The sequence below is a fragment of the Streptomyces violascens genome (assembly GCF_014649955.1).
GTDB classification, from domain to species: Bacteria; Actinomycetota; Actinomycetes; order Streptomycetales; family Streptomycetaceae; genus Streptomyces; species Streptomyces violascens.
In genome coordinates this window covers 169,833-211,654 of sequence record NZ_BMUA01000014.1, presented here as the reverse complement: position 1 = coordinate 211,654, position 41,822 = coordinate 169,833, and the positions used below count along the sequence as shown (strand labels likewise).

27 protein-coding genes, 5 tRNA genes and 1 riboswitch are annotated in these 41,822 nt (G+C 72.6%); of the genes, 12 read left to right on the top strand and 20 right to left on the bottom strand.

Features of this window, described 5'->3' with window-relative positions:
* Nucleotides 1-447: 447 nt before the first annotated feature.
* Complete coding sequence (locus tag IE206_RS25910; RefSeq protein WP_053725975.1) at nucleotides 448-1,014, bottom strand: MarR family winged helix-turn-helix transcriptional regulator; 567 nt, start codon at nucleotides 1,012-1,014, stop codon at nucleotides 448-450.
* A gap of 154 nt (nucleotides 1,015-1,168) precedes the next feature.
* Between IE206_RS25910 and IE206_RS25905 the strand changes: the two genes are divergently transcribed.
* Nucleotides 1,169-2,449 carry an MFS transporter gene (locus tag IE206_RS25905; RefSeq protein WP_189966052.1) on the top strand — a complete coding sequence of 427 codons (1,281 nt, stop codon included), beginning with the start codon at nucleotides 1,169-1,171 and terminating at the stop codon, nucleotides 2,447-2,449.
* Here the strand turns inward: IE206_RS25905 and IE206_RS25900 are convergent.
* Both IE206_RS25900 and IE206_RS25895 read right to left on the bottom strand, forming a co-directional pair.
* Complete coding sequence (locus tag IE206_RS25900; RefSeq protein WP_189966017.1) at nucleotides 2,446-4,083, bottom strand: ATP-binding SpoIIE family protein phosphatase; 1,638 nt, start codon at nucleotides 4,081-4,083, stop codon at nucleotides 2,446-2,448. The two genes, IE206_RS25905 and IE206_RS25900, sit on opposite strands and share 4 nt — an antisense overlap.
* A 137-nt stretch (nucleotides 4,084-4,220) precedes the next feature.
* Nucleotides 4,221-5,591: an NAD(P)/FAD-dependent oxidoreductase gene (locus IE206_RS25895; RefSeq protein ID WP_226598970.1), complete on the bottom strand. Its 1,371-nt coding sequence runs from the start codon at nucleotides 5,589-5,591 to the stop codon at nucleotides 4,221-4,223.
* 327 nt (nucleotides 5,592-5,918) lie between these two features.
* On the opposite strand from IE206_RS25895, the gene IE206_RS25890 reads away from it, so the two are divergent.
* The gene (locus IE206_RS25890; protein WP_189966013.1) at nucleotides 5,919-6,728 is read left to right on the top strand and encodes a TetR/AcrR family transcriptional regulator; all 810 of its coding nucleotides are present in this window, start codon (nucleotides 5,919-5,921) and stop codon (nucleotides 6,726-6,728) included.
* Between the two features lie 210 nt (nucleotides 6,729-6,938).
* Entirely contained in the window at nucleotides 6,939-8,942 is a 2,004-nt protein-coding gene (locus IE206_RS25885; protein ID WP_189966010.1) for a sigma-70 family RNA polymerase sigma factor, read from the top strand.
* Between the two features lie 8 nt (nucleotides 8,943-8,950).
* Here IE206_RS25885 and IE206_RS25880 read toward each other — a convergent pair whose 3' ends face one another.
* Together IE206_RS25880 and IE206_RS25875 are read right to left on the bottom strand one after the other, a co-directional pair.
* The gene (locus IE206_RS25880) at nucleotides 8,951-12,160 is read right to left on the bottom strand and encodes an AfsR/SARP family transcriptional regulator (RefSeq protein WP_189966007.1); all 3,210 of its coding nucleotides are present in this window, start codon (nucleotides 12,158-12,160) and stop codon (nucleotides 8,951-8,953) included.
* 317 nt (nucleotides 12,161-12,477) lie between these two features.
* Nucleotides 12,478-14,637: an asparagine synthase-related protein gene (locus tag IE206_RS25875; RefSeq protein WP_189966005.1), complete on the bottom strand. Its 2,160-nt coding sequence runs from the start codon at nucleotides 14,635-14,637 to the stop codon at nucleotides 12,478-12,480.
* Between the two features lie 793 nt (nucleotides 14,638-15,430).
* Here IE206_RS25875 and IE206_RS25870 point away from each other — a divergent pair.
* From IE206_RS25870 to IE206_RS25855, 4 genes are all read left to right on the top strand, one after another.
* Entirely contained in the window at nucleotides 15,431-16,846 is a 1,416-nt protein-coding gene (locus IE206_RS25870) for an NsdA family TPR-like regulatory protein (protein ID WP_161245700.1), read from the top strand.
* Between the two features lie 110 nt (nucleotides 16,847-16,956).
* Nucleotides 16,957-18,159 carry an L-2-hydroxyglutarate dehydrogenase gene (gene lhgD / locus IE206_RS25865; protein ID WP_189966003.1) on the top strand — a complete coding sequence of 401 codons (1,203 nt, stop codon included), beginning with the start codon at nucleotides 16,957-16,959 and terminating at the stop codon, nucleotides 18,157-18,159.
* Nucleotides 18,160-18,625: 466 nt separating this feature from the next.
* Entirely contained in the window at nucleotides 18,626-19,426 is an 801-nt protein-coding gene (gene trmB, locus IE206_RS25860) for a tRNA (guanosine(46)-N7)-methyltransferase TrmB (protein WP_189966001.1), read from the top strand.
* 47 nt (nucleotides 19,427-19,473) lie between these two features.
* Complete coding sequence (locus IE206_RS25855) at nucleotides 19,474-20,946, top strand: PrsW family intramembrane metalloprotease (RefSeq protein WP_189965999.1); 1,473 nt, start codon at nucleotides 19,474-19,476, stop codon at nucleotides 20,944-20,946.
* On the opposite strand, the gene IE206_RS25850 is transcribed toward IE206_RS25855, so the two are convergent.
* From IE206_RS25850 to trpD, 7 genes are all read right to left on the bottom strand, one after another.
* Nucleotides 20,938-21,882 (bottom strand): aldo/keto reductase, encoded by a 945-nt coding sequence (locus tag IE206_RS25850; protein WP_189965997.1) that lies wholly within the window; start codon nucleotides 21,880-21,882, stop codon nucleotides 20,938-20,940. The two genes, IE206_RS25855 and IE206_RS25850, sit on opposite strands and share 9 nt — an antisense overlap.
* A gap of 129 nt (nucleotides 21,883-22,011) precedes the next feature.
* The gene (locus IE206_RS25845) at nucleotides 22,012-23,082 is read right to left on the bottom strand and encodes a M23 family metallopeptidase (RefSeq protein WP_373300981.1); all 1,071 of its coding nucleotides are present in this window, start codon (nucleotides 23,080-23,082) and stop codon (nucleotides 22,012-22,014) included.
* A gap of 11 nt (nucleotides 23,083-23,093) precedes the next feature.
* Nucleotides 23,094-23,234: riboswitch (cyclic di-AMP (ydaO/yuaA leader) on the bottom strand.
* 243 nt (nucleotides 23,235-23,477) lie between these two features.
* Nucleotides 23,478-24,599 carry a PP2C family protein-serine/threonine phosphatase gene (locus IE206_RS25840; RefSeq protein WP_189965995.1) on the bottom strand — a complete coding sequence of 374 codons (1,122 nt, stop codon included), beginning with the start codon at nucleotides 24,597-24,599 and terminating at the stop codon, nucleotides 23,478-23,480.
* Between the two features lie 362 nt (nucleotides 24,600-24,961).
* Nucleotides 24,962-25,747 (bottom strand): MerR family transcriptional regulator, encoded by a 786-nt coding sequence (locus IE206_RS25835; RefSeq protein WP_189965993.1) that lies wholly within the window; start codon nucleotides 25,745-25,747, stop codon nucleotides 24,962-24,964.
* A gap of 112 nt (nucleotides 25,748-25,859) precedes the next feature.
* A tRNA-Met gene (locus IE206_RS25830) sits at nucleotides 25,860-25,933 on the bottom strand.
* Between the two features lie 124 nt (nucleotides 25,934-26,057).
* Nucleotides 26,058-27,332, bottom strand: a complete 1,275-nt coding sequence (locus tag IE206_RS25825; RefSeq protein WP_189965991.1) for a hypothetical protein — start codon at nucleotides 27,330-27,332, stop codon at nucleotides 26,058-26,060.
* A 289-nt stretch (nucleotides 27,333-27,621) separates the two neighbouring features.
* Nucleotides 27,622-28,683 (bottom strand): anthranilate phosphoribosyltransferase, encoded by a 1,062-nt coding sequence (gene trpD / locus IE206_RS25820; protein ID WP_189965989.1) that lies wholly within the window; start codon nucleotides 28,681-28,683, stop codon nucleotides 27,622-27,624.
* A gap of 121 nt (nucleotides 28,684-28,804) precedes the next feature.
* Here trpD and IE206_RS25815 point away from each other — a divergent pair, with 121 nt between their 5' ends.
* Nucleotides 28,805-29,329: an HAD domain-containing protein gene (locus IE206_RS25815; RefSeq protein ID WP_189965988.1), complete on the top strand. Its 525-nt coding sequence runs from the start codon at nucleotides 28,805-28,807 to the stop codon at nucleotides 29,327-29,329.
* Between the two features lie 273 nt (nucleotides 29,330-29,602).
* On the opposite strand, the gene IE206_RS25810 is transcribed toward IE206_RS25815, so the two are convergent.
* From IE206_RS25810 to IE206_RS25785, 6 genes are all read right to left on the bottom strand, one after another.
* Nucleotides 29,603-29,675, bottom strand: a tRNA-Lys gene (locus tag IE206_RS25810).
* Nucleotides 29,676-29,816: 141 nt separating this feature from the next.
* Entirely contained in the window at nucleotides 29,817-31,337 is a 1,521-nt protein-coding gene (locus IE206_RS25805; RefSeq protein ID WP_189965986.1) for an amino acid permease, read from the bottom strand.
* Between the two features lie 91 nt (nucleotides 31,338-31,428).
* Entirely contained in the window at nucleotides 31,429-34,473 is a 3,045-nt protein-coding gene (locus IE206_RS25800) for an FG-GAP-like repeat-containing protein (RefSeq protein ID WP_189965984.1), read from the bottom strand.
* A gap of 259 nt (nucleotides 34,474-34,732) precedes the next feature.
* Nucleotides 34,733-36,949: a DEAD/DEAH box helicase gene (locus IE206_RS25795; RefSeq protein ID WP_189965982.1), complete on the bottom strand. Its 2,217-nt coding sequence runs from the start codon at nucleotides 36,947-36,949 to the stop codon at nucleotides 34,733-34,735.
* Nucleotides 36,950-37,147: 198 nt separating this feature from the next.
* Nucleotides 37,148-37,705 carry a hypothetical protein gene (locus tag IE206_RS25790; RefSeq protein ID WP_189965980.1) on the bottom strand — a complete coding sequence of 186 codons (558 nt, stop codon included), beginning with the start codon at nucleotides 37,703-37,705 and terminating at the stop codon, nucleotides 37,148-37,150.
* 187 nt (nucleotides 37,706-37,892) lie between these two features.
* The gene (locus IE206_RS25785) at nucleotides 37,893-38,243 is read right to left on the bottom strand and encodes a metallopeptidase family protein (RefSeq protein WP_053725918.1); all 351 of its coding nucleotides are present in this window, start codon (nucleotides 38,241-38,243) and stop codon (nucleotides 37,893-37,895) included.
* Between the two features lie 68 nt (nucleotides 38,244-38,311).
* Here IE206_RS25785 and IE206_RS25780 point away from each other — a divergent pair, with 68 nt between their 5' ends.
* The 4 genes from IE206_RS25780 (at nucleotide 38,312) to IE206_RS25765 (ending at nucleotide 40,102) form a co-directional block, all read left to right on the top strand.
* Entirely contained in the window at nucleotides 38,312-39,721 is a 1,410-nt protein-coding gene (locus IE206_RS25780; RefSeq protein WP_373300980.1) for a metallophosphoesterase family protein, read from the top strand.
* A 92-nt stretch (nucleotides 39,722-39,813) separates the two neighbouring features.
* Nucleotides 39,814-39,886, top strand: a tRNA-Glu gene (locus IE206_RS25775).
* Between the two features lie 38 nt (nucleotides 39,887-39,924).
* Nucleotides 39,925-39,999: transfer RNA gene (locus IE206_RS25770), tRNA-Asp, on the top strand.
* A gap of 26 nt (nucleotides 40,000-40,025) precedes the next feature.
* Nucleotides 40,026-40,102 (top strand) — tRNA-Phe (locus tag IE206_RS25765).
* A gap of 90 nt (nucleotides 40,103-40,192) precedes the next feature.
* Here the strand turns inward: IE206_RS25765 and IE206_RS25760 are convergent.
* Nucleotides 40,193-41,032, bottom strand: a complete 840-nt coding sequence (locus IE206_RS25760; RefSeq protein ID WP_189965976.1) for a cytochrome c biogenesis CcdA family protein — start codon at nucleotides 41,030-41,032, stop codon at nucleotides 40,193-40,195.
* The gene (locus IE206_RS25755; RefSeq protein WP_189965973.1) at nucleotides 41,029-41,796 is read right to left on the bottom strand and encodes a DsbA family protein; all 768 of its coding nucleotides are present in this window, start codon (nucleotides 41,794-41,796) and stop codon (nucleotides 41,029-41,031) included. The genes IE206_RS25760 and IE206_RS25755 overlap by 4 nt, the downstream gene beginning before the upstream one ends.
* Nucleotides 41,797-41,822: the final 26 nt, after the last annotated feature.

Sequence of the window (41,822 nt, the reverse complement as noted above, 5' to 3'; positions counted from 1 at the left end):
GTGTTCCCGACTCTATCAGACTCTTTCGTGTCCGATTTCCTCGGCGCCTTTCCGGTTCTCCCTCTCGGGTTTCCCTTTCCGGCGGTTCCGACTCTATCAGATCCTTTCGGTCCCGATTTCCGGTCTCCCGGAGCCAAGTCGGCTTGTCTTCCCGGTTGTTCGGCCGTTCCGACTCCCGAACTCTAGCGGATTTTCCCGGCAACCCGTAATCGGGTCTTCCGGGCCCGATCGAAATGAATTCGGCATGCCGAAAACACTCCCGGTCGGGAGATCGTGCTGAGTTGGGTGGCCGCAGAATCTGCGGCGGATGGTTGTTGCAGAACCGTATCGGCTCCGCGACAACTCGAAGAACCTTACGGATCGAGGAGGGGCGTGTCAACCCAGGCCCCTGCTCCTGTCCACTGGTTTTTCAGTGCACGTCTGCCGGGCGAAGCCGGCCGGTCGAGGTCAGTCGAGGTCGGTGAGGCGTCCGCCCGCGTCCGGTTGGGCGTGCTCCACCCGGCGGAGCAGGCGGATCAGCATTTCGCCGAGGAGGCCGCGCTCCTCGGCGGACAGGTCCTGGAGGAGGTCCTCCTCGAAGTCGGAGGCCATGCGCATGGCCTCCAGCCACTTCGTACGGCCCTCGTCCGTCAGCTCGACGATGACGCGTACCCGGTTGTTCTCGTCGCGGTCCCGCGTGACCAGGCCTTCGCCTGCCATGCGGTCGATGCGGTGCGTCATCGCGGCCGGGGTCAGGCCGAGGCGCTTGGCGAGTTCACCGGGGCCCAGGCGATAGGGCTCGCCCGCCAGGAGCAGGGTCTTGAGGACCTCCCACTCCGCGTTGCTGATGCCGAGGGCGGCGACCTGGCGGCCGTACGCCACGTTCATCCGGCGGTTCAGACGGCCCAGCGCCGAGACGACCTTTTCCACCTGGGGGTCGAGGTCGCGGTACTCCCGCTGGTACGCGGCGATCTGCTCGTCGAGGGTCGGCTCCTGGGGGCCGTCGGGCTCGGCGGGCTCGGTGGTCTCAGCCATGTCGCGAGTATGGCACGGGGTCCGTTGGCGTCTAAGTCCTTGAGTGTGTATTGTTAAGGATCTAATTTTAGCGTTGAAGTCTTCAGAGCTGAGCCCTTCAGGTTCAAGTCCTCCAAGCTTCCAGACCCCAAGGTGGTGAAGTGTGACCAAGGCGATGGGTGCAGCGATGCGCCGGATCCAGGCAGGTAACGCGCTGAGCGCGTTTGGACTCGGGTTCACCGTTCCGTACCTCTATGTGTACGTGGCTCAGGTGCGGGATCTGGGTGCGACCACGGCCGGTGTCGTGCTCGCCGTCTTCGCCATGGCCGCGCTCGTGGTGCTGCCGTTCACCGGCCGTGTCATCGACCGGCGCGGGCCGCTGCCGGTGCTGGTCGGCGCCGCGGTGCTGGCCTCGGCCGGCGCGCTGAGCATGGGGTTCGCCTCCAGCGTGCCCGCCGCCGTCGCTTCGGCCGCGCTGCTCGGTGCCGGGACCGCCGTCATGCAGCCGGCGCTCGCGACGATGATCGTCTGGTGCTCCGGCCCGGCCACCCGCACCCGCGCCTTCGCCATGCAGTTCTTCCTGCAGAACCTCGGGCTCGGCATCGGCGGGCTCATCGGCGGCCAGATCGTCGACGAGAGCCACCCCTCCAGCTTCACCCTCCTCTTCTCCATCGAAGCGGTGATGTTCCTGGTCCTCGCCGGGATCGCGGGCTCCGTGAGGATGCCGCGTTCGGCGGTCCTCTCGGACGCGCGTCCCAAGGGTGAGCAGGGCGCCGGCGGCGGGATCCGCACGATCCTCGGGCACCGGGCCATGGTGCAGCTGTGCGTCCTGGGCTTCGTGTTGTTCTTCGCCTGCTACGGGCAGTTCGAGTCGGGTCTTGCCGCGTACGGCACCGAGGCCGCCGGGATCCAGCCCTCGACGCTCGGGATCGCGCTGGCCGCCAACACGGCCGTCATCGTGGTCGCGCAGTTCCTGGTGCTGAAGTTCGTCGAGCGCCGGCGCCGCAGCCGCGTCATCGCGTCGGTCGGCCTGATCTGGGCCGTGGCGTGGATCGCGGCCGGTTACGCCGGGCTCGGGCACGGCAGCCAGGCGATGGCGACCGCCGCGTTCATCTCGACGTACGCGCTCTTCGGGCTCGGTGAGGCGATGCTGTCGCCGACCGTGGCGCCGCTGGTCGCCGATCTGGCGCCGGAGTCGATGGTCGGGCAGTACAACTCGGCGTTCGCGCTGGTCAAGCAGCTCGCGCTGGCTGTCGGCCCGGCGGTCGGCGGGCCGATGGGTGCCGCGCTGCACGGCCCGTACATCGTGACGTTCGTGCTCTTCTCGCTCGGGATCACCTTCCTCGCGCTGCGGCTCGGCAAGAAGCTGACGCTCGCGCAGGACCATCCGATGCTCGCGGCCAAGTCGCGCGTGGTCGCGGTGCACAAGCCCGAGCAGGCGCCCGCCAACGCCTAAGAAGGCAGCGCGAACTCGCACCACACCGCTTTGCCGCCGCCCGGTGTGCGGCGCGAACCCCAGGACGAGGCGATCGTCGCGACGATCGAGATGCCTCGTCCTGCTTCGTCTGCGGGGTCGGCGCGGCGGCGGCGCGGCAGGTGGTCGTCGCCGTCGGTCACCTCGATGATCAGGCGGCGGTCGGTGCGGCGGAGTCTGAGGCGCATCGGAGGGGAGCCGTGCTGGAGCGAGTTGGCCACCAGCTCGCTCGCCGCGAGAACGCCCAGGTCGCGCAGCTCCACCGGGAAGCGCCACGAGGCGAGGACGCCGGAGGCGAACGCCCGGGCGCGCGGGGCCGCTTCGATGCCGCCCAGCAGGTCGAGCGCCGCGTTGTGGAAGAGCTCGGCAGCAGGTCCCGTACGGGCCGGGTGCTGGCAGACCAGGACCGCGACGTCGTCGTCGTGTTCGGCGGTGACACCGAGCGAGCGGATCAGGCGGTCGCACACCACCTGCGGCGTGCCGACCGCGCCGGACAGCGCCCGCTCCAGGGCGGCCACGCCCTCGTCGATGTCCTCTTCCCTGCGCTCGACCAGGCCGTCCGTATAGAGGACGGCGGTCGAGCCGGGCGGCAGGGCGATCGTGCCCGAGGTGTGGAGCCAGCCGCCGGTGCCGAGCGGGGGGCCCGTCGGGTCCGCGGCGCGGTGGACGGTGCCGTCCTCATGGCGTACGAGAACGGGCAGGTGGCCCGCCGACGCGTACACCAGGCGGCCCTCGTTGGGGTCGTGCACGGCATAGACGCAGGTGGCGATCTGGCTCGCGTCGATCTCGGCGGCCAGGCCGTCCAGGAGCTGGAGCACCTCGTGCGGGGGCAGGTCGAGGCGCGCGTACGCCCTGACCGCCGTGCGGAGCTGGCCCATCACTGCGGCGGCGCGCACCCCGCGGCCCATCACGTCGCCGATGACCAGAGCGGTGCGGCCTGCGCCGAGCGTGATCACGTCGTACCAGTCGCCGCCGACCGCCGCGTCCTTGCCGCCGGGCTGATAGGTGGCGGCCACCCGCAGGTCGTCCGGCTGCTCCAGCTCCTGCGGGAGCAGGGAGCGCTGGAGGGTGACGGCGGTCTCGCGGTGGCGGCGCTCGCTCGCGCGCAGCCGCTCGGCGGCCTCGGCGTGGTCGGTGACGTCGGCGGCGAAGACGAGCACGCCGCCCTCGTCGTGGCCGGGGATCTCGACCGGGCTGCACGTCACCGTGTACGAGCCGGCGGCCTGGGTCTTGCGGGACTTGACCGTACGGGGCTTGCCGCTGCGCAGCACCTGGTCCATCAGCGGGAGCAGGCCGAGCTCCTCCAGCTCGGGGAGCGCCTTGGCGGCCGGGGCGCCAAGCGGGCGGGGTCCGAAGGCCGCGGCGTAGGCGTCGTTGACGTACGCGACGCGGTGCTCTGGGCCGTGCAGGAGCGCGACCAGGGCGGGGAGCTGGCCGAGGATATCGCGCACGGAGAGGTCGTCGAGGGCCAGGGCCTCGGCCGCATCGTCCGGCCAGGGCTGCGGCCCGGATTCACCGCGGGCCGCGGGCACGGAGCCCCGGTCGGCGCGGTCGGTCCGTGCTGCGGCGCGGCGCGGCGTACCGGGGAGCCGGGCGCTCCAACGCGTGAAGTTCACGGTGTTCCAAGCCTCGTGTGTTGCTGCGGGTGCTGTGCTGCCGGTCCTGGTGCGGTGCTGGGTCGCTGGATCACTCTGTGCAGGTGTGGGCCCACCTATGGTCACACGCCCAGTGTGACGGACCGCACTGACAACCGTCAGTTCTCCTGCGGGGCGGGCCCCCTGGCGGGCGGACCGCCGCCGGCCGCGATCTCGAACTCGGCGCGCGGGTGTTCCAGCGAGCCGAGCGAGACGATCTCGCGTTTGAAGAGCCCGGCGAGGGTCCATTCGGCGAGCACGCGGGCCTTGCGGTTGAACGTCGGGACGCGGCTCAGGTGGTAGGCGCGGTGCATGAACCAGGCCGGGTAGCCCTTGAGTTTGCGGCCGTAGACGTGGGCGACGCCCTTGTGCAGGCCCAGCGATGCGACCGAGCCGGCGTACTTGTGCCGGTACTCCTTGAGCTCTCCGCCCCGTACGGACGCCGCGACGTTCTCGGCGAGGACCTTCGCCTGGCGGACGGCGTGCTGGGCGTTGGGCGCGCACTCCTTGCCCTTCTCCTCCGAGGTCACGTCGGGTACGGCGGCCGCGTCGCCGGCCGCCCACGCGTGCTCGGTGCCCGCCACGCGCAGCTCCGCCGTGCACGTGAGGCGGCCGCGCTCGTTCAGGGGCAGATCGCTGGCGGCGAGGATCGGGGCGGGCTTGACGCCGGCGGTCCACACGACGGTGCGGGTGGGGAAGCGGGCGCCGTCGCTGAGGACGGCGACCCGGTTCTCGCAGCTGTCGAGCCGCGTCTGAAGGCGTACGTCGATGTTGCGGGCGCGCAGCTCGCGGATCGCGTACCGGCCCATGTCCTCGCCGACCTCGGGCAGGATCCGGCCGCTGGCCTCGACGAGGATCCACTTCAGGTCCTCGGGCCGGATGTTGTGGTAGTACCGCGCGGTGTAGCGGGCCATGTCCTCCAGCTCGGCGAGCGCCTCGACGCCTGCGTAGCCGCCGCCGACGAAGACGAAGGTGAGGGCCGCGTCGCGGATCGCGGGGTCGCGCGTCGAGGAGGCGATGTCCATCTGCTCGATGACGTGGTTGCGCAGGCCGATGGCCTCCTCGACGGTCTTGAAGCCGATGGCGTAGTCGGCGAGGCCGGGGACGGGCAGGGTGCGCGAGATCGAACCCGGCGCGATGACGAGTTCGTCGTACGCCAGCTGAATGGCTCCGGTGCCGTCTTCGGGAGAGGCGAGGGTGGTGACGGTGGCGGTGCGCTTGGTGTGGTCGATGCGGTCGGCCTCGCCGATGACGATGTGGCACTGGTCCAGGACCCGGCGCAGCGGGACCACGACATGGCGCGGGGAGATGCTTCCGGCCGCCGCCTCGGGCAGGAACGGCTGGTACGTCATGTAAGGGTCGGGGGTGACCACGGTGATCCGGACGGCGCCGCTCTTCAGCTCTGCCTTGAGCTTCCGTTGCAGGCGCAGCGCCGTGTACATCCCGACGTATCCGCCGCCGACCACGAGAATGCGCACAGGTTCTGTCACCACCCCATGACGCAACGGGCCCCGGGCTTTGTCCACAGGCCCGACAAATTGTGTGACTGGAGGGAACTGCTGTGGCGGGTGGCGCATTCTTCGCGCGGCGATGACAGATGCGCAGGTCAGAGGGTGAGTGACACGTGACGGCCCGGGTCCGATTCGGTCAGGTTTCGTTCCTTGGTCCGATCGGGGGGCACACCGTGCGGAAGAACCTCTTCTGAATTGACTCCGGCTCAACTATGTTCGTATCCCGTCGGGGTGTCGGGTTAGGGACCGGTCCCCGGCTGTCAGGGCGGGGAGTCTCCGGGGGGAGACGTTATTACCGGGGGATAAATGCACATTCAGGACTCTCATTGGCAGACCGCCGTCGCGGCTTCCGACGGAAACGGTCGCGTGGGTACGGGTCCGGGCGCGGGCGGATCGCGTTCCGCGCCGCTGCGGGTGGATGCCCAGCGCAACCTTGAGCACGTGCTGCGCGCGGCACGTGAAGTGTTCGGCGAGCTCGGCTACGGGGCGCCGATGGAGGACGTGGCGCGCCGCGCCAGGGTGGGTGTGGGCACCGTCTACCGGCGGTTCCCGAGCAAGGACGTCCTGGTGCGGCGGATAGCCGAGGAGGAGACCTCGCGCCTGACCGACCAGGCCCGCACGGCGCTCGGCCAGGAGGAGGAGCCCTGGTCGGCGCTCTCCCGCTTCCTGCGCACCTCGGTCGCCTCGGGCGCCGGGCGGCTGCTTCCGCCGCAGGTGCTGCGGGTCGGCGTCGGCGCCGAGGAGACCGACGGCGTACGTCCCGAGGGCCCGCGGTCCGACGGCGTGCGGGACGGGCTCGACGAGGCGCGGGTGCCGCAGCAGCGTCAGGTGGGCCTGTCCGAGCAGGGCTCCGGCTGGGGCCGGGTCATCGAGCAGCGCACGGCGCCCGAGGCGGAGCTGGACGACGCGGGAGCGGCCGAGCTGCTCGACGTGGTCGGGCAGTTGGTGGACCGGGCGCGGGCGGCCGGTGAGCTGCGCGGTGATGTGACCGTCGCCGATGTGCTCCTGGTGATAGCCACCGCGGCGCCCTCGCTGCCGGACGCCACACAGCAGGCAGCGGCCTCGTCACGGCTGCTCGACATCCTCCTCGAAGGGCTGCGTTCGCGACCGTCCTGAGGATCAACTCGCCTCTGCTGAGCGCCAGTTGGGGCCTGTGATGACCGCTCCCGAGCCTCCGAGTCTTCCCCGAACGGGTGACGGGTAGTGCTCGGGTGCGGCAAGTCGCCCCGGATGAGTGGTTGCCGGGTTTGAGACTCGGCTCCGCTTGTGCTCTGTGGCACGCTTGCCCGGTGTCCGGGTCTGAGCGTGCTTACGGGAGCTTCCGCGATGGGCGTTGAAGAGCGGGACGAGTCGCGCTCGGGCGGCGGCCCGGAATCCGGCGGCCCTGACGGCGGTCTTCCGCCGCGCCAGGTGCCGAGCCAGGGCGGCCCGGGAGGCGGTTCGCCGGCCGGGCCCGCACCCGTTCCGGGACAGCCCCGCGGGGATTCCGGTTCCGAGTCCGCCACGGAGCTCGGCGGGACCGTGCTGCCCGGGCCGTGGGGGCCCATGGACGGCGTCGGGGAGCCGGGCGCGACCGTGCCGCCGCAGCGCGAGGGCGGCCTGCGCGACGGCGCGGCCCTGGGGATCGCCGGGGCCGGGCAGTCCGACGCCGACCTCATCCACGCGATGCGGACCGGCGACGACAGCGCGTACGAGGAGCTGTTCAGGCGCCACTCGGACGCGGTGCGGCGCTACGCCCGCAGCTGCTGCCGCGACGCGCACACCGCCGACGATCTGACGGCGGAGGTCTTCGCGCGGACGCTTCAGGCCGTACGCGGCGGGGCCGGCCCCGAACACGCCGTGCGCGCCTACCTGATGACCACCGTGCGCAGGGTCGCGGCGTCCTGGACGCGGACCGCCAAGCGGGAGCAGCTGGTCGACGACTTCGCGGTCTTCGCCCAGCAGTCCGCGCGCGCGGCCGAGGTGTCCGACGACGACACCATCGACCTCGGCGCCGACGTGCGGGCCATGCACGAGGCCGAGCAGACCCTGGCCATGCAGGCGTTCCGCTCGCTGCCCGAGCGCTGGCAGGCGGTGCTCTGGCACACCACCGTCGAGGAGGAGTCGCCCAGCGAGATCGCGCCGCTGTTCGGGCTCACCGCCAACGCGACCGCCGTGCTGGCGAGCCGGGCCCGCGAGGGACTCAAGCAGGCCTACCTCCAGGCCCATGTCTCCAGCGCGCTGACCTCCGGCGGCGACTGCGCCCGCTATGCCGACCGGCTCGGCGCGTACGCGCGGGGCGGTCTGCGGATGCGGGCCGAGCGCGGGCTCAACAAGCATCTGGACGAGTGCGCGAAGTGCCGGCTCGCGGTCGTCGAGCTCCAGGACGTCAACGCCGGGATTCCCGCGCTGCTTCCGGTCGCGGTCATCGGCTGGTTCGCCACGGGGTTCTCGCTCAAGGCCGCCGGAGCGGTGGCGGGCGGCGCCGCCGGGGCCGCGGGCGCGGGTGCCGCCGCCGCGGCGACGGGCGGCAGTTCGTCGGGCGGAACGGCGGGGGGTGCCGCGGCCTCCGAGGGGCTCGGCGCCCCGGCCAAGGCCGGCATCGCCGCGGCGGTGGCCGTCGCGGTGGCGGCGGGTGTCGTGTTCGCGCTGACCGGCCACGACGCGCCGGCGCCCAAGCCCGACGCGAAGCCGCCCGCGGTGGCGCCCGTCGTACCGCAGAAGCAGCCGCCGCCCTCGCCGCCCGAGGCGCCCGCGCCGAAGCCCGCGCCTCCGGCTCCGCCCGCGCCGAAGCAGCCGGCCGCCCGGCCGAAGCCGCCCCCGCCCACGCATCCCCGGCCCACGCCGCCCCGGCCGGTGCCGCCGCCCAAGCCCACCCCGCCGAAGCCGACGCCTCCTCCCCCGCCGCCGCCCGCGCCGACCGTGTTCCAGGTGAACCGTCTGCGGTACGGCGTCCTCGGCGACGGCACCGAGCCCGAGGTGCGGCTCGGCGAATCCAGCTGGCTGTGGCAGCGCTCGGGCATGCGCATCGGCGAGCACCGGTATCCGCACGGGGTGACCGTGCACGGCCGGTCCTCGGTGACCATCGACCTCAACCGCCAGTGCCGTTCGTACGACGCGTACGCGGGCGTGGACGACCTGACGATGGGGCTCGGGGCGGTGCGGTTCTCCCTGTACGGGGATGGGGCGAGGCTCTGGCAGTCCCCGGTGGTGCACGGCGGCGACCCGGCGGTGCCGGTGCACGCCGACATCTCGGGCCGCAGGACGATCCGCCTCGTCGTCGAACCGGCGGGCCCGTTCGGCGGGTCGACGCTGGCGGACTGGGCGCAGTCAGCGATCAGCTGCGGGTAGCTCGGGGCTCAGCCCCCGGTGACCGCGTCCAGGAGCGGCGGGACCTCGGCGGGGGCAAGCGCCGAGCCGGCCGAGCTCTCGGCCTCGTACGCCTTCGGTGTGAGCGCGTCGCGGGCCCGTGCCGTGATGGAATCCTCCATCGCCTGCTCCGGCACGGACCGCGGGATTCCGGCGCGCCAGGCCGTGGCCGCCGCCAGGACCCGTACCGCGAGCGCGTGCTCGTCGAGGTTGCCGAGGAACTGGGCCGCGCGCCCGGCGAGATGGGCCAGGACGATCTCGGTGCACTCGGTGGCGGCCGCCGTGCGCAGGGCGTCCGCCATGGCCCGCAGGCCTGCGAGCGGGCCCGACTCTGCGGCGGCGATCCGGGCGCCCAGCGCGTCGAGCAGCGCGGCGAAGTGCGGGGGAAGCGGGCCCGTCATGGCGAGTGCAACGGCCTCTTCGCGCAGGGCGCGGGCGGTGGCGGGCTCATCCCGGTCGAGGGCGATGGTGGCGAGCAGCACGTCGATGTACGCAGTGGCGTCGCCGACCCGGTAGCGGTCCGCCTCCGCCGAGGCCTCGGCCAGGAACTTCTCGGCGGAGTCCAAGTCGCCGCTGCGGTAGGCGAGTTCGGCGACCCGGGTGATGAGGAACGGCGCCTCGTGGTGGGCGCCCACCTCGCGGGCCAGTTGCAGCGCCTCCTCGTAGGCGGGCCGGGCCTGCTCGGGGCGGCCGCGCATCATCGCGGCCTCGGCGGCGGCGCTGGCCACCTGGGCGCGCATCCAGCGGTCGCCCACGCGGCGTCCGAGCTCGCGCAGTTCGGCGAGGTCGTCGTCGATGCCAGCGAAGCCGCCGGGCGTGTCGATGGCCATGTGCGTACGGAACATCAGGGCCACTCCGGTCGCCCATGCGTCGCCGTGGAGGCGGCAGTTGGCGACGACCGCGTCGATCGACTCGCGCACCAGGGCCGGGGTGTCGGTGAAGAACGTGGTGAACGGCCAGAGCAGCCCCGGGAAGCGGGCCGCCTCGGGCCCGCCGGCCTCGAAGGCCTTCCGGAGCTGGACTAGGCGGTCCTGCACGACCGGGGTGTCGAGTCCCTCGCGGGGGTGGGCGTCGGAGAGCAGGAAGAACCGGAGCAGATCGAGGTGGAGCCTCGGCCAGTAGCGCGGGTCGGACTCGTCGGTGGCCGCGGGTGACAGTTCGGCGACGGCGAGACCCCAGGCGGCGCCCTCGGTCCGGTAGTTGCGCAGCCACCAGAACCAGCCCATGGCCAGGGCGAGTTCGGTGGCGGCGACCTCGTCGGCGGTGGGCGGGGTCGTCGTGCGGCGCAGTACGGCCCGGATGTTGTCGAGCTCGGTCTCCAGGCGGCCGATCCAGGGGAGCTGCTCGCGCGAGCGGACCCTGGGTTCGGCACGGCGGGCGAGCTCGCGGTAGTACGCGGTGTGGGCGTCGGCGGCCTCGCGCAGCACCTCGGGGGTCTCGGCGGCGCGCTCGGCGGCGTATTCGTGGATGGTCTCCAGCATGCGGTAGCGCATGCCGCTGCCGTCGGGCGCCGGGACCGCGATGACCAGTGACTTGTCGACCAGGGCGGCCAGGTCGTCGGTGGCGCCGCACACCGCCTGGGCGGCGGCGAGGTCCCAGCCGCCGGCGAAGACGGAGGCGCGGCGCAGGACGGCGCGTTCGGTTTCGTCCAGGAGGTCCCAGGACCAGTCGACGACGGCCCGCAGGGTCTGCTGCCTCGGCAGTACGGTACGGCTGCCGCTGGTGAGCAGGCGGAAGCGGTCGTCGAGCCGGTCCGCGATCTGACGTGGCGTCAGTACACGGAGTCGCGCCGCGGCCAGTTCGATGGCGAGCGGGAGTCCGTCCAGGCGGCGGCAGATCTCGGCGACGGCCTCGGGGTCGGCGTCCGGGTCGAAGTCGGGGCGTACGGTGCGGGCGCGTTCGGCGGACAGGCGGTGGGCCGGGACGGGCGGCAGCGGCTCGACCGGGCGGACCGCCTCGCCGGGCACGCCGAGCGGTTCTCGGCTGGTGGCGAGGATACGGAGCCGGGGGCAGCGGGTGAGGAGCGTCTCGGCGAGGTGTGCGGCGCCGTCGATGACGTGCTCGCAGTTGTCGAGGACGAGCAGCGTGTCCGGGCGGCGGGAGAGGTCGTCGACCAGGCGGGCGGTCGGGTCGTCGTGACCGGGTGCCTGACCGGCCTGCGGCAGCAGGATCGTCTCGCGCAGGCCGAGCGCGGAGACCACGGCGCCGGGGACGGCCTCGGGGTGGTCGAGCGGCGCGAGCTCGACGAGCCAGGCGGCCGCTTCCGACCCCGCCGCGGCCCGTTCCGCGAGCCGGGTCTTGCCGGTGCCGCCGGGTCCGGTGAGCGTGACGAGCCGCGATGCCCCCAAGTCGTCCCGGATCAGGGCGAGTTCCGGCTCGCGGCCGACGAAGGAGGTCAGGCGGGGGCGGAGGTTGCCTTCGGCGGGGCGGGAGGCTTCGGGAGGGTGGGCAGGGCCGGGGGTGCCGGTGGCGGGGCGCGCGGGGGCGGCCTCCAGCAACTCGGCGTGCAGAGCCGTCAGTTCGGGGCCCGGGTCCGCTCCCAGGGACTCCGCCAGGGTGCGGCGGGCCTTCTCGTACGCGGCCAGGGCGTCGGCCCGGCGGCCCTCGTTCCTCAACGTACGGATCAGCTGGGCGTGCAGCGTCTCGTCGTACGGGTGTGACGTGAGCAGTTCCGTCAGTTCGGGGAGCAGTGCGCTCGTGGCGCCTAGCCTCAGGTCGGCCTCGATGCGGTTGCGCTGTGCGGCCAGGCGCTGGGCTTCCGGGCGTACGGCCGCGTCGCGTTCGGGGAGGTCGGTGAGGGCTGGGCCCCGCCACAGGGCAAGGGCGGCGCGCAGGGTCCGGGCGGCGGACTCCGGGTCGCCCCCGTCCAGCTGGGCCGCGCCCTGTGCCGCGCAGCTCTCGAACTCGTACAGGTCGATCGCCTCGCGCGGGGCCGTCAGCCGGTAGCCGGCGGGGCCGGACTCCACGGCTTCTCTGCCGAGGTTGCGGCGGAGCCTTCCCACCAGGGCCTGGAGGGCCGCGGGAGCGTCCTGTGGGGGATCGCCCGCCCATACGTCGTCGATCAGGGTGGGTACGGGTACGGGGCGGGGGGTGCGCAGCGCCAGCGCGGTCAGCAGGGTGCGCAGCCTCGGCCCGCCGAGGGGTATGGCGGTGCCATTGTCGTCGCGCGCCTCGGTGGCGCCCAGGATCAGGTACCGCACGGTTGCCATTCTGGCGGGCTTTGCGGCTGCGGGGGGAATCGTTTTCCTCGGCGGGGCGATTCGGGGGGCGGCGGAGGGGGGCTTCCCACCCGCCCGTTCCGCCCGCTGCCAAGACGGGGGACCGGTGGGTGGTGCCGCGTTCACCGGCATCCGCGGGCCGGTGGCACGACGCCCGCCTGCGCCGGGGCCGCCTCGCCGTCGGCGGCCGACCGCTGATGGGGCGCCCCTGTGCAGTTGGCTTCGCCATCGGCCGCCGCCGGGCAGTGGCGCGGAAGCCCGCCCGCCATCGACAGCCACCTGCCAGGAGGCGGGGCCCCTCAGGACCGCAGGGTAGGCCGCTTCGGCGGAGTCACTCCCCCCGCCACCGCCCGCTGCCTCGGCGCTGCCGTGCCCGTCCAGCAGGTGCCTCGGCGGGACAGCAGGCGCCGTAGCCACAGTTCCGTCGAGATCAGGTCTGCCAGGCCGTCCAGGGGGAGGGGTTCGCCCGCGGCCGCCGCGCGCAGCGCCTTGCGGACCGTCCGGGCCTCCACCAGGCCCGCGTCCGCGAGCAGTGGGGCTTCGAAGAGGGAGATCAGCGGGTCGGCCGACTGGCGCAGGCCCGCTCTCGCGGCGGCCGTCGAGGGGGCGTGGGAGGGGGCGCCCCAGCCGGGGGGCAGGTCGCGGACCCCGGATGCCGAAAGGACCGTACGCAGGATCGTCGCGCGGGCGCCCGGCTGGACCCGCAGGGATTCCGGCAGGGCCCGGCACGCCCGTACCACCTGGTTGTCCAGGAACGGTGCGTGCAGGCGCTGGCTGCGTACCTCCGCGGCCTGTTCCAGGATGCGGTGGTCCGCCGCGTAACGGGCGAGCGCGGCCGACGCGCGGGCCTCGCCCGGGCGCTGCGACGGCGCCGGGCGCGTCGCCGAGGCCATCAGGCGAACCGATACTTCGGCGAGTGCCTCCCCGGTCAGCCAGCGGGCCGCCGGGCCGGGACGCGTCCATGACAGTGCGGCGAGCGAGATCGACAGCGGGCTCGCCACCTCGTCGAGGCGGGGCGCCCCCCTGCCGTCCGCCGCCGACGCCCGCAGCGCGTCCGCCGCCGATTCGATCCCGGTTCGGTAGGGGGTCCGGGCCAGTCGGCGGGCCGCCCTGTAGACGGTCAGGGGGACGAACAACGAATGCGCTGTCGGGCCTCCCGCCTTTGCCAGGGCCGTTGCCGGGCGGAGCAGGTGACGGCGCTGACGGTCCATCAGCAGGTCTGCCAGGCGTGCCGGATGGGCGTCCAGGACCTGGCGGGCGCCGCTTCCCGTGAAGTGGTCCGCACTGCCCGACAGCAGGCGGCGGCGGTGGCGCGGGGCCGCGATCAGGGAGGGCCCCGGCTCGTCCGTCAGGGGGCCCTCCAGGTCCGCGTACGGCAGGCACTCCTCGCCTCCCGTCACCACCACGTGGTGCAGGCGGGGGTTGGCCGCCATCGCTCCGGCCCGTTCCAGTTCGGCCTGGCGGCCCGCGCCCGGGACCGTGAGGTCGTTGAAGGTGACGGCCAGGAGGCGTTCGCCCGCGCCCGTGCCGTGGCCGAGCACCGTGCCCGGCACTCCGGGCAGCCCGGCCGCGAGCAGGGCGAGGGTCGCGGAGGCGGGGCCTCCGGACAGGTCGGCTCCTATGCCGGGGGCCGGGCCCCCGCGGGCGGCGCGCCGCTCGGCCGGGCCCATGCCGGGGACCGGGCCGGGGTCGGGCGGCAGGGTCTCGGGCGCGTGCCGGGGCGCGGTGAGCCTGGCCCGTACCGCCGAGACCAGGGCGTCGCGGACGCCCTCCACCGCGGCGGCGGGCGCCAGTTGGGGCGCGGCCACCGCGAGCGAGGCGACCGGCTCGTACCCGGTGATCTCACGTGAACCCTCGCGCAGGACGAGCGCGTGGCCGGGCGGGATGCGGCGCACGCCCGCGTACGGGGTGGAGTCGCCGAGCGCCTCGGGCACGTCGGGGCAGGCGAGGAGGGCGGCGAGGTGGCCGATGTCGAGCTGGGCCTCGATGAGGTCGGCGAGCGGAAGTGCCGCCGTTCCATAGGCCGTTCCGCCTGCCCAGGGGGTGTAGAAGACGGGCCGGGCGCCGGCCAGGTCGCCGACGACCGTGACGCGGCGGGCCACTTGGGCGACGGCCGTGTAGCTGCCGGGCCACGCGGAGAGGTGGCGCAGCGCGCCGCCGCGCGCGGCGAACAGGCCGACCCTGAGTTCCTCGTCGGTGGCGGCGCAGCAGCCCAGTACGGCGAGGCGGGTGTCGGCGCCGACGCTGACGATGCGGATCTCGTCGGGGCGCCAGTCCCCCACCGCCCACAGTGGATCCGGGTCGCCCCACAGGAGCTGGGCGCCGACGGGGTGGACCGTGCGTCCCTCGTCGGGCTCGCCGACCGCGCCGGCCGTGCCGGCCGTGCCGTATCCGCCCGGACCGTAGCTGCCCGCGCGGAAGCTTGCGGCGACGCTGCTCCACCCCACCAACCACCGCATCGCGCCTCCACAGGCTGTGGACAACTCGTGGACAACCTCGGGCCGGCCTCGATATGACGACCCGTCAGAATGCTCGGCGCTGGGGCTCAGCACCGGGCTCGCGTACGGGCCGAAGGAGGCCGGGACCCCATGCTGCCACGACAACGGCGCCCCGGAGGGGCTACGGGTAGCGGGCGCAAAAAGTGAATGCGCCCCCACGGGTGGCCGATTGGCACCGCTCCCGGGGCGTGCGGGACCCGCCATCGGTGATCGGCAACCGACTCCGGGGCTTTCGATCGAGGGGCGATATCCAGCCATTCTCGGGGCGCGGCGGGCTCGTCACACCCGCCTCCGGAGGCCCTCAACACACAGTCCGGGAGGCGCTGTTCGCCTCCCGGACCGGTCCGCCGCCCGCGGGGATTGAGGCGGCGGTGTCCCCCAGCCCACTGGATCCATGCAGCGGGCCGACCCACGCACCACACATGGAAGCGCTCCCCTGGTGGGCCCGCGAGAGCGCACGGCCGGGCGCACGGCCACACGGCGGGAGCGCGGCGGCGGCCGGTCCCGCCTCACCCCCGGCGCAGCGGTCCGGCGATCGCCGCGCGCCCGTGGGTGTCAGCAACTGTTCGTACGGAAAACAATCTCGCCATACGGAAGACCGCCTCTTAACGGTCGGGATGCGGCGAACTACGCTGTGTTTACTGCTGTTCCCCGCGAGCGGCATATTCCCGGGGGTTCGGCCACGTGCTTTTGCGGCCGACGATCCGGACACCACACCGCCCGGGGGGACGCCGTCTGTGTCGAGGGGTGGCGCATGTCCAGGGAGCAACGCGGGCCGAACGAGAAGCTCGGCACCGTTCTCGCCCTCGCGGGAATAAGCAATGCGGGCCTGGCGCGACGGGTCAACGACCTCGGCGCGCAGCGGGGCCTGACCCTTCGCTACGACAAGACCTCCGTGGCCCGATGGGTCTCCAAGGGCATGGTGCCCCAGGGCGCCGCGCCCCATCTCATAGCGGCGGCGATCGGCGCCAAGCTGGGCCGGCCCGTCCCGCTGCACGAAATCGGCCTCGCGGACGCGGATCCGGCCCCCGAGGTCGGGCTCGCCTTCCCGCGCGACGTTTCGGAGGCCGTGCGCTCGGCGACCGATCTGTACCGGCTGGATCTGGCCGGGCGGCGGGCCGGCGGCGGCATCTGGCAGTCGCTCGCGGGCTCGTTCGCGGTCAGCGCGTACGCCACGCCCGCGTCCCGCTGGCTCATAACGCCCGCCGACTCCTCGGTCGCCCGCAGCATCGACCTGACCGACCTGCCACCGCTGAAGGTGGGCCACAGCGATGTCGCCAAGCTGCGCGAGGCGGCCGAGGACGCCCGCCGGTGGGACTCCAAGTACGGCGGCGGCGACTGGCGTTCGTCGATGGTCCCCGAGTGCTTACGGGTCGACGCGGCCCCGCTGCTGCTCGGTTCGTACAGCGACGAGGTGGGCCGCGCGCTGTTCGGCGCGACCGCCGAACTGACCAGGCTCGCCGGGTGGATGGCCTTCGACACCGGCCAGCAGGAGGCCGCCCAGCGCTACTACATCCAGGCGCTGCGGCTCGCCCGCGCCGCGGCCGACGTGCCGCTCGGCGGCTACGTCCTCGCGTCCATGTCGCTCCAGGCCACTTACCGCGGCTTCGCCGACGAGGGCGTCGACCTCGCGCAGGCCGCCGTCGAACGCAACCGCGGCCTCGCCACCGCCCGCACCATGTCCTTCTTCCGCCTCGTGGAGGCGCGCGCCCACGCCAAGGCCGGCGACGGGCACCCCGCCGAGGCCGCCCTGAAGGCCGCCGAGGCCTGGCTGGAGCGCTCGCGCGACGGCGACTGCGACCCGTCCTGGCTCGGCTTCTACTCCTACGACCGCTTCGCGGCGGACGCGGCGGAGTGCTACCGGGACCTGAAGGCGCCCCGGCAGGTGCGCCGCTTCACCGAGCAGGCGCTTTCGCGGCCGACCGAGGAGTTCGTCCGCTCGCACGGGCTGCGGCTCGTGGTGAGCGCGGTGGCCGAGCTGGAGTCGGGCAACCTGGACGCGGCATGCGCGGCGGGCACCCGCGCCGTCGAGGTCGCGGGCCGCATCTCCTCGGCCCGTACGACCGAGTACGTCCGCGATCTGCTGCACCGCCTGGAGCCGTACGGGGACGAGCCGAGGGTCGCCGAACTGCGCGAGCGCGCCAGGCCGCTCCTGGTGACCCCGGCGTAGACCCCTCTACCGGACGTTTACCGGGATTGTCAGTGGGTCAGTGCAGTATGTGGTGAGGGGGTCCGGGGCCGTCCTCCGGGAAAGACACGACCGGGGTGGGAGGTGTGTGGGTGACGACGTACGACTGCGATGTCCTGGTGGTCGGCGGCGGGATCGTGGGTCTGTCGACGGCGTACGCCCTCACGCGGGCCGCGCCGGGCACGCGCGTGGTGGTCCTGGAGAAGGAGAGCGGCCCCGCCCGGCACCAGACGGGGCGCAACAGCGGGGTCATCCACAGCGGCATCTACTACAAGCCGGGCTCGCTCAAGGCACGCTTCGCGGTGCGGGGCGCGGCCGAGATGGTCGAGTTCTGCGCCCGGCACGGCATCGCGCACGAGGTCACCGGCAAGCTGATCGTGGCCACCGAGCGCGCCGAGCTGCCCCGGCTGCACGCGCTGGTCCAGCGCGGCCGCGAGAACGGCATCCCGGTGCGCGAGCTGGGCCCGGCCCAGATAGCGGCGTACGAGCCGGAGGTACGCGGGCTCGCCGCGATCCACGTCGGCACGACGGGGGTGTGCGACTACGGGGCGGTGGCGGCCCGCCTCGCCGAGCTGTCCGGCGCGCAGGTGCGGTACGGCGCGGAGGTCGTCCGCATCGACCGGCGCCCCTCGCTCGGCGTCGCCGTACGCACGGCCGACGGTACGGTGCTGCGCGCCCGGGCCCTGGTGAACTGCGCGGGCCTGCACTGCGACCGGGTGGCCCGGCTCGCGGGCGACGATCCCGGGGTGCGGATCGTGCCCTTCCGCGGCGAGTACTACGAGCTGGCCCGGCCCGGTCTGGTCAAGGGCCTGGTCTACCCGGTGCCCGACCCCGCGTTCCCCTTCCTCGGTGTCCACCTCACCCGGGGTGTGGACGGCTCGGTCCACGTCGGCCCCAACGCGGTGCCGGCCGCGGCCCGCGAGGGCTACGACTGGCGTACGGTCCGCCCAGCCGAGCTCGCCGGCACCCTGGGCTGGCCCGGCACCTGGCGGATAGCCCGCCGCCATTGGCGCTACGGCGCGGGCGAACTGCACCGCTCCTGGTCGAAGCGGGCCTTCACGGAGGCGGTCCGCCGCCTGCTCCCGGTGGTGGAGGAATCGGATCTGCGCACGGCCCCGGCCGGGGTGCGGGCCCAGGCCGTCCTGCGGGACGGCACCCTGGTGGACGACTTCCTGATCCGGGAAACCCCGAGAGTGGTGCACGTCCTGAACGCCCCGAGCCCGGCGGCGACGGCGTCCCTCCCGATCGGCAGAGAGGTGGCAGGAAGGGTGCTGGCGTCCCTGCCGCACCCGTGACCCCACGGCACGCTCGCGCGGTTCCCCGCACCCCTGAACCGGCCGTCGCCCGCGGGCTGTGCGTGGTCCTCGCGCAGTTCCCCGCGCCCCTAAACCCGCCTTCACCCGCAGACCGTGCGTGGTCCTCGCGCAGTTCCCCGCGCCCCTGAGGGTTTCAGGCGCCCGAGGCTGACGGGGGCCTGCCTCTGGGGTGCGGGCTCCGGGCGTGCTGCTCAGGGGCGCGGGGCTGTGACAATGTGCGGCTCCGCCGCATGGGCGCGACCGGACCGCCCACAACCCGCGCCCGACCGCAAAGACGCGGAAGCGGTCCGCCCCGAAGGGGCGACTCGGGGCCGTGGGGCCGAGCCCCGCTGGACGACCGCGCCACCACCAGCACCGCGAAGCGAAGCCGCACACCCTCCGACGCCAGCACCGCGAAGCGAAGCCGCACACCCTCCGACGCCAGGGTCGTAGAATTGGGCGCATTGTGTCTGAGCCACTCCGCACCCCCGAAGAACCCACCCCGGCAACCCCCCGGGTCCTTCCGCGCGACAAAGCGCCCCGCTTCCCCGGCGGCCCGGCGGCCGACCCCGCCGGATCCCACCACGAACGCAGGATCCGCAGCTTCCAGCCCCGCCGCAGCCGCGTCACCACCGGCCAGGGCGAGTATCTGGAGCGGCTGTGGCCGGTGTGGGGCTTCGACATCGACGGGCTGCGCAAGATCGACCTGGGCGAGATGTTCGACGGCCTTCCCGTCGTCCTGGAGATCGGCTTCGGCATGGGCGAGGCCACCGCGCAGATGGCCGCGGACGACCCCGCCACCGGCATCCTCGCCGTGGACGTGCACACCCCCGGCCAGGGCAACCTCCTCGGCCTGGCAGAACGCGGCGGCATGAGCAACATCCGCGTGGCCAACGGCGACGCGATCATCCTGCTGCGCGAAATGCTGGAGCCGGAGGTCCTGGACGGGCTCCGGGTGTACTTCCCGGACCCTTGGCCCAAGGCGCGCCACCACAAGCGCCGCCTGATCCAGCCCGAGTTCCTCTCGCTGGCCGCGACGCGGATGAAGCCCGGCGCCGTACTGCACTGTGCGACGGACTGGGAGGACTACGCCGAGCAGATGCTCGAAGTCCTCGACGCGCACCCCGACTTCGAGAACACGGTGGAGGGCGGCGGCTACGCGCCGCGGCCCGCGTTCCGGCCGCTGACGCGGTTCGAGGGGCAGGGACTCGACAAGGGCCACGTGGTGCACGACCTGCTGTTCCGACGCGTCGGGCACAGCGGGTAGTGCAGGCACCGTCGCGGATTGTCAGTGACCCTCGTTAGGGTCGTCTGGTGTCCTTCGAGTCGCTTCCGCATCGCCCGCATCCCGGGCAGGCGCCCCAGCAGGCCGGGCCGGCCCTTCCCGCCCGGCCGGTTCCGGCGTGCGCGGACGAGCCCCGGTTCGACGCGGTCCCGCCGGACCGGTCGAAGTGGCGCTACCGGCCGCGCCGCGATTTCTGGCGTTCCAAGGCGGTCCGCGCGGGCGCGCTGATCACCCTGCTCGCCCTGTGCGGCCTGGTCATCCTCGCGCTCGTACGGGAACAGACCGGCACCGAGGGGTTCCTGGTGGGCCTGGGGCTCGCGGTGCTTCCGGTGCCGCTGCTCGGCGCCGCGTTCCGCTGGCTGGACCGGGTCGACCCCGGGCCGTGGCGCAACCTCCTGTTCGCCCTGGCGTGGGGCGCCTGCGCCGCCGCCCTGGTGGCGATCATCGCCAACTCGTTCGCGACGCGCTGGATAGCCACGGCCACCGCCGACCCTTCCTCGGCCGACCATCTGGGCGCCAGCGTCATAGCCCCGATAGTCGAGGAGAGCGCGAAGGCGGCGGCCGTCCTGCTGCTCTTCCTCTTCCGCAGACGCGACTTCCAGGGGATCGTCGACGGCGTGGTCTTCGCCGGTTTCACCGCGACCGGCTTCGCCTTCACCGAGAACATCCTCTATCTGGGCAACGCGTTCGGCGAGGACCAGGCAAGCCACAGCGCGGGCCTCGCCTCGACGACGGCCGCGACCTTCTTCGTACGGGTCGTCATGTCACCGTTCGCGCACCCGCTGTTCACGGTGCTCACCGGCATCGGGTTCGGCGCGGCCGCGCTCGCGCCGCCCGGCAAGCGGCTGCGCCGCGTGGTGTTCCCGCTGGGCGGCCTGGTGTGTGCGATGGGCATGCACGCCCTGTGGAACAGCTCGACGCTGTTCGGGGTGTACGGCTTCTACATCGTGTACGGGGCGTTCATGGTGCCGGTGTTCGGGCTGCTCACCTGGCTCGCGATCTGGAGCCGACAGCGCGAGCTGCGTACGGTCGCCGCCGAGCTGCCTGCCTACGCCGCGGCCGGCTGGCTCGGGCCCGCGGAGCCGCTCGCACTGTCCTCGATGGCGGCCCGCGCGGCGGCCCGCGACTTCGCGCACCGCACCTTCGGGGGGAAGCCGGCGGCTCGGTCGGTCGCCGAGTACGAGGCGTTCGCGACCGCGCTCGCCTTCCTGCGGCACCGTGCCTACCGCAGCGCGGGCGCGGTAGGCCCCGGCCCCGACTTCGCGGCCCGCGAGCAGGAGCTGCTCCACCATCTGTGGGAGCGCAAACCGGTCGCGGGCCCGGCGCTGCTGTACGCGGCAGGGGCCACGGGCCGCATCTGGCTGCCCCCGCAGCCGGGCCCGCCGCACCCCTACACCCAGCACGCGCAGTTCGCGCCGTACGTTCCCTACGTTCCGCAGGTTCCCCACGGGCAGCCGGGCCCGGCCGCGGGCCCGGCGCCGTACAACCCCTACCTACGCTGAGGCGGCCGTCAGCTCCGAGACCTGCGCGTCGGTCAGCTCCAGGTCGGCGACCGCGAGCAGCGCCGGGAGCTGCTCGACGGTACGGGCCGAGGCGATGGGCGCCGCGACGGTCGGCCGGGCGGCCAGCCAGGCCAGCGCCACCGTGGCGATCTCGGCGCCGGTCTCCTGGGCGACCTTGTCGAGCGCGGCGAGCACCTTGCGGCCCCGCTCGGTCTCCAGGTGCTCGCCCGCGCCCTCGGCCCGCTGGCTGTTCACCGACTGGCCCGGCCGGTACTTGCCGGTGAGGAAGCCCGAGGCGAGCGCGAAGTAGGGGACGGCGGCCAGGCCCGCGCGGGACGCGGTCTCCTGGAGCGCGCCCTCGTATGTGCCGCGCGAGACCAGGTTGTAGTGCGGCTGGAGCACCGCGTACTTGGCGAGGCCCTCGCGGTCGGCGAAGTCCAGGGACTCCTGGAGCCGCTCCGGGCTGATGTTGGAGGCGCCGAGCGCGCGGACCTTGCCGTCCCGGACCAGCTGGTCCAGGGCGGTGACGATCTCCTCGACGGGGACGGAGGGGTCGTCGAAGTGCGTGTAGTACAGGTCGATGTAGTCGGTGCCGAGGCGGCGCAGCGACTCCTCGACGGCGGCCTTGATGTTGGTCGGGGCCAGGCCCTTGTACCCGGGGTGCGCGCCGACCTTGGTGGCCACGACCACGTCGTCCCGGTTGCCGCGGGCGGCCAGCCACTTCCCGATGATGGCCTCGGACTCGCCACCGGAGTTTCCTTCGCTCCAGGCGGAGTACAGGTCGGCGGTGTCGACGAAGTTGCCGCCGCCGTGGGTGTAGGCGTCCAGGACGGCGAAGGACTGGTCCTGGTCGGCCGTCCAGCCGAAGACGTTGCCGCCGAGGGAGAGGGGGAAGACGGAGAGGTCGGAGCTGCCGAGCGTACGGAGAGAGGTCATGGGTTGATCAACTCCCTTACGGGGGTGGCTATTCCGGGCCACCCCCACCAACACCCCCTGGTCCGCTCCAGCAGGGGAGGCCCCAGCCACCCACGGTCCGCACCCGGACGACCGCGCCCCCAGCCCGCCTCAGGGATTCAGCCCCTTCGACTGGAGCCAGGTCATCGGGTCGATGCCCGTGCCGGACGGGGTGTGGACCTCCAGGTGGAGGTGCGGGCCCGTCACGTTCCCGGTCGCGCCCACGCGACCGATGACGTCACCCGTCGACACCTTCTGCCCCACACTCACCGCAAGCGACGACTGGTGGCAGTACCAGAGCTCACTGCCGTCATCCAGCGTGATCACCGTGCGGTAGCCGTACGCCCCGGCCCAGCCCGCCGACTTGATCGTCCCGGAGTGGATCGCCTTGAGCGGCGTGCCCGTGGGGGCGGCGAAGTCGAGGCCGGTGTGGTGGCCGGAGGACCACATCGAGCCGGCCTCGCCGAAGGTGGAGGTGATCGTGTACGAGCCGACCGGCAGCGAGTAGCTCGCGGCCAGCTTGGCGAGCCGCTCCTCCTCCGCCTTCTTGGCCGCGGCCTCCTCGGCCGCCTTCTTCTCCGCGGCGGCCTTGGCGGCAGCCGCGTCCTGCTTGGCCTTGGCCTCGGCGGCCGCCTTCTCCGCTGCGGCCTTCTGCGCGGCCGCCTTCGCCTCGGCGATCGCACCGGCCTTCTGCTGCTCGGCCTGCTCGAGGATGCGGGCGCGAAGCGCCTCGCCCGCGTCGGTGACGCCCTGCTCGGCCTCGCTGGTGGACAGCCCCGTCATGGTGAGCGGCGAGGCGGCGATCTTCTGATCGGCCCTGGCAGCGGCGGTCTTCGGAGCGTCCGGGCTGTCGTGCGAGACCAGCTCGCCGACGCCGGGCAGCGACCCGAGGTCGGGCAGGTTCTCGGATATGGAGTCGGGCAGCGATATGGAGACCAGCGGCTTGGTCTGCGCGGTGGCCATGCCACCCGCGCCGACCGCGGCGATGACGCCGACGCCCAGAACCGTTGAGCTGCGGGCGAGCCCGCCGCGCTGCTTGGCCACCCGGTGCCGGCCGCGTACCGGACGCACGGACTCCTCGGTCGGGTCCCACTCCTCCCAGCTCTCGGTCTCGCCGGGTACATCCCCGTAAAGCGAAACAGGAGGCATGGGGGTGTCGAGGGCAGGCTCGTTGGACGCCACGAAGGCGTGCTCCTTTCCTTCCTTACCGCCTACCGGGTTAGCTGACGGGTTCGGAGCAGGAAGGTCTCCTACGAGCGCCCATGACGGACGTCCGATTCACCCCAAGTTTGGTGGTTCCCCGGTTCCCTCGCGGGATTCGGCGCATGCGCACGGTGCCGCCTTGGCGGCGGCTGGGACGACCGCGCTGCGTTATCGAACGTTAATAGACAGCGGGGGCGGATTCCAAGCCGTTCCCATTGATCGTTAACGGTCCTGGCCGGGACTTAGTACCCCATAGTCGGTTCAAATCGGGCGAGTTGACAGCCCCTCAGGGTCACCCTCGCCACACCCGCATTCTGACGGTGTGTCAATTGTTATGCGCAGCGACACCCTTCGGGCACACACCGTCACGCCCTTCACTTCACGATCTTGACCGTGCGGCGCCGCTGCGGCTGGCCCTCGGCCGGGCGGGCCACCGCGAGCAGCGCCATGTCGTCGTTGGAGCCGCCGCCCGTGTAGCGGCGCACGTCGTCGACGAGCGCGTCCAGGAGCTCCTCCGGGCCGGGGAAGATCGCGCCGCGCAGCCGGGTGCCGGGGTCGTAGAAGACGCCGGAGCCGTCGCGCGCCTCGGACAGGCCGTCGGTGTAGAGCAGCAGCGTCGCCCCGGGCGGGAAGGGGCGCACGTCCGCCCGGTCCGGCCACACCCCGAGGTCCGCCATGCCGAGCGGCAGTGCGGGCTCGGACGGCACGAGCATGTCGAGCGAGCCGTCCGCCCGCAGCATGAACGGCTCGGGGTGCCCCCGGTTCACCAGGCGTACGGTGCCGTCTCCGCGCGGGATCTCGGCGAGCAGCGCGGTGGTGAACCCCTCGACCGCGTCGAGCCGGTCGCGCCGGGTGCCCTCGCGGGCCAGCGCCCGCTCCAGGCGCTGGGTGACCGCCTCCAGGGAGGACTCCTGCTCGGCGGCCTCCCGGAAGGCGCCGATCACCACGGCGACGGCCTCCACCGCCTGGAGCCCCTTGCCGCGTACGTCGCCGACGATGAGCCGGACCCCGTACGGGGTGTCCTGCACGGCGAAGAGGTCCCCGCCGATGAAGGCGTCCGCCTGCGCGGCCTCGTACCGCGCGGCGACATCGAGCCCGCCGATGCGGGCCGCCGGTGTGGGCAGCACGGCGCGCTGGGCGGTCTCCGCGATGACGCGCTGGGAGGCGAGCTGTTCGCCGCTGCGGCGCAGGATGCGGTTGATGACGAGGGCGAGCGCGCCCACCGTGAGCACGGTGAACAGCTCGCTGGACCCTTCGCCGAGGTTGGGCAGATCGTGTATGAACCAGAGCGCCACGACGGCGGCCAACGAGCCGAGGCCGACGAAGGCGGTGCCGCGGCTCGAGTAGAACGGGGCGGCGACGACCGGCGCGCCCGCGAACAGCGCGGCGGCCGTCAGGTCGGGCGGCGTCGAGGCGTCGAAGACGAAGCCGACGACGATCAGCAGTACGGGTAGCGCCCGTACCAGGCGCCTGTCGCCCTCTGCTCGCTGCCGCACCCGTCCAGCCTGGCGCTTCCCGGCTCCCCCGGCGACTCGGCGCGCCCAACCGGGGCAGTCAGTGGCGGCGGCAGCGGTGGGGCCCCGGGCGTCCCCGGGCACAGCTTCCCCTGGTGTGGCGATGGTTGGCACCCTGATCGGGCACGCACGGCAGCTCGGCCCAGCCGCCGCGATTCAGGCGGCAGCCGTGCGCCGGGCCCGCGGATCCGGCGGCCGACACCCCCTTGACGGGGAGGGGCTCCCCCAGCTCCTCGCAGCCGCTCAGCAGCACGCTCACGGCGAGCAGCAACACGACAGGCACCTTCCGCCGTGTCCCCACCCGTGTCCCGGTCCTCGTACGCTCACTCATGGCGCACGCGAGACTACTCCTCGCACGCACCCCCGGCGTCCGGCCCGTCCGTGAGGTGCCGCTCGGCGTACACCGTCAGGCCGTCCCGCACGAAGGCCGCGGTGCCCTCGCCGTGCTTGTCGTAGTTGACGCCGAAGCGCGGGTCGTCGACGTACATCCGGCCGAGCCCGATGACGTACGACCTGCCGACGCTCGCCGTGGTGGACAGCCAGGCGACATGGCGCCGCGCGATGTCCTGCGCCTCGTCGCCGTCGACGGCGAGACCGGCCGCGTGCGCCCGCCCCCAGTCCCGGGCGATGTCCTCGTGCTCCTTCAGGAACCCCTTCTTCTGCTGGTCGGTGAGCGAGCGCCACCAGCGGTCGCCCTTCTCGTAGGCATCCCGCCCCCAGCGCCGGCTCACCTCCTCCTCGTACCGGGTGTGGTCGAAGCCGTCGAACACTTCCTCCGCCATGAGCTCCTCTCCCTTCTCGGTCTTGTGCAGGGTGGTCCGCACGGACGCGATCTGCCGCGCGATGCGCTCGCGCTCCTGTTCAAGGAGGCGCAGATGGGTCCGCAGGGCGGCCGCCGGATCGCGCTCGCCCTCCAGGAGCTCGCCGATCACCGGCAGCGAGAGCCCGAGCTCCCGCAGGAGCAGGATCCGCTGGAGTCTGACCAGGGCGTTCTGGTCGTAGTAGCGGTATCCGTTGCTTCCGATGCGGCTCGGGGCGAGCAGGCCGAGGTCTCCGTAGTGGCGGAGAGTGCGGCTCGTCGTCCCGGCCTTCTTGGCGATCTCCTGGATCGACCACTCCTTGCCGTTCACATCGACCAAGCTAGATCTTGACGATGCGTAAAGGTCAAGGCGCGTTTCGATGGACGGAGGGAACGCGAAGAGGCCCGGCACTTGATGACAAGTGCCGGGCCTCTTCGTTCAGTAGCGGGGACAGGATTTGAACCTGCGACCTCTGGGTTATGAGCCCAGCGAGCTACCGAGCTGCTCCACCCCGCGTCGGTAAACACAACTGTACGCCATTCGGAGGGGTGCTCCGAACCATTTACCCCGCGCCCCTCAAGAGGCGCGGGGAACTGCGCGGCCGGCCACCGACGGCCCGCAGTCGACGTACACGCACTGATCACATGGCCGAGGTGCCGCGCCGGCGCCGCGCACCCAGCCAAGCGACCGCTCCGCCGAGCGCGACCAGGGCCGCGGCGGCACCCGCGTACAGGCCGGTGCGGGAGTCGGCCCCGGTGTGGGCCAGGCTGCCCGTGGCGGAGGTGGTGGTGAGGTCGGCGTTGCCGGCCGCCGCCACCGGCGCCGCGGAGCCGGCGGCGGACGCGGCGGGCTTCGTGGAGGGCGTGCCGGTGGGCTTCGTGGACGGCTTGGTGGTGGGGGCGGTGCCCTCGTCGATCGGGCCGAGGGAGAACTGCGCGGTGGCCCCGCCGAACGGGTAGGTGTTGCCCGAGGCCAGCGAGACGTCGGCCTCCGCGGTGATCGGGGTGACCTTCTTGATCTGGGTCTTGACTCCCAGGTTGATCCGCAGCGGCAGGGTGCGCACGCCGGAGTCCGAGCCGAAGCCCTTCGGGATGGCGGGCAGGACGACGCTGTCGTAGTCGACCTTCAGGTCCTGCCAGCGGCCGTCGATCAGCGCCTGCACGAAGAAGGCCGGGGTCTTCACCCGGGGGCCAGCGTACGAGAGCTGGAGCCGGGTGGTGAGCGCGCTGGCGAACGCGCCGTCGCCGGTGGCCTGGTAGTGCAGGTCCAGGTACTGGCGCGCCGTCGGACCGCCCATGTCGGCCGGCTTCTTCTCGAACCAGGTCTTCAGCCGGCCGGCCTTGATCTGCGGGTCGGCCTTGAAGGTGTGCGAGGCCTGGTGGTTCTGCGCGACCTCGCCGTTGAGGCTGGTCGCCGTGAGCTTGAAGTCGCCGTCGTTGGTGGGGTAGCCGGCGCCGAGGCCGATGGTGACCTTCCAGGTCAGCCTGCCGTTCGCCGGGACGTCGAAGCCGGCGCTCAGGTCCTTGCCCGACGGGTAGAACATGCCCTGCCAGCCGCCGTCCTGGTGCCCGACGAAGGACTTGGTCGCGGGCGCGTCCACGGCCTCGACCTTGAAGGTGACGTCGTCGTTCTGCAGCGGGCTGGCGCCGGCCGCGTCCCCGAGCATCCAGGGGTGGAAGGCCTGCGTCTTCGCCGTCGGGTTGCTCACCGTCAGCTCGAACGTCTCGGCCGCCCCGCCCCGGGTCAGCGGCCCGTTGGGCGCCGGGGTCCCCATGGTCATCACCAGCGGACGCCGGGCGTCGTCGGACGTGGCGGCCTGCGCCGACATCGGCAGCAGCACGGTGCCGGCGACGGCGGCGGCGACAACGGCGGTGGCGGCGGGACGGAAGAGGCGGTGGGCGATGCGAGCGGACATGGTGGACTCCCCCCAAGGAGACACAAGGGCGTTCTGCGCAGCGGCAGTCGGCGAAGAAGACAGAGAGATGCAGAGATGCAGCGAAAGACCGGCCGACTGCGGCAGGGCGCCGGAGCGACGGCACGATTCGGGTGATGCGAAGGGTGGTGCAAAGGGTGGTGCGAAGGTGTGTCGCCGCTTCGCCGGTCTTGCATTCCCCCCGGCTGCTGCGATGTGCTCATCTTCTGCCAGAGCCTGACCCGGAACAATCTCCACTCTGTCACCGGTAGGCAACAGAGGTTCGGCCTCGTCAGCGGGGGTCCGGGGCCAGGGAACGGGCGAGGTCCAGCCAGCGGGTGAGGGTGCGTGCGGCCGCCCCGGAATCGATCGAGTGCCGGGCCTCGCGCAGCCCGGCCTCGAAGGCATCGTCCAGGCTCCGCTCCTCCAGCCCCCGGTACGCGGCGAGCGCCCCCGCGGCGTTGGCGAGGACGGCATCGCGTACCGGCCCGGTCTCGCCGTCCATGACACGGCGGACGGCGAGCGCGTTGTAGGCGGCATCGCCACCGCGCAGCGCGTCGGGCACACAGCGGGAAAGACCGAACTCGGCGGTGTCCAGGCGCAGTTGACGCACGGACTTCCCCGCGGCGACCCACACCTGGGTGGGAGCGGCGGTGGTGATCTCGTCAAGACCGTCGTCACCGCGCACGACCAGCGCACTGGCCCCGCGGGCCGCGAGCACGTCCGCGAGGACGGGGGCCAGCGCCGTGTTGGAGCAGCCGACCACGGCGGTACGGGGCCGTGCCGGGTTGGTCAGCGGGGCGAGGTAGTTGATGACGGTGGGCACGCCGAGGCTCTTGCGGACCGGCCCCGCGTGGCGCAGCCCGTGGTGGAAGCGGGGCGCGAAGGTGAAGCCGATGCCGGCCTCGTGGACGCAGCGGGCGACGGCGTCCGGGGTGAGGTCGAGCGGCAGCCCGAGCGCTTCCAGTACGTCGGCGGCTCCGGCCTTGCTGGAGACGGACCGCCCACCGTGCTTGACGACGGGCACCCCGGCCCCGGCGACGACGACGGCGGCCATGGTGGACACGTTGACGGTGTGCGCCCCGTCGCCCCCGGTACCGACGATGTCGACGACGCCGGACCCGTCCACGGCCAGCGGAACAACCCGTTCCATCAGTGCGTCGAGCAGCCCGTGGATCTCCTCGGCACTCTCGCCCTTGGCACGCAGCGCCACCAGGAACCCGGCGAACCGGGCCGGCTCGGCGGCATCGTCCATGACCTGCCGCATGGCCCAGCGGGCATCGTCCGCGCGGAGGTCCTCGCCACGCAGCAGTACGGCCAGCAGGTGCCGCCAGGAGCGGTCGGTGTCGGTCACGGTTTCCCCTCGATGCGGGCACGGCGGGACCGCGCGCTGGTCCCACCCACGCTATCGACCGTCCCGGCCCCTGCCTCGCCCTGCTCGAACCGATCGCCGCCATCGCCGCTACCGTGCAGCCGTGACCGCACCTGTACAGCGCCCGCTGCTCTTCCTCGACGTCGACGGACCGCTCATCCCGTTCGGGCACCCGGGCGGGTATCCGACGTACGAGCAGGCACCCGAACCGCGGGGGGTCGTCTCCAACCCGCTCCTGGCCAGGCTGAATCCGGGGTACGGGCCCCGGCTGGCGGCGCTCTTCTGCGAGCTGGTGTGGGCCACGACGTGGATGGCCGATGCGAACGAGTGCATCGCCCCACGGCTCGGCCTGCCACAGCTGCCGGTGCTGAGCCTGCCGGACGCGTACGACGACGATGAGCAGGGCGGGCTGCACTGGAAGACCCGTGCCGTCGTCGACTACGCGGCCGGGCGGCCCTTCGCCTGGGTCGACGACGAGATCACCGCCGTCGACCGGGAGTGGGTGGCCGCGCACGCTCGCAGCCGGACCCTGCTCCACCGCGTTGACCCGCGCCTAGGGCTCACGGATGCCGACTTCACGGCGCTCGAGGAGTGGTTGCGGACCGCGGGGCAGGGGTTTTCGGCCTGACCCCGGCCGGGACAGGCAGCGCCGCCCGCCCGCTCTCTGCCATACGGGAATCCAACGACCGGCCACTCGCGCCGGGGACCGAACTTGCCGAGGAACTCGGCGCCGTGGCCCGATGCGGCTCGACCTGCGCAGGACACCCACAGCACGGTCCAGCTGGAGATCCTGCCGTAGCCGGACACCGGCAGCCCCACAACGGCCGAGCGCCCCGGCCGGAATCCCGGTCGGGGCGCTCGACTGCAGGTCAGAGGGGGCTAACCCCTCCCCCGCTGAAGGTAGGCCATGTCGGACTCGAACCGACAACCAACGGATTAAAAGTCCGCTGCTCTGCCAATTGAGCTAATGGCCCTTGGCGAGTCACCCCCGAGCATAGCCGGACGGCGCCCGGCAGCCGATCGGGTATCGGCTGCCGGGCCCGTCGCGGGTCGAACACCCTGCCCGCGAAACCCCTCCCGGCCGGGACACAGCGGGTCGAATCACCCAGTACCTCTCATTCCCGCAACTCCCCCGCGTCCACCGGCCGCAGGAACCACCGACGGGCCGAGACCAGCCACCACACCGTCGCGAAGCCCAGGACCGCCAGGACCGCCATCGGGGCGTAGTTGAAGGTTTCCCAGGTCACCGGGGAGACCTGGGGCAGCATGAACAGGACTGTGATGACCGCCACCCAGGCCACCGCCGCGATGCCGATCGGGCGCGACCAGCGGCCCAGGTGCCAGGGACCCCTCGCGAAGGCGTCGCCGTGGAACAGGCGCAGCAGGGTCGGGATCACGTACGCGATGTACAGGCCGATCACCGCGATCGAGGTCACGGCCGCGTACGCCGTCACGTTGATCAGGTACGGGAGGCCCAGCGCCAGCGCCGCTCCCGCCGCCAGCCACACCGCTGCCACCGGCGTGCGCGTACGCGGGCTCACCGTGTGCCACAGGCGCGAGAACGGCAGCGCGCCGTCCCGTGAAAAGGCGTAGATCATGCGGGAGTTGGCGGTCACCGAGGCCATTCCGCAGAAGAGCTGGGCGCCGATCACCACGAGCAGGAGGAGTTTGCCGCCGGTCGCTCCCAGCGAGTCCAGGAGGATCTGGGCCGGGGGCGCGCCCGTGTCCGAGTTCAGCTGGGTGTCGTACGAGCCGATCGCGTACGTGAAGCCGAGCAGGAGGACGAAGCCCGCTATCCAGGACGTCCAGATCGAACGGACGATGCCGCGCGGGCCCGCCGTCGAGGCGTCGTGGGTCTCCTCCGTCATGTGCGCGGAGGCGTCGTACCCGGTGAAGGTGTACTGCGCCATCAGCAGGCCGATCAGGACCACGTACACGCTGTTCGTGAAGCCCGTCTCGTTCACGAAGCGGGTGAAGACGAAGGATGTGGACTGGTGCTTGCCGGGGACGAACGCCAGTGCCGTCACGATCGCCACCACGCCAAGGACGTGCCACCACACGCTCACGCTGTTCAGGATGGCGACGATGCGCACGCCGAACGTGTTCAGGAGGCCGTGCAGCAGCAGGATCGCCGCGAAGAGCAGGATCGTGCGGGCCGGGGTCACCTCGAAGCCGAACTGGAGGTTCAGGTACGCCCCGAGGAACGACGCCGCGCCGAAGTCGACGCCGGCCGTCACCGCGATCTGGCCCAGCACGTTGAACCAGCCCGTGAACCACGCCCACGCGGCGGCCTGGCGGGGCGGGGCCAGACGGTGGGCCCAGAAGTAGAGGCCCGCCGAGGTCGGGTAGGCCGAGCAGATCTCGGCCATCGCCAGGCCCACGACCAGCGTCATCAGGCCCACCGCGACCCAGCTCCACGTGATGAGGGCCGGGCCGCCGGTCTTCATGCCGTACGCGTACATCGTCAGGCAGCCGGAGAGCACCGAGATGATCGTGAACGAGACGGCGTAGTTGGAGAAGGCCGACATGCGGCGGGCGAGGACCTGCTTGTAGCCCAGCTGCGCCAGGCGTTCCTCGTCCGACCCCGGCGCTCCCTCGGGCGCGCCCTCGCTGGTGGTGCCGACGTCACTTGTCATGCCCCCGGTGATGCCCGCACCGGGGGCCCGACATGCCATCAGTCGGTCGTGGATTGACCGGATCCGGACGGCCGGTGGCTCAACCTGTCTGTTAATACAGCGACTTGTACATGTTCCAGCCGCCGCCGAGCAGCTTCCGCTCGCCGAACGCGCCGTTGCCCGCGCCCGGGTACAGCCAGAGCGTGCCGCCCTGCTCGCGGGCCAGCAGATCGGGCCTGCCGTCGCCGTCGAGGTCGCCCGCGCCCACCAGGGCGTCGAAGCCGCCCCAGCCGGCGCCGAGCCGGATCCGGTCGGCGAAGCCGCCCCTGCCGTTGCCCGGGTACGTCCACAGGACACCGGAGGCATCCCGGGCAAGCAGGTCGCCCTTGCCGTCGCCGGTCAGGTCGCCCGCGCCGACGACCAGGAGCCCGCCCCAGCCCCAGCCCGCCTTGACCGGCTCCTTGAAGCCGAGGGCGCCGTTGTCGGAGTAGACGTAGAGGTCGCCACCGGACGTGCGGGCCACCAGGTCCGCGCGGCCGTCGCCGTCCACGTCACCGGGCGAGACCAGGGTGTCGTACGCGTTCCAGCCGCGCCCGAGGCTCTGGTACGCCGTCGACGGCGTCAGCGGGGCCCCGCAGGCGGGGGTGTACGCGCGCAGCTCGCCGCTCGCCATCCGCACCAGGACGTCGTTGCACCGGTCGCCGTTCACGTCCCGGTACGGGATCGCGGCGGTCAGCGCGTTCGCCCCGGTCCAGCCCTCGCCCTGCGCCTGCGCCTCGCCCGTGACGCCGGGTCCGGTGCGCAGGTCGAAGCGGCCGGACGGGGTGAGCGCGAGGAGGTCGGCGCGGCCGTCGGGGCCGCCCGCGCCGACGAAGTCCCGCGCGACGGGGGCGCCGCCGGTCAGGCCGACCGTCCCGGTCCGGGTGAGGGCCGCGCCCTGCCCGTCGGCCGGGGTCACGGTCAGCGTCCAGGCGTAGGCGCCGTTGGTGGCGTACTGCCCGCCGTCCGCCTTCCCGTCCCAGGTGGGCTTCACGAGCCCGCGCGCCTCGCCGCCGGTGAGGGTGCGGACGGTCGCGCCCGCGCCGTTCTTGAGCGTGAGCTGCCAGGAGGCCGCGGGCTTGTTGAGCCACCAACGGGGCGCCCAGGGGCCGGAGTTGGCGTTCGCGCGAGCGGGCGTGTCCGTGTCGAGCACGCTCAGGGCGGAGGTGGGGATGCCGGTCGGGACGACGTGGACGGCCTCCTCGGCATCGGTGTACGCGACCGGCCCGCCGAACCGGTCCACGGCCCAGCCCTTGCCCGGCTCGCCCGGCTTGGGCGTGCCCAGCGCGCGCGTGCCCGAGGCGCCCCGCACATCGGTGACGCTCAGCACGCCGCCCTGCTGCCACGCCACGTACCCGTCGCCGAGCCGGGCGCTCTGGTGCGCGGGCAGCGCGACGTTCCGCTTGGCGGCGGTGTCGTACACGCCGGAGGCCGAACTCCCGCACTCCCACAGGAGGTTGGTGCCGTTGGCCTGGAGGGAGGTGATGTCGCAGTCGCTCACCTTGGCGGTGGCGAGGGTCTTGCCGGTCCGCACGTCGAGGGCTTCGGCGGAGCCGGTCGCGGTCTCCGCCCAGAGGGTGGAGCCGTTCAGGGCGTAGGCGTCGTTGGAGCTGTGGCCGCTGTAGACCGTCTTGCCGGTGTCGAGGTCGAGCACCCGCAGGGCGAGGTTGCCGATCGTGGCCGTGTACCGCCCCGAGACCTCGAGCGGGCCCAGCGAGCCGAACCAGCTCCGGTCGGCCACGGTCCTGCCGGGCAGCGACGCGCCCTCGTCGAGCACCCGCAGGCCGTCGTCCGCCCGGTACACGAGGCGTCCGTCGCCCGTGGGCTTGATCGCGGGGCAGCTGTCGTCGGCGCAGTCCTTCGCGAAGGTCTTCGCATCCGTGCCGCGTTCGACGCGCTCGCCTGCCTTCGGCGTGCCGGAGACCGTGAGGTCGGTTCCGCGCAGCCGGACGGGGCGTCCGTCGTCGGCCGGCACGTGGTCGAGGGTGCTCAGCCGGCCCTGCGCGAGGGACATTCCCCGGGTGGCGGTCCGCACCAGCGGCGCGGGCGCGACCTCGGTCACCGCGAACGTGCCGTCGGCGCCCGGCGCCCCGACCGCCACGACGGCCTGCCTGCCGTCCGCGACCCGGGCGATCAGCATCGTCCCGTCCGTCTTGAACTGCGGCATCGCCGTGGACCTGGCGAAGATCTCCCGCTCCGGACCGCCGCCGAACGGCACTGCTACGAGGCGGTAGTTGAGCGAGGAGTACGTGGTGCCGCCGTCCGCCGCGATCCGGCGGGCCAGCACGACGTTGTCACCGACCGTGCCGAGCACCCGCGCCCCGTCGGTGCGCGGGACCTTGAAGTCGAAGGCCGGCTTGAGGCCGGGGTCGCCCTTCTGGGCCGTCTTGGTGATGTCCGCCTTGTTCCAGACGGTCATCCGGCCGTCGTCGTGCCACTGGGCGATGTGCGAGCCGCTGAGGACGGTGCCGTAGGGGACGTCGTCGAGGCGGGTGCTGCCTCCGTAGCCGTTGGCGGGCGCCCACTCCACCCAGCCGAAGTCGCCGTACTTGGCGGTGAAGAGGAGGCCGTCCTGGTCGGAGTCGAGCGGCAGGACGTCCTCGGACTGGGCTCCGCCGACGTACTCGTCCCGGATCCCGTCGCGAAAGGACAGCCGGTGCACGGAATGGCCGGACATGCCGATCTGCTCGGTCATGACGGTCTCGCCGACGACGGCGAGGAAGTTCTGGTCCGGCGGGACGGTCAGGCTCCGCGTCGCGCCGTTCTTCATGTTCCGCTGGACCACGGTGCGCCCGTCGTCACCGGTGAACGCGAGCCAGTCGGAGCCGGTGCCGTACGCCACCGTCATGCCGTTCGGCATCGCGAGCGGCCTGGTGACGCCGTCGGCGTACGTAGTCCAGTTGAAGCCGTCCTGCTTCCAGCCGGACAGGTATCCGGTCTCGCCCGCGCCGTTCAGGACCGCCGCGTTGTGGTCCGGCCGCTGCTCGGCGGGGATCGTCACCTCGGTCGGAGTGTCGGCGGCGAAGGCCGCTCCGGCGGTCAGCGGCGTGACGGCCGCGGTCAGGCCGATCGTGGCGGCCGCCGCGACCGCGACACGGAACAAGGTCTGACGTCTCACGTCGGTACTCCCCAGAACCCTTCGAGGCAGGGGAGAACGCTGCGTGCGTCCGGCACCGTCGGTACGCGGAGAAAAGCCCCCCGGCTTCCCAAACCCCCCAGAACACCACGACCCTAACAGGGGACTCACAGGAACCGGCAACCGGATTCGAACCCGTTCAACCACCCTTGCTCCGCCGGAGGCAGGCCATACGCAAACAGGGCCCGCACCACACCGGAAAGGTGTCGTACGGGCCCTGATGGGCCGTCAGGCAGAGGCGTCAGCCGTTGCGCTTCCAGCGGGGCTTGTCGTCGCGGCGGCCGCCGAAGGAACCGGTGTTGGTGCCGGTACCGCGGTGGTCGTCACGGCGGCCCTGCGGGCGGTCGTGGCCGCCGGAGCGGAAGCCGCCACCGGAGGGACGGTCGTCCCGACGGTCGCGGTTGAACGGACGGTCGCTGCCGCCGCGGTTGAAGCCGCCACGGTCGCCACCGCGGTCATCGCGGTTGAAGCCACCCGACGGGCGGTCATCGCGACGGAAACCACCCGAGGGACGGTCGTCACGGCGGAAGCCGCCACGGTCACCACCGCGGTCATCGCGGTTGAAGCCACCCGACGGGCGGTCATCGCGACGGAAACCACCCGAGGGACGGTCGTCACGGCGGAAGCCGCCACGGTCACCACCGCGGTCGTCACGGTTGAAGCCACCCGACGGGCGGTCATCGCGACGGAAACCACCCGAGGGACGGTCGTCGCGACGGAAGCCGCCGGAGGGACGGTCGTCACGGCGCTGGAAACCACCCGAGGGGCGGTCGTCACGGCGGAAGCCGCCACGGTCGCCGCCGCGGTCGCCGCCACGGTTGTCACGGCGGTCGAAGTTGCCCCGGTCGTCACGGCGCTGGAAGCCACCGCGGTCCTCGCGGGACTCCTGCTGGACCGGCACGGCAGCGGCGGCGGCAGCAGCCGCGACCTCGGCCTCGGCTTCGGCCGCGACCTCGGCGACCGCGGCCTCCGGGTCCTCGCCGCGCTCGCGGGCGGCACGGGCGACCAGGCGGTCGGCCTCCTCGCGGAGCTCACCGGCCCGGCGCGTCAGCCGCTCCAACTGCTTGGTGAGGTCGGCGACCTCGCGCTCGGCCTGCTTGGCCGCGTTGTTCGCGGAGTCGGCCTGGACCTCGGTCAGCGAACGGGCGCCGGTGATCTCGGCGACCTCCGGGTCGAACGCGCCGGCGCTCTGGATGATGTGGCGCGAGGCGTCGACGCCCGCGTCCTCCATCAGCCGGAAGATCTGGCGGCGCTGGTGCGGCAGCGACAGGGAGACGACGACACCGGACTTGCCGGCGCGGGCGGTACGGCCCGAGCGGTGCAGGTAGTCCTTGTGGTCACCGGCCGGGTCCACGTTGAGGACCAGGTCGATGCCGTCGACGTGGATGCCACGCGCGGCGACGTCGGTCGCGACGAGCGCGTTGACGTAGCCCTTCTTGAAGTCCTCCAGGACGCGGGTGCGGGCGCCCTGGGTCATGCCGCCGTGCAGCGCGTCGGCCTTCACGCCCGACTCGCAGAGCTGCTCGGCGATGCGGTCCGCGCCCAGCTGGGTGCGGACGAAGATGATCGTGCGGCCCTTGCGGGCGGCGATGGCGGCCGTGACCGGCGCCTTGTCCTTCGGCTTCACGACCAGGACGTGGTGGGTCATCGTCGAGACGTTGCCCTGCGCGCTGTCGACCTCGTGCGTGACGGGGTTCGTCAGGTAGCGCTTGACCAGGGTGGAGATCTCGTTCTCCATGGTGGCGGAGAAGAGCATGCGCTGGCCGCCGCCGGGGATCTGGTCGAGCAGCTCGGTGACCTCGGGCAGGAAGCCCAGGTCGGACATCTGGTCGGCCTCGTCGAGGACGGCGACCTGGACGTTGGCGAGCGAGCAGGCGCCGCGGTTGATGAGGTCGCGCAGACGGCCCGGGGTGGCGACGAGGACGTCGACGCCGCGCTCCAGGGCGTAGATCTGGTTGCTCATCGACGTACCGCCGCAGACGACCTTCATCTTCAGGCCGAGCACGTCGCCGTACGGCTGGAGGGCGTCCGCGACCTGCATCGCGAGCTCACGCGTCGGCGTGAGGATGATCGCGCGGGGCTTCTTCTTCTCGGTGTGCCCGCCGGCCAGCGCGGCCAGGGTGGGCAGACCGAAGGAGAGGGTCTTGCCGGAGCCGGTACGGCCACGGCCGAGGATGTCCTTGCCGGCCAGGGCGTCCGGGATGGTCGCGGCCTGGATCGGGAAGGGGGTGGTCACCCCGTTCTGGGCGAGCTTGCGCACGACGCCCTCGGGCAGACCGAGGTCCGCGAAGGTGACGGTGGGCTCGGTGTTCTCGTCCGCCTCGGACTCGACGATCTCCACGACCTCGATGACGTCGGTGGCCGCTACGGCCTCGACGACGTCGTTCTCACGGGTCGCGATGGAGTCGTTGTTCTCGTTCTCGGGCAGGACGGAGTGATCAGTGCTGGAAATGGACATGCGAAATGCGAAACCTTCCGGAGTCTCGGCACGCGCCCGTCAACTCCGTGAATTCGCAATTCGACCGCCTCAATGCGGTCAGCCACGGCTAGGGAGAGTACGCGCCACACGGCGCTCTTCTGTGTCGGCGCCGGGCAATGGGATCAAACGATCTACTACCATACGCACCCTCACCCCCCTAAGGCAAACCGAGTCCCCCTAAACCGGTCCCACCTGCGGTGATGCGGTCGGCTCCTGCTGGAACGGAGCCTGAATGCCGCGCAGCGCGGTGGTGTGCGTGTCGGCTCCCGGAGTCGTCGACGGCGAGGCCGGCGGGGTCGGCGGCACCGGGGTCGGCGACGGCGAGGCGGGCGGCTCCGGCGGCACCGGACGGCTCGGCGACGGGGAGGGCCGCGGGGGGCCGCCCTGCGGAGGCTTGGCCGGGCCCGGACCGCCGCCCGGCTTCGGGACGCCCGGCGAGGGCGTGGCCGCCGCCCCCGGCGCCCCGGACGACCCGGACGACGACCCGCTCGGGCTCGGCGCCCCGGAAGGACCGCCCGGCGCCTTCGGGTCGTGCTTGCCGGTACGCCCCCTGGCCGCGCCCTGCCCGCCCTTGCCCTCCTCGGTCCCGGCCGCGTCCCCGTGCCGCCCGGCGGACACCGACGGCTTCGGCCCGCCCCGGTTGTCGCTCACGCTCATGCAGCCGGCCGACGCCGTGAGCACCAGGACGGTCACCGCCAGCTCGGCCAGGCGGACAGGGGTGGTCAACTGGCGCACAGGGGCACCTCCGGAACACAGGAGCGATGGGGACGTAGATTCCAACTCCCGGCCCCCCGCCGGGGACACGCCCGGGCCGCACCCGGCTTGCGCCCGACATCCGTCCGAGCGCGCCCCGAGGGGGCCGGGCGGCCGCACCGCCGCGCACGGACTCGCCCTCACCCGAGCACAAGCAGCTCTTCGCGTCTCACCCGTAGCCGAGGGCGTGCAGCCGCTCGTCGTCGATGCCGAAGTGATGGGCGATCTCGTGAACCACCGTCACTTCCGTCTCGGCGACGACCTCCTCGCGCGTCGCGCACATCCGCAGCGTGGGGCCCCGGTAGATGGTGATCCGGTCCGGGAGCACTCCGGCGTACCACTCGCCGCGGTCGGTGAGCGGGGTTCCCTCGTAGAGGCCGAGCAGCTCGGGGTCGTCGGCGGCCGGCTCGTCCTCGACGAACACCGCGACGTTGTCCATCAGCCGCGTCAGCTCCGGCGGGATCCGGTCCAGCGCCTCGCCGACCAGTTCCTCGAACTCCTCGCGCGTCATCTCCAGCACCCGGCCATTGTCGGTCACGCATCGGCATACCGACCTGCCCGCGGGGGCATATGGCCCCAATGCGAGCCATGTCCGCGAGCCGTCAGGCCCTGGCACGGGCGGCGGGCCTGTGCTGCGTCGTACTGATCGGCGCCTGGCTCGGGCTCCTCGTCGTCGGCAACGTACGCACCCCGGTGGGTCCCATGGACACCACCATGACCCTGCGGCCCTCCCTGACCGGCGGCACCAAGATCAACGTGTCGCCGCTCGGCGCCCTCGAACTGCGCTCCCACCTGGCGCCGCTCCGCCTGGACGTCGACGTCGACCGGCTCGACCCCGACCGCGCCCAGGCCCTGGTCAGCCACCCCGAGCGGATCTCCGGCCTCCAGCAGGAGATCACCCGCGACGTCGGCCACGGCACCCGGGACGTGGCGCTGCGCTCCTGCGTCGCGGTCGTCTCCGGCGCGACGGCGCTCGGCCTGGCCGTGTACCGCCGCCCCCGCCGCGCCCTGGCCGCCGGCGGCCTCTCCCTCGCCCTGCTCGCCGCGTGCGGCCTGTCCGCGTACGCGACCTGGAACCCGGAGTCGGTGATGGAGCCGAAGTACTCGGGGCTGCTCACCTCGGCCCCGCAGGTCGTCGGCAACGCACGCTCGATCGTGACCGAATTCGGCGTCTACCAGCAGGAGTTGGCGAAGCTCGTCACCAACGTCACCAAGCTGTACGACGCCGCCTCCACCCTCCCCGCCTACCAGCCGGACCCGGCCACCCTGCGCGTCCTGCACGTCTCCGACATCCACCTCAACCCGGCCGCGTGGCACATCATCGCCTCGCTCGTCACCCAGTACCGGATCGACGTGATCATCGACTCCGGCGACACCATGGACCACGGCAGCACCGCCGAGAACCGCTTCCTGGACGCGATCCCCGACCTCGGCGCCCCGTACGTCTGGGTGCGCGGCAACCACGACTCGGCGGAGACCCAGCGCTACGTCGCCGGGCTGAAGAACGCGCACGTCCTGGACGACGGGCGGACCGTCACGATCGCGGGCGTACGCATCGCGGGGATGGGCGACCCCGAGTTCACCCCGGACCGCTCGACGGCGGACACCGATCCCGACGGTGCCGAACGCACGGCAGGGAGCCGGCTCGCCGCCGCCCTCCGCGCCCAGGCCCGCGCGGGCACCCCGGCCGACATCGCCGTCACCCACGAGCCGGCCGCCGCGCGCGAGACCGACGGCACGGTCCCGCTGGCCCTCGCCGGCCACCTCCACCGCCGCGAGACGGAGGTCATGAAGCTGGGCACCCGCCTGAAGGTGGAGGGCTCCACGGGCGGCGGAGGCCTGCGCGCGCTGCAGAACAAGGAACCGGAGCAGGTCCGCGCCTCGGTCCTCTACCTGGACAGCGGCACCCACCACCTCCAGGCCTGGGACGAGGTGACCCTGGGCGGCCTGGGCCTGACCACGGCCGAGGTGAGCCGCCATCTGCCCACGCCCCGGTGACCTCCCGGGAAACCGTTTTGGCGATACCTCCCCGCATCCCATATGCTTCTCACGTCCCCGACGCGCTGCGAAGCGCCCAGGCGGGCCAATTAGCCCTCATCGTCTAGTGGCCCAGGACGCCGCCCTTTCAAGGCGGTAGCACGGGTTCGAATCCCGTTGGGGGCACGCACAATCCTGTGCGAGACTTGTTCTCGCGCAAGCTTGGTCCTGTGGAGCAGTTTGGAGTGCTCGCCACCCTGTCAAGGTGGAGGCCGCGGGTTCAAATCCCGTCAGGACCGCTGTAGTTCACTTCGGTGGACTACGTGGCTGGGTAGCTCAGTTGGTACGAGCGATCGCCTGAAAAGCGATAGGTCGCCGGTTCGACCCCGGCCCCAGCCACCACCCGAAGGCCCCGTTCATCGAACGGGGCCTTCGTCGTGTCCAGGACGTGCCCGGCCGGGGCCCGCCCCTCAGCGGGCCCCTCCCCTCGACTCAGGTTTCCTCCGGCTCCCGGGAGCGCGCCCGCCAGCCCCGTACGCCCAGGACGACCGCCACCAGCGCGGCCACCACGGTCAACAGGGCCCAGTCCGGCACCGCGTCCGCGATCCCCTTCGTCCACTCCTCCACCGCGTACGAGTCGTCCACATCCAGCAGCCCCGGCAACGCCGTCGCCCCGTCGTACGCCAGGAACAGCGCGCCCAGGGCGATGAAGAACAAGCCCGACAGCAAGGACGTCGTGTGGAGTTCGAAGCGACCCACCTTCAGCACCCTGCCGCGCAGCCATTTGCGGCCGCCCAGTTCGAAGCGCTCCCAGAGCAGGGCCAGGAGGAAGAGCGGGACGGCCATGCCCAGGGCGTACACCGCGAGGAGCAGACCGCCGTAGACCGGGCTGCCGCTCACCGCCGCCACCGTCAGGACACTCCCCAGGATGGGGCCCGCGCAGAACCCGGCGAGGCCGTAGACCGCGCCCAGGGCGTACACGGACAGCGCGGTCGTGGGGCGGATCTTCCCGGACAGCTCCGTCATGCGGCGGCTCGCGAAGCCCATGCCGACGATCTGCGCGACGCCGAGCGCGATGATCAGCCAGCCGCCGAAGAGCACCAGCTGATCCCGGTGGCCGTAGAAGATCCGGCCCGCGTACGAGCCCGCCGCGCCCAGCGGGACGAGGGTGGTGGCCAGGCCCGCGTAGAAGATGCCGGTGCGGGCGAGCAGCTTGGTGCGGCTGGAGATCGAGTACGCGAAGAACGCGGGCAGGAGCAGCGCGCTGCACGGGCTGAGCAGCGCGAGCAGACCGCCCAGGAACGCGGCGAGGTAACCGATGTTCGGGGTCACTTCTTCGCCTTCGCCGCCGCCTCGACGGCCTGCGCGAACGCGTCCATCGGCTGGGCGCCCGCGATGGGGGTGCCGTTGATGAGGAAGGAGGGGGTGGAGCTGGCGCCGAGGCCGTACGCCTCGTCCTGGTCCTTCTTCACGGCCGCCTTGGCCGCGGCACTGTCCAGGTCCGTCGCGAAGCGGGCCGCGTCCGGCACGCCGGCCTCCTTGGCGAGCTCCTTCAGGCGGTCCGCGCCGAACCCCTTCTCCTTGGAGCCCTCCGCGTACGCCGCCGCGTGGAACTGCCAGAACTTCCCCTGCTGCCCGGCCGCCCAGGCCCCGCGCGCGGCGGCCTCCGACTCGGCACCGAAGATCGGGAAGTTGCGCCACTCGATGCGCAGGGTGCCGTTGTCGACGTAGTTCTTCACGAGTTCGGGCTCCGTGTCGCGGGCGAACTTGCCGCAGTACGAGCACTTGAAGTCGGCGTACTCGATCATGACGACGGGCGCGTCCGCGCGGCCCTGGGCGAGCGGGTCCTTGGCGTCGCGGCGGGCCAGCTTCTCCAGCTCGGGGTGGGCGCCGGCGGCCGGGTCGGCGGTGGACGCGGAGTCGTTGACGGTGGGCTTCGCGTCCGGGGAGGTCGCCTGGTAGGAGGCGATCCCGAGGACGGCTGCGGCGGCCACCGCGGCGATGCCGATCAGGATCGGCTTGCGGGACGTGGCGGCGGGCTTCGCGGCGCTCTTGCTCGGCTTGCTGTTCTTGCTGGACTTCGTGTTCTTGGGCATGCGGAACTCCGGTGCGTACGAAAAAT

What these genes read in the sequence shown, in the direction of transcription:
- IE206_RS25910 (WP_053725975.1), bottom strand. Translation starts at nt 1,014, where the DNA reads ATGGCTGAGACCACCGAGCCCGCCGAGCCCGACGGCCCCCAGGAGCCG.
- IE206_RS25905 (WP_189966052.1), top strand. Translation starts at nt 1,169, where the DNA reads ATGGGTGCAGCGATGCGCCGGATCCAGGCAGGTAACGCGCTGAGCGCG.
- IE206_RS25890 (WP_189966013.1), top strand. Translation starts at nt 5,919, where the DNA reads ATGCACATTCAGGACTCTCATTGGCAGACCGCCGTCGCGGCTTCCGAC.
- IE206_RS25885 (WP_189966010.1), top strand. Translation starts at nt 6,939, where the DNA reads ATGGGCGTTGAAGAGCGGGACGAGTCGCGCTCGGGCGGCGGCCCGGAA.
- IE206_RS25875 (WP_189966005.1), bottom strand. Translation starts at nt 14,637, where the DNA reads ATGCGGTGGTTGGTGGGGTGGAGCAGCGTCGCCGCAAGCTTCCGCGCG.
- IE206_RS25870 (WP_161245700.1), top strand. Translation starts at nt 15,431, where the DNA reads ATGTCCAGGGAGCAACGCGGGCCGAACGAGAAGCTCGGCACCGTTCTC.
- IE206_RS25850 (WP_189965997.1), bottom strand. Translation starts at nt 21,882, where the DNA reads ATGACCTCTCTCCGTACGCTCGGCAGCTCCGACCTCTCCGTCTTCCCC.
- IE206_RS25825 (WP_189965991.1), bottom strand. Translation starts at nt 27,332, where the DNA reads ATGTCCGCTCGCATCGCCCACCGCCTCTTCCGTCCCGCCGCCACCGCC.
- IE206_RS25805 (WP_189965986.1), bottom strand. Translation starts at nt 31,337, where the DNA reads ATGACAAGTGACGTCGGCACCACCAGCGAGGGCGCGCCCGAGGGAGCG.
- IE206_RS25795 (WP_189965982.1), bottom strand. Translation starts at nt 36,949, where the DNA reads ATGTCCATTTCCAGCACTGATCACTCCGTCCTGCCCGAGAACGAGAAC.
- IE206_RS25780 (WP_373300980.1), top strand. Translation starts at nt 38,312, where the DNA reads ATGTCCGCGAGCCGTCAGGCCCTGGCACGGGCGGCGGGCCTGTGCTGC.
- IE206_RS25755 (WP_189965973.1), bottom strand. Translation starts at nt 41,796, where the DNA reads ATGCCCAAGAACACGAAGTCCAGCAAGAACAGCAAGCCGAGCAAGAGC.